This is a genomic window from Agrobacterium tumefaciens (assembly GCF_005221325.1).
GTDB lineage: Bacteria > Pseudomonadota > Alphaproteobacteria > Rhizobiales > Rhizobiaceae > Agrobacterium.
Window position 1 is genome coordinate 1,850,499 of sequence record NZ_CP039888.1, and the last position, 57,671, is coordinate 1,908,169.

The following is a 57,671-nucleotide window of genomic DNA, read 5'->3' on the forward strand; positions in this document are numbered from 1 at the left end:
AGGGCGAAACGCCAAGTACGCGGTAAGGATCGCGCCCGTCCATATGGACATGCCGCGCCATGATCGTTTCGAAGTGATCTTCAGTGATATGGAAGATTTCGGCGATACGGCCGAGGAAGGCCAGTTCCCGCTCGTGGATCAGCCCGTCGGCCTTGGCAATGTGGAACAGGCCGTCGATGACGCTTTCCAGCATCTCGCAATTGGCGTGACCGGAACCGCACAGACCCGCGAGCCGCTCCGCATAAGCCTCGTAACCGGCGACGTCCTGACGCGCAAGGTTATAAAGACGGGCAACGTTCTTGGCTTCTTCTTCCGGGAAATCGAAAATCTGCCGGAAGGCACGAACCTCGGCATCGTTGACCACGCCATCAGCCTTCGCCATCTTGGCGGAAAGTGCGATGATGGCCACGGAAAAGGAAACCTTGCGGCGGGTTTCCGGGTCGCCCTCGAAAAGCGTGCGGATCGCTTCTACAACGCGCCCGAGCGCATTCCCAGCCGCGTCGCCGATTGCGCCGAGCAGCCGTTCCCACAGGGATGAAATTTGCAGACAGGCGAAATCAAACATCATGCTGGCAAGCATGACGGGATATTGCCGCGAATGCAATATGCTCGGCGGCCCGGCGGCATTAACTTTTATTCATCTTTGCGACAGTTTTGCTTCAGGAACAAGAGCCGGGCGAAAGGCGCAGGCGCGGTTTTCCACAGGCATGGCAGGCGGAGGTATCCACGCAGTCGCGCTGATGCGGATTGAAACGATTATATTCGACTGGTTTCGTCAAGCCGCTGAAAAACCGCGAGAAATCGGCGTTTTTCTTGATAAATTCACTTTACACCTACACGCGGCTGTCGCATCCATTTGCCAGACATGTCTTTGGGTATACGTGAAAAGGAGAGCCATGATGGCCAAACAGAAAGTCGCAATGCTGACCGCGGGTGGCCTTGCGCCCTGTCTCTCTTCGGCCGTTGGCGGCCTGATCGAACGCTATAGCGACATCGCGCCTGAAATCGACATCATCGCTTACCGCTCCGGTTATCAGGGCGTGCTTCTGGGCGACCGCATCGAGATCACGAAGGATATGCGCGAAAAGGCGCATCTGCTGCATCGTTACGGCGGGTCGCCGATCGGCAACAGCCGCGTCAAGCTCACAAATGCCGCCGATTGCGCCAAGCGCGGCCTCGTCAAGGAAGGCGACAATCCGCTGCGCGTCGCCGCTGAACGGCTGGCGGCTGACGGCATCACCATTCTCCACACCATCGGTGGCGACGATACCAACACGACCGCCGCGGACCTTGCCGCTTACCTTGGCGCCAATGGTTACAACCTCACCGTCGTCGGCCTGCCGAAGACGGTGGATAATGACGTGGTGCCGATCAAGCAGTCGCTCGGCGCCTGGACGGCCGCCGAAGTCGGCGCCGCCTTCTTCGACAATGTCAGCAACGAGCAGAGCGCGGCACCGAAGACCTTCGTCATCCACGAAGTCATGGGCCGCCATTGCGGCTGGCTGACGGCAGCAACCGCCCGCGCCTATATTCAGAAGACCAGTGGCAATGAATATGTCGAAGGCCTGATGATGAACAGCCATATGAAGAGCATCGACGGCATCTACCTGCCGGAAATGGCCTTCGACATCGAGGCCGAAGCCGAGCGACTCAAGGCTGTCATGGACAAAAACGGCTATGTGACGCTGTTCGTCTCGGAAGGTGCCGGCCTTGATTCGATCGTTGCCGAGCGCGAAGCCTCCGGCGAAGCCGTCAAGCGCGATGCCTTCGGCCATGTGAAGATCGACACCATCAACGTCGGCGGCTGGTTCCAGAAACAATTTGCCGGCCTCATCGGCGCAGAGCGCTCCATGGTGCAGAAATCGGGCTATTTCGCCCGCTCCGCACCCGCCAATGGCGACGATCTTCGCCTCATTCAGGGCATGGTCGATCTGGCGGTCGAAAGCGCACTCAACAAGGTCTCCGGCGTCACCGGCCATGACGAAGACCAGAATGGCAAATTGCGGACCATCGAGTTTCCGCGTATCAAGGGCGGAAAGCATTTCGACCTCTCTGCAAAATGGTTTACCGAAGTGATGGAACACGTCGGTCAGCCGTTCACAGCGGCCTGATTTTACGATAGGCTAAAATAACGCGGTGACAGGGAGGGCAAGGAGGAAGAGAATGTCTGGACAGGCGTGGCTGATTTTCTGTGCAGCATGTGCCGTTGTGTTCGCACTCCCCTCTCCCCTTGTATTCTCTGTCGCCTCTTATGCCGCCATTCGCGGCAGGAAGACGATCTTCGCCTCCGTTGGCGGCGGCGCGCTTGGCATCGTCACGGCCATGACGATTTCCGCCATTCCGGTGGCCGGTCTCGTCTATCTGCCGCAATCCTTCGTCGAAATCGTGCAATGGGCGGGAATCGGCTGGCTGATGCTGTTCATGTTATGGACTTTCGCCACGCCTGCAGCCCAGGCGGCCAACGCCGACAATGACAATCTGCCGGGCAAATCCTGGAGCGGCATTTTCCGCGATTGTTACGCCATTGCCGCCCTGCGCCCGCGCTATTTCGCTTTCTTCCTCGCACTGTTGCCGCAATTCGTTTCCACCACGGGCAATGCCGTTGAAACGCTCGCCATGGCGCAGGCAGCGATCCTTGTTCTGACATGTGTGATTCTGGCTGCGCAGGCCATGTTCGCCGGCCAGACGCTGGCGCTGGTGCGCCGCATGTCCGGCGATAGAAAAATCCGGCCGAAATACCGCACACACTTCATTTCCGGCCGCGCCGTCAGTGCCGGATACAGGCGCATCGCGGCCTGAAAATTAACCTGAAAGTCGGGGCGACACGTCCCGGCTTGCCGCTTTCCTTACAATAGGTTAATGAAGGCGCGACGGGACACTGCCTGCTTCGCTTGACGCGGGGGTATCGAGAGACAGGCATAACGAAGGCGGCAACATGCGAAATTCGGGCAAATTCCGCGGAAGAAGTGCACTTCTTCTGTCTTCCACCGTGGGTCTGGCACTGGCATTGAGCGCATGCACCAGCGTCGAATACACCGCGAAGGAAGGGCCGAACGGCCCGAAAATTGCAACGGTCAGCCCTACTTCTCCAGCCCAGACATCGACGCAGCCGGCAACGGCTGAGGCCGCAGCCGGCGCCACCCCGGCCGCACCGGCAGTTCAGACCGCCGAAGCCTCTTCTCAAGCAGCAGCACTCCCCACTGCCGTCGCCGTGAAGGGCGGACGCGTGGCACTGCCGCCAGCCTCCGAAATTGCAGCCGCCGCAGCCATCGCGGCACAAATGCAGCCGCAGCAGACCGAAGTGGCCGGAGCCGCAGTAACGACAGCCGCATCGACCACGGCCGCGGCACTTGCGCCGACCCACGTGACGCCGGCGGCAGCGGCCATAGAAACGGCAAATGCGGCGGCAAAACCGGCCATGCATAATGCCGCCGCCGATCTGCCGCAGGTGGTTGCCGTCAAGGGCAGCTTCCCGCCCGCACCGCCACCACCCGGCTCGCCCTCCATCGGCACAGAACTGACCGCGGAACGAAAAGTCATCCCGCTGCCGAAGCCCGACAGCACGGTTCTCGCTTATGCCGCCGGCCCCACCAATGCCGCGCTTGCCGCCATCCGCCAGAACGAATCAATGACGGCACCGCTTAATACGGCACCCGCCGGGCGCGAGAAGCTGAGCGGACTGATTACCAAATACGCCACCATGTATGATGTGCCGGAAGATCTGGTTCACCGCGTCGTGCAGCGCGAGAGCCGATATAATCCCGGCGCCTATAGCAGCGGCAATTTCGGCCTGATGCAAATCCGGCACGCCACGGCCCGCTCCATGGGCTTCGATGGCCCCGCCTCCGGCCTGTTCGACGCCGAAACCAATCTCAAATACGCCGTCAAATATCTGCACGGCGCATGGGTTGTGGCGGGTAATGACCGTGACAATGCCGTCCGGCTTTATGCACGCGGTTATTATTACGACGCCAAGCGCAAGGGCATGCTGCACGTTCTGCGGAAGTAGCTCCAGGACCGCCGAGTGCTTTCAAACGGCACTCTGGCATCGCGCCAGAATTGAAAAACTCCCCTCCGTCAGGCCGGGCTTGACCCCGCATCCAACCATGGCGCGTCTCTGCGCCGTGGAGTGAGTGTGTGCAATCAAGGTTTCCATCGCGCTGGCCTCCGGACCTGATCCTGGGTGGCGGCGTTGCGCGACTTCGCCGAAACATTCAACGTCGCCAACCCCTGTCATCAAACTGTAGCGTGGCGGCTGTAGAGGCCTCTCAATCGACTGAGAGGTGAACATATGACGAGTGCGGCACCCAAGACCGGCTTCAGCAAGAACACGAAACTGAAGTCCGCATTGCTCCAGCACAAGGCACTCTCCAAAAGCGGTCTGTCCGAGCGGTTCTTCGGCGTCCTCTTTTCCGGCCTCGTCTATCCGCAGATCTGGGAAGACCCCGAGATCGACATGGAAGCGATGGAGCTTGGCGAAGGCCACCGCATCGTCACCATCGGCTCCGGCGGCTGCAACATGCTGGCCTATCTCTCCCGCAACCCTGATAGCATCGATGTGGTGGACCTCAACCCGCACCACATCGCCCTGAACAAGCTGAAGCTTGCCGCCTTCCGTCATCTGCCCGCCCATCAGGATGTGGTGCGCCATTTCGGCCGCGCCAACACCCGCAGCAACAGCGTCGGTTATGACCGTTTCATCGCCGAGCATCTCGACGCCACGACCAAGGCATACTGGTCGAAGCGCACCCTTTCGGGCCGCCGCCGCATTTCGGTGTTCGACAGGAACATCTATCGCACCGGCCTGCTCGGCCGCTTCATCGGTGCCGGCCACCTCATGGCCCGCCTGCACGGCGTGAAGCTCACCGAAATGGCCAAGACCCGGACGCTGGACGAACAGCGCCAGTTTTTTGACAGCAAGGTCGCGCCGCTGTTCGACAAGCCGGTGGTGCGCTGGCTGACGAAGCGCAAGAGCTCGCTTTTCGGCCTCGGCATTCCGCCGCGCCAATATGACGAGCTGGCAAGCCTTTCCAGCGACGGCACGGTTGCCTCCGTGCTGAGGGAACGGCTGGAAAAGCTTGCCTGCAACTTCCCGCTCAGTGACAATTACTTCGCCTGGCAGGCCTTCGCGCGCCGTTATCCCGAGCCGCATGAGGGCGCCCTGCCCGCCTATCTCAAGCCGGAATATTACGAAACGATCCGCAACAACACCGCGCGCGTCGCGGTGCATCACGCCACCTATACCGAGCTTCTTTCCCGCAAGCCCGCAAGTGGCGTAGACCGCTATATCCTGCTCGATGCCCAGGACTGGATGACGGATGTGCAGCTCAACGAGTTGTGGTCGCAGATCAGCCGCACCGCCGCGCCCGGTGCGCGCGTCATCTTCCGCACGGCGGCCGAAAAGAGCGTTATCGAAGGCCGGCTTTCGCCTGACATCCGCAACCAGTGGGTCTATCTCGAAGAGCGCTCCAACGAGCTCAACGCCATGGACCGCTCGGCCATTTATGGCGGCTTCCATATCTACCAGAGGGCTATGGCATGAAAACCATCGGCGAGAATGTAGGCCTTGCAGACAGCGCGCATGCGGGCCTGATGGACCGCATGTATCGCCACCAGCGGCATATCTACGATATCACCCGCAAATATTATCTTCTCGGCCGGGACCGGACCATTTCCGGCCTCGACGTGCCAAAGGGCGGCACGCTGCTGGAAATCGGCTGCGGCACCGGCCGCAACCTGCTGCTCGCCAGCCGCAGATTTCCCGACGCCAAGCTCTTCGGCCTCGATATATCAGCCGAAATGCTGCTGACCGCATCGGAGAATTTTGCCGGCAAGGCGGAGCGACCCATCCTGCGGGTCGCCGATGCCACCGCCTTCCGTGCTTCGGAATTCGGCCAACCCGATGGCTTCGATCGCGTCATGATCCCCTATGCCCTGTCGATGATACCGGATTGGGAAAAGGCGATAGAACAGGCACTCACGGCGCTGAAACCCGGCGGTTCGCTGCACATCGTCGATTTCGGCCAGCAGGAACAATTGCCGAAGTGGTTCCGCACCCTTCTGCAAGCCTGGCTCAACCGTTTTCACGTCACGCCTCGCGCCAATCTCCGTTACGTCCTCGCCAATATGGCCGGCCGTTTCGACGGCAATCTCGTCTTCGAGGAGATCGCCCGGGGTTATGCCTGGCGGGCCGTCATCACGCTTCCGGTTGCCGAAGCACAACAACCGAAGATCCACCTCATATTGGCCGACGCCCGATTCCCGGCGGATTGCGAAGCCTGACCGACCGCATGTGGCACCGCCTTCAAGGCTTCTGTCGGACTAAATCCCCGCACTAAACCGGCAAATCGCTTGAAATCCAGCGACTTGCGAGGTGCAAAAAAAACGCGCTGCCCCTTGCCATATCAGTTTGTTTACCATGTTATGCGTAAATCGGGAGATGCGGCGCGCTGTTTTGCGGCCGCGGGATGGGCAACAATTATCATCAGGGTTCCAATGCGGCTGCGTTTTTCGGCACTATTGTCGGCTTTGCTGTTGATCAGCGGCTGCACGTCCACGAGTTACGACCTGCTGGAAACCGCATCCGTTTCCAAGCCTAAATTTTCCGATACCGATCCGCAGGATTTCGGCCTCAACAACCCGCACCGCCATGAGATACACGGCATCGACGTGTCTAAATGGAATGGCGATGTGGACTGGCGGACCGTGCGCAAATCAGGCGTTTCCTTCGTCTTCATCAAGGCGACGGAAGGGTCGGACCGCATCGATCCAAAATTCGGCGACCATTGGCGCAGCGCGGCCTCGGCGGATATTCTGCACGCGCCTTACCACTTCTATTATTTCTGTTCGACGGCGGACGCTCAGGCCGACTGGTTCATCAGCAACGTGCCGAAGGAAGCCGTCACCCTGCCGCCGGTTCTCGACGTGGAATGGAATCCTTCTTCCCCCACCTGCAAGACCCGCCCTGCCCCCGGCGTCGTGCGCGCCGAAATGCAGCGTTTCCTCGACCGCCTCGAGGCCCATTATGGCAAACGTCCGATCATCTATACCTCGGTCGATTTCCACCGTGACAATCTCGTCGGCCAGTTCAAGGACTACCATTTCTGGGTGCGTTCCGTCGCTGCCCATCCGGCCAAGATTTACGAAGACCGGAAATGGGCATTCTGGCAATATACCGCAACCGGCGTCGTGCCCGGCGTGAACGGCCCCACCGACATCAATGTCTTTGCCGGAAGTGAGAAAAACTGGCGGAAATGGATTGCTTCGGCCAAATAAGACGGCCAAGAAGCAACACTTTCTAAAATTCGGCATTGTTCTGCACCGTCAGATCGTCCGGTCCGTTTTTTTGTCGCAAACATATGGGTAAAGCGGGTCAACAACCTATCGAGGAAATTCCCCATGCCCACGTTCCGGTCGCGCAGCATCGTTTTTGCCGCCGCTTTGTCGCTTCTTTCCACCGGCTCCGCACTCGCCACGCCGCCCGTCGCCTCGCCTGACGATCCCAAGCAGGTTGCCTGCGGCGGTGATCTCGGCGCGTTCCTCGAGGGCGTGAAAGCCGATGCGCTCGCCAAGGGCGTTCCGGCCGAGGCAATCCAGAAGGCGCTTGCCGGTGCGCAGATCGACCCGAAAGTGCTCTCGCGTGACCGCGCCCAGGGCGTCTTCCGCCAGACCTTTCTGGAATTCTCCCAGCGCACCGTCAGCCAGGCCCGTCTCGATATCGGCCGCAAAAAGCTTCAGGAGCTCTCCTCCACCTTCGCCCGCGCCGAAAGTGAATACGGCGTACCGGCCGGCGTCATCGCCGCCTTCTGGGCCATGGAAACGGATTTTGGCGCCGTTCAGGGCGATTTCAACACCCGCAACGCGCTGGTGACCCTGTCGCATGATTGCCGCCGCCCGGAACTTTTCCGCCCGCAACTGCTGGCGCTGATCGAAATGGTCCAACACGGTGATCTCGATCCCAACACCAACACAGGTGCATGGGCCGGCGAAATCGGCCAGGTCCAGATGCTGCCCAAGGACATCATCGCCTTCGGCGTCGATGGTGATGGCGACGGCCATATCAACGTCAAGAGCAGCGCGCCCGACGCCATCCTGACCGCAGCGAAATTCATCCAGCATCTCGGTTTCAAGAAGGGTGAACCCTGGATTCAGGAAGTCTCCCTGCCGGAAAACCTGCCCTGGGAAAAATCCGGCCTTGGCGGCCCGCTGACGGCCGGCGAGTGGTTCGCGCTCGGCGTCACCCCGCGCGACGGCAACAAGAACTTCGCCTCCCTGCCCGCAGCCCTCATCATGCCGCAGGGCCGCAAGGGGCCGACCTTCATCACCTATCCGAACTTCAACATCTATCTGGAATGGAACCAGTCGTTCATCTACACGACCTCGGCTGCCTATTTCGCTACCCGCCTGATGGGCGGACCCGTCTACGAGAAGGGCAACCCGGACCCCGGCTTCGATGACGCGACCATGAAGCAGCTTCAGACCAAGCTTGAATCGCGCGGACACAATGTCGGCAAGGTGGATGGCATTCTCGGTTCCGGCACCCGCGTCGCCATTCAGAAAGAGCAGCAGCGCATCGGCCTGCCCGCGGATGGCTGGCCGACGGCCACGCTTCTTCAGGCGCTTTAATAAGTCTTAACGACGCTATCAGGCCCTTAATCTCTCGGCCGGAATCAAGGCGGGAATCGTTAATCTCGACCGGATGACTGGGGATAAAACCCCGGTCATTTACTTTTTTTAAACTTATGAAGCACTGCGTGATAGAGAAATAATCTTTTACTTTCAATAAATTACAGAAAGCGCTTTTTCAAGGCGCGCCAAACCGTGTTGCACTGCATCACAAAAACCGCTTTTCAACTGCCACAAAACGGTCATATTATCGAACCTGTCAACAACAGGAGGCACCCATGGGACTTACAAAATCTCTCAATGCCTTGGCAGTCGGTTTGGCGTTTTTGTTCGTAGCGATGATGCTTTTCATCTGACGCGACGTGAAGACCAAACGCAATTAAGAACCGTAGATGACACGAATTTAAAAAGCGCAGGCTCCTGAGGGACCTGCGCTTTTTTCATGTCGGTAATCGGCTCTCCGGCGTCAGGCGGCGCTGCGGCGCAGGCGCTCCAGCCCGAGGTTTTCCAGCACCGCATCGACCAGCGGAGCGCGGTTCATGGTGTAGAGGTGGAACTCGTTGAAACCACGCCGCTGCAGATCAGCGATCTGCTCGGCCGCGACTTCGGCGGCCACGCGCGCACGCCCTTCCAGATCCTCGTCATAGCCCTCGAAACGCTCATCCAGAAATCCGGGAACGCTGGTGCCGCAGCGGCCGGCGAAACGCTTGAGCTGGGTCAGGTTCTGGATCGGCATGATGCCCGGAACCACCGGAATGGTGATGCCCGCCACGGTGACGCGCTCCATGTAACGTTCAAACACGTCATTATCGAAGAAGAACTGCGTCAACGCCCGGGTCGCACCATTATCCGCCTTGCGCTTCAGCATGTCGATATCAACAGCCTCGCTTGCGCTTTCAGGATGCTTTTCCGGATAGGCCGAAACGGAAATCTCGAAATCGCCGATCTCCCGCAGCCCCTTCACCAGTGCTGCGGCGTTCTCGTAACCTTCCGGATGCGGCTGGTAAGCCGTGCCGATGCCGGTGGAGGGATCGCCACGCAGCGCCACGAAATGGCGAACGCCGGCATTGCGAAACTCTTCGATGACCTGATGCACGTCGTCACGACTGGCATCCACGCAGGTCAGATGCGCAGCGGTCGGCAGATGGCTGTCACCGATCATGCGGCGCACCGCGTCCAGCGTCGGCGCCTTGGTGGAACCGCCCGCGCCATAGGTGACGGACACGAAATCCGGATCCCACTTCTTCAGCTCGGCAACCGTTTCCCAAAGCTGGGCTTCCATCTCGGCATTCTTGGGCGGGAAAAACTCGAAAGACAACCGGATATCGCCCCGGATATCGCCATTGTGGCGCGCGGTTTCCGATCTCAACATATCATGCCCTCCCGGCAGCAAGTAAAACGGCCTCTTGCACCACATCGTCTGCCATCAGCAGCCGCTGGTCGCGGGCAACCCAGATCGTCACGTCCAGAGCTTCATCGGACGCTTTTTCAGAATGAAGATCGACGGCGCGTTCCTGCGAAAGCCCGGCCTTCTTCAGCCACTCTTCCATCAACGGATGCGAAAATCCGAGCCGCACATGCGCGTGTTCATCGCGCAGATATTCGAAGGAATGCGGCGCAAGATCGATGACGATCAACCGCCCGCCCGGACGCAGCATGCGCGCGGCTTCGGAAAGCGCGATTTCCGGCTGGTCGAGGAAATGCAGGACCTGATGGATGACGATCAGATCGAAATCCTGTCCCTCCAGCGGCAGGTTGAGAATATCGCCATGGCGCACGGATGCATTGACCACGCCCGCCTTGTCGAGATTGGCGCGTGCTACCGAAAGCATGTCTCGGCTGGCGTCCACGCCGATCGCACGGCGATAGATACCGCTCAGAAGTTGGAGGATGCGGCCAGTGCCGGTGCCGAGATCGAGAAGCGAATCGATCGGCGTTGTGCCCACCAGCTTCAATAGCGCGCCTTCCACGGCCTCGTCGCTGACATGCAGGCGGCGCAGCTCGTCCCAAGCGGATGCATTGCGGCTGAAATAATCCTGCGCCCGTTCCGCCCGCACCCGCTTGACCGTGGCAAGCCGTTCGCTGTCGCGCTGGAGAACGGCGTCGGAGGGCGATGCGGCGCCAAGCAGCTGCCTGACGACAACGGCGGGCTCGCCATCCTGCCGCAGGCGGAAATAGGCCCATGCGCCTTCCTGATAACGTTCGATCAGCCCCTCTTCCGTCAAAAGCTTCAGGTGACGGGAGATGCGCGGCTGCGACTGGCCGAGGATTTCGGTAAGGTCAGTGACGGTCAGATCGCCGGCCGAAAGAAGCGCCAGCAAACGGAAGCGTGTCGGCTCGCCCGCCGCCTTCAAGAGATCCACCAATTTGTCCAAACCGAACGCCACTCTGCCGCGCCTCGCAAGCTAATCAAGATATAAAGATATCTTTATGTCGATGTGGTGTTCGATGCAAGCGCAAAGTGTCGCGCGAGACGATCATCGCCACTTATTACACGGAAAAAGGCCCGCTTTACGGCGGGCCTTTTTCTGAAGATATGACGAAAGGATCAGCGCGTCAGTCGCTTGTAGCTCACCCGGCCGGGCTTGATGCTTTCCGGGCCGAGGCGGCGGACCTTGTCCTTTTCGTAGTCTTCGAAGTTGCCTTCGAACCATTCCACATGGCTGTCACCCTCGAAAGCGAGGATGTGGGTGGCCAGACGGTCGAGGAACATGCGGTCGTGGCTGATGATAACGGCGCAACCGGCGAAGGCTTCGAGCGCCTCTTCGAGCGCTGCCAGCGTTTCCGTATCAAGGTCGTTGGTCGGTTCGTCAAGGAGGAGAACGTTGCCGCCGGCCTTCAGCATCTTGGCAAGGTGCACGCGGTTGCGCTGACCACCCGAGAGATTGCCGACCTTCTGCTGCTGATCGCCGCCCTTGAAGTTGAAGGCGCCGCAATAGGCGCGCGAATTCACTTCGAACTTGCCGAGCTTGATGATGTCGTTACCGCCGGAGATTTCTTCCCACACGGTCTTGTCACCCGCCAGTGTATCGCGGCTCTGGTCGACGTAACCGAGCTGAACCGTCTCACCGACAGTCACTGAACCGCTGTCCGGCTGCTCCTGACCCGTGATCATGCGGAACAGTGTCGTCTTACCGGCACCGTTCGGACCGATGACGCCGACAATGCCGCCCGGAGGCAGCTTGAAGGTGAGGTTTTCGATCAGCACCCGATCGCCATACGCCTTGGTGAGGTTTTCCGCTTCGATAACGACACGGCCCAGACGCTCAGCGACCGGGATGACGATCTGCGCGTCGCCGGGACGGCGGTTTTCAGCGGCTTCCACCAGCTCGTCATAAGCGCGGATACGCGCCTTGGACTTCGTCTGGCGAGCCTTGGGGCTGGAAGCGATCCATTCCTGTTCGCGGCTGATAGCCTTCTGACGCGAGGCGTCTTCGCGGGCTTCCTGCTGCATGCGCTTGGCTTTCGCCTGCAGATAAGCGGAGTAATTGCCTTCGTAAGGAATGCCACGGCCACGGTCGAGCTCGAGAATCCAGCCCGTCACGTTGTCGAGGAAGTAGCGGTCGTGGGTGATCATCATCACGGCGCCGGGATAGTCGCGCAGGTGCTTTTCGAGCCAGGCGATGGTTTCGGCGTCAAGATGGTTGGTCGGTTCGTCGAGCAGCAGCAGATCAGGCTGCGAAAGCAAGAGCTTGCAAAGCGCCACACGACGGCGCTCACCACCCGAAAGGCCGGTTACGGCAGAGTCGCCGGGCGGGCAACGCAGCGCATCCATGGCCATTTCGACCTGATTTTCCAGATCCCACAGGTTCTGGCTGTCGATCATGTCCTGGAGCTTTGCGCCCTCATCCGCCGTTTCGTCGGAATAGTTCATCATCAGTTCGTTGTAGCGGTCAACGATCGCCGTCTTGTGCGCCACGCCTTCCATGACGTTTTCCATCACGGTCTTGTTCTCGTCGAGCTTCGGCTCCTGCTCGAGATAACCGAGCGTCGCACCTTCGGCGAGCCAGGCTTCACCGGTATATTCCTTGTCGAGGCCGGCCATGATTTTCAGAACGGTCGACTTACCGGCGCCGTTCGGGCCGAGAATACCGATCTTGGCATCGGGGTAGAAGGAGAGATGGACGTTCTCCAGAACCTTCTTCGCGCCATAGGACTTGTTCAGCCCAGCCATGTGATAGATGAATTGACGTGCCATTGTAGCGAATGCTCCACATCGGATTTTTAAGAGTACGTATCGGGAAATTTGCCGCTATGTAGGGTAAATAGGACCTTGGGGCAACCTCTGGCACGATTATGACCCCATGATTATGACAGGCTGCGTGATGAGGCGATGGGTGCGATGATGAATGAGACGACTGATAACTTCGCCTTCAGCCAGATCCAGAGGCTGGAAGCCCCTTCCGGCGCATCCATCGCCTTCCGTCATCAGCCTTCCGCCCTTGTCTCCGCGCACGGCGTCCTCATGATCTGCCACGGCCTCGTCGAACATGCCGGCCGTTACCGGCGTTTTGCCGATGTGATGGCGAAACAGGGTTTCGAGGTCTATGCCCATGACCATCGCGGCCATGGCCGTACAAAAGCGGCGGATGCACCCCTCGGCCGCTTCGCCTGGAAGGATGGCGCAGAAAAGGTCGTTTCAGATGTCATGGCGATGCGCATGATGGTCGGCGAGAGACATCCCGGCCTGCCCGTGATCCTGTTCGGCCACTCCATGGGCGGCCTCGTCGCGCTCAACGCGGCCGTCAGCAATCCGGATGCCTTCGATGGCCTGTCGATCTGGAATTCCAATCTCAATCCCGGCCTCATGGGCCGCATCGCGCAGGTGGTGCTACGGCTTGAAAAGATGCTGAAGGGCTCGGACGTGCCGAGCGCCATCCTGCCAAAGGCGACCTTCCGCGCCTGGAACGCCAGAATGCCGGAAAAGCGCACCCATGCCGATTGGTTGAGCCATGACAAGGCGGCTGTCGATGCCTATGTGGAGGACCCGCTCTGCCAGTTCGAGGCCAGCGTCTCCCTCTGGCAGGATGTCTTCGAACTCTCCTATCGCGCGCCAAAACTCATCGAACGCCTGCCGAAGACGTTACCGCTTCTCCTCGTCAGCGGCGATCAGGATACCGCTACCAATGATGGCAGGGAGATTGTGTGGCTGGCCGAGCGTTTCCGCCAGGCGGGTTTCAGCCATGTCGAACACACAATATACAAGGGAATGCGGCACGAGACGCTGAACGAGATCGGCTGGCAGGCTGTGGCGGCAGATTTCGCCGCCTGGTGCAGCCGCGTCGTCAAAGACTGAGGGCGTCTTTGCCGAAACGGAATAAGTCCATGAGATAAAATCACATGCGGCGCGGCAAGCGGCGGTCTATAAACCGGCAAGCAGAAAATCCCGGGGGACAGATGACCGACATGCCGAACAGGAAACCGCCGCTCTCCGGCATCCGCGTCATCGAGCTTGCGCGGGTTCTGGCTGGTCCCTGGGCGGGGCAGATGCTGGCCGATATGGGCGCTGACGTCATCAAGGTGGAGAACCCTGAAGGCGGTGACGACACCCGTTCATGGGGACCGCCCTTTGTAGAAAGTGCTGATGGAGAAAACCTGTCCGCCGCCTATTACCACGCCACCAATCGCGGCAAACGCTCCATCATTGCCGATCTGAAGACGCCCGAGGGCTGCGAACTGGTGCGCCGGCTGGTCCGCACCGCCGATGTCGTCATCGAAAACTTCAAGCGCGGTGGGCTTGCCAAATATGGCCTCGATTACGAGAGCCTGCGGGTGCTCAATCCGAAGCTGATCTATTGCTCCATCACCGGCTTCGGCCAGACCGGGCCCTATGCGGATTTTGCAGGATACGACTATATCGTGCAGGGCATGTCCGGTTTCATGTCGATAACAGGCGAGCCGGATGGCCAGCCGATGAAGGCCGGCGTGGCTGTCGCCGATATCTTCACCGGCATCTATTCGGTGTCAGCCATTCAGGCCGCCCTCATTCACGCCATGCGGTCAGGCGAAGGCCAGCATATCGACATGGCGCTTCTGGATGTACAATCGGCCGTGCTGGCCAACCAGAACATGAATTATCTGATTTCCGGCAAGGCCCCCGTCAGGCTCGGCAACGCCCACCCCAATATCTCCCCCTATGAGGTGGTGCCGACGGCCGATGGGTTTCTGATCCTCGCAGTCGGCAATGACGGCCAGTTCCGCCGCCTTTGCAACATCCTCGGCATAGGCGCGATAGCCGATGACGAGCGTTACGCGACGAACAAGACCCGCGTGGCGCATAAGGCCGAAGTCCGGCAGATCATTTCCGCCGAAACGCTGAAATGGAACAAGCGCGATCTCCTGACCGCGTGCGAAACGAACGCCGTACCGGCCGGGCCGATCAACTCCATCGAGGAGATGTTCGCCGATCCGCAGGTTCAGGCACGCGGCCTGCGTGTTGATCTTGAGACTCAGGATGGCACCGTCATCCCCGGTGTGCGGACACCGATTATCATGTCACAGACGCCGCTGCGTTATGAACGCCCAAGCCCGAAGCTGGGGGAACATCAGGCGCAGGTACTGGCCGAACTGGAAACCATCGAAAGGACCACGACGCCATGAAAGCAGGAATGAAAAGAACCGGCGGAGAACTGATCGTCGAAGCGCTGAAGGCCAATGGCGTCTCCCGCGTTTCCTGCGTCCCCGGCGAAAGCTATCTGGCCGTGCTGGATGCGCTTTATGAAAGCGGCATCGAAACCGTCGTCTGCCGTCAGGAAGGCGGCGCCGCCATGATGGCCGATACATGGGGTCGGCTGACCGGCGAACCCGGCATCTGCATGGTGACCCGTGGTCCGGGCGCAACCAACGCATCGGCCGGTCTGCACATCGCAAGGCAGGATTCCATTCCGATGATCCTGTTCATCGGCCAGGTGCAGCGCGAAGCCCGCGAGCGCGAGGCCTTTCAGGAAGTGGAATATCGCCGCGCCTTCACCGAATTCGCCAAATGGGTGGGCGAGATCGACGATGCGCGCCGCATTCCCGAATTCGTCACCCGCGCCTTCACTGTTGCCACCTCCGGCCGCCCCGGCCCGGTGGTGCTGACGCTGCCCGAAGATATGCTGGTGGAAGAGGTCGAAGCGCCCGAGGCGAAGCCCTATATGCCGGTCGAAGCGCATCCCGGCCCGTCGCAGATGTCCACCTTCGCAAAAATGCTCGGTGAGGCGAAACGGCCGGTCTTCATTATCGGCGGCACGCGCTGGTCCGAAGAAAGCGTCGCGGGCTTCCAGGCCTTCGCGGAGAAAAACAAGCTGCCGGTCGGCTGTTCCTTCCGCCGCCAGATGCTGTTCGATCATCTGAGCCCCTCCTATGCCGGCGATGTCGGCATCGGCATCAACCCGGCCTTAGCGAAGGAGATCAAGGAATCCGATCTCGTGGTGCTGCTCGGCGGCCGCCTCTCCGAAATGCCGTCCTCCGGTTATACGCTCATCGACATCCCCTACCCGTCGCAGAAGCTGATCCATATTTATCCCGAAGCGGAAGAGCTCGGCCGCGTCTATCGCCCCGATCTGGCGATCTGTGCTGCGCCGGATGATTTCGTCGCCGCCCTCGCCTCGCTCACGCTTTCCGAAAACGCCGCTTGGGTCGAGCGCACTGCCGCCATGCACGCGGCTTACCTCGCCTGGTCCACACCACCGCAGACCGGCCCCGGCGCGGTGCAGATGGGCCCGATCATGGACTGGATCGAAGCCAATGTGCCTGAGGACGCCATCTTCACCAATGGCGCCGGCAATTATGCCACCTGGCTGCACCGCTTCCACCGCTTCCGCCGCTACAACACGCAATCGGCCCCGACTTCCGGTTCCATGGGTTACGGCCTGCCGGCGGCGGTTGCCGCCAAGCACCTGTTCCCGGAGCGCGAAGTGATCTGCTTTGCCGGTGACGGCTGCTTCATGATGCACGGACAGGAATTCATCACCGCCGTGCGTTATGGCCTGCCGATCATCACCGTGCTGGTCAATAATGGCACCTATGGCACGATCCGCATGCATCAGGAGCGAGAATATCCCGGCCGCGTCAGCGGCACCGATCTCGTCAACCCGGATTTCAACGCTTTTGCAAAAGCCTATGGCGGCCATGGCGAAACGGTGGAAAAGACCGAAGACTTCGCCGCCGCCTTCGAGCGGGCGCGGGCCAGCGGCAAGCCGGCCATCATCGAGGTGAAGCTGGATGCGGAAGCGATCACGCCGACGCGCACGCTAACGCAGATCAGGACAAAAAGCTGACATGACGCATAGACATGCCTCCGGCATGGTGTAAATCCTGACGCTCGCTTGACGTCATCCTCGGGCTTGTCCCGAGGATCCAACCACGTCGCGTTAAATCGATCGGTTGCAGATGCTCGGGACAGGCCCGAGCATGACGTGGAGAGGTTTTACGCTTCTCTCAGCATCCACTAACTCAGGAAACGACATGCCGGATGTTGCCCCTCCCGTCATCACCCCACGCGGTGCGAAGATCGAGCCCTCGGCCGGCGCACCTTTCGAGGCCGTGCGTGTGGCCCGCGATGTGCTGCATACATCCCGCACGGCAGCGCTTGCCACGCTCGATCCGTTGAGCGGTTATCCCTATACGACCGCCACCAATATCGGCATCGAGCCTGACGGCACGCCGTTCTTCTTTGCGGCCGGCCTGACGCTGCACGCCCGCAACATGGAGGCTGACCCGCGCATCTCGCTGACGCTCGCCCCCTTCGGCAAGGGCGACGCACTGACGCTGCCGCGGTTGACGCTGGTCGGCAAGGCTGAACTGATCAGCCCGGAAGAAGTGCTGCTTGCGAGACAGCGCTACATCGACCGCTATCCAAAGGCGAAACTTTACCTCTCGCTTCCCGATACCCGTCTTTACCGGCTGCGGACGGAAGGCGTGCAGATCAATGGCGGCCCGGCCCGCAATGCCAGCAACATCACGCCCGCCGATCTGCGCACCGAGCTTTCTGGCGCAGACGAACTGATGGTGGCGGCAGCGGATGAGGCTATCCGTCTCAACGCCATCAAGGGCGAAGCGTCGCGGCTGGCCGTTCTCGCCGGTGCAAAGACGGGCCGCTGGACGATCACCTCCATCGACCCCGATGGCATCGATCTCGCTTCGGCCAGGGATCTGGCGCGGCTGTGGTTTGCGGAGCGCGTGGAGACGTTGAAGCAGTTTGAGAAGGCGCTTGCTTAGCTTCTGAAATGAAGAGCGCAAACGATTCGCAAGCCTGGGACAAGCGTCTCGCCTCCGTCATACTCGGGCCTGTCCCGAGCATCTGCTACCTATCAATTTGCGATACGTGATTGGATACTCGGGACAAGCCCGAGCATGACGAAACGAACGTTTTGATTATCCCATCAAAAAAAGGCCGGGGCGCATTCCGTGACCCGGCCTTTCTCATAAATCAGTCGATTGCTCAGAGAGCAGCGGTGACGATGAATTCAACCTTGTAGTCCGGCGTTGCCAGTGCTGCTTCGCTGGTGGCGCGGGCCGGCGGGTTTGCCGGGTCGATCCAGCCTTCCCAGACGGCGTTCATTTCGCCGAAGGTGGACATGTCGGAGAGATAGATGATGGTCTGCAGGATCTTCGACTTGTCGGAACCGGCAGCGGCCAGCAGGCGGTCGACTTCAGCGAGAGCCGACTTGCTCTGTTCGGTCACACCAGTGCCTTCACCAACCTGGCCGGCGAGGTAAACGGTGTTGCCGTGAACGACGGCGCCGCTCATGCGCTTGCCCGGCTCGATACGCTTGATGGTCATGGAAAACTCCTGTTGATTGGCATTAAAAATCGAAGATGCGCGGAAAATCAGCCGCGCAGGTGATGGGTCTTTTCGTAGATCGCCGTGGAGCGAGCGCCGGAACGGCAATAACCGAGCATCGGGCGCTGCAACTCATCGAGTGCATCCACCATGCCGGTAACGGCATCGGCGTCGACGCCGTAGCGGCCGACCGGCACATGCATGATGGTGAGCCCGAGCTGTTCCGCACGCTCGGCGATATCGGCGAAAAGCGGCTGGCCGTCTTCTTCGCCGTCAGGGCGGTGGCAGACGATCGACTTGAAGCCGAGTGCCTTGACCTCGTCGAGATCGGCGACGCTGATCTGTCCTGTTACCGAATATTCGTCGTCTATGCGCCTGATATCCATGTCATGCCTCCGCTGGCCGTCATCTTGAAATCCGCATCCGATGTAAGCGGTGAAAACCCCTGCGTCAATGACGGGACATCTTCATTCGGTTCGGCTCAGAGGATGGAAAAGCGCAGGCCGAACGAACGGCTTTCGCCCGGCTGGAGAATATTGAACTCGCCGGCCGCCTCAAGCTCCCTGCGCCCCACCCAGCGATGCGAAACCGGCTCGATACCAAGCACATTGGCCGGGTCCTGCTGGTTCCGCCACATCTGCAGATAGGGCAAGGTCTCGGTGCGAAAGCCGACGGTCAGCGTTTTCCCGCCGATCGCCGCAATCGGGCCAAGCTTCAATTCTGCCCACTCGCTTTTGCCGGCTGAGACGCAGAAGACATTGCCCGGCTCCTCGCCAAACCGCCAGCCATGGCCGCCACCATCCAGCATCGCACCTTCCAACCGCACGGCATCGTCAAACAGGCGCGCACCGATATTCATATGATACATCAGGAACACCGGGATCGGCCGCCCCGACATATTGACGACCCTGTCATCGAGACTGACTTCGCCGCTCTCACCATCGATACGCCATGTCCGCTCCAGAAGTGCTGCACCACCTTCGGCAAGCTTCACGGGAACCTCGACGCGCGCCAGCGCATTGGTCTCATGAACGTCGAAAGCGATGATGGTCGCGGGATGCGAGGAGAAGGAGCCATGCAAGGGATATCGGCGCCCCTCGCTGTCACCGTCGATCGGCTCGGGATGGCGGATATGATCAGGGCCGCAAGTGAAGAGAAAGCCCTCCAGCGAATGATCGATACGCGCATCGCCATCATCGGGAATGGCGCGGCCGGGGGCGATATCGATGCCGTCAACGACGCAGGAACCGATATCGAAAACGGAGGTTTCGTCGAGGAAAATGCGTGGCGATCTGCCGGCCTGAAACGAACGCAAGATAACCTCCCTGTGGCAGTAAAAACGCATGGATCACGGAAACGCTACTAGTCGCGACGGAAATTAAGATTGCATTAACCGCGAATTCACCTTTTTCACAATAGGGTCAAGATTGCGGTGTGTTTATCGGTGAACAAGCAAGGGATAGCAGAATCGTGAAACATTTTCTTAACGCAGCTCTGGGTCTGACAGTCGCGCTGGCGGCGGTTTTCGCCCCGCTACAGGCGGGCGCGCAGCAGCGTTATGGCGACCAACAGCAGACCATGCTGGTCACTCCTGATGGTCGTGTTCTCGACTTCATGCCCGAGCGTGGCGATATCGTCATCAGCCGTGACACGATGGGCCGCACGGTATTTTACGACCGCTACGGCAATCTGCTGGCCACAGAAATGCCCTCCGGCTATCAGCAGCGGCAGCAGGCACGTCAGCAGCAAGACACCACCTATTATCCGCCCGCCCCCGGCGGCCAGTACCGCGAACCGCAGCGCGACTATGGCTATCAGGACAATGGCAGCGTGCGCGACTACCGCGAATATCGCGGCGATGGTTCCGACGATAATGTCTATACCGGCTCCGTTCCCGCCCCCGGCGCCGTCGAAAGCGGGCCACTTGGCCAGCCGATGCCGGGCGAAAGCACCACGGCCGCCGTTCCGCAGCCGGAGCACCTGATCGAGCGCCACACGCCGGTGACGACGCCGGTCAACCGCTCGCGCCAGGAGATCGTCGCGCTCCAGACCTTCCTCGATCGAGAAGGCATCTCGCCCGGCGTCATCGACGGCAAGATGGGCGACAATGTCAATAAGGCTATTGCCGCTTGGCAGGACATGACTGGCGAAAAGCTCGATCCGAACAATTCCGATGATATTCTGGAGCGTCTGCGCGCTTCCGGCGGCATGCCGATCGTGGAGTATACGATCACCGCCGCCGATGCTGCCGGCCCCTATGTCGCCGCCATCCCCGACGATTATGCCGCGAAATCGCAGCTGCCAGCGCTCTCCTTCACGTCCACCTCGGAAGCACTGGCGGAAAAGTTCCATATGGATGAGAACTATCTGAAGGAACTGAACCCGGGCATCGACTTTTCCGTGCCCGGCACGATCATCAAGGTCGTCAATCCCGGCGAAGCTAAAAAGGGCCAAGTCGCCCGCATCGTTGCCCATAAGGGCATCAAACAGGTCTTTGCTTATGGCCAGGACGGCAATCTGATCGCCGCTTATCCCGCCACCATCGGCTCCACGGATACGCCCTCGCCGAGCGGCACGCATACGGTGGAGCGCATCGCACTCAATCCCGGCTATACCTATAATCCGAAGATCAACTTCAAGCAGGGCCAGAACGACAAGATTCTGCAAATCCCGCCGGGTCCGAACGGCCCGGTCGGTACGGTCTGGATCGCCCTATCGAAGCCGACCTACGGCATTCACGGCACGCCGGAGCCATCCAAGATCGGCAAGACCAACAGCCACGGCTGTATCCGCCTGACCAACTGGGACGCGACGGAATTGGCAAAAATGGTCCGCCCCGGCGTCGTGGTCGAATTCGCGGAATAAATCGACCGGAAGAAAAAAAAGAAAGCCCGGCGGATGATGATCCGCCGGGCTTTTTCGTCAATGGGCCTTATCAGCGTTTTTCCGTGAAGAAATAGAGCAGCGCCGCTACCGGCAGGGCGAAACCGATCCACGAGGCGGCTTGCCATTCACCGACCGCATAGGCCCAGCCACCCACGGCGGAACCGATCGCTCCGCCCATGAAAAACGTCGCCATGTAGATTCCATTCAAGCGGCTGCGGAATTCCGCCCCGAGCGTGAAGATCGCCCTCTGGCCAAGCACCAGATTGGTGGTGACGCCGAAATCCAGAACGATTGCCGCGACCACCAGAATGGCGAGCGCCAGATGTGAGCCTTCCGGCGCAAGATGCGTGACGGCGAAAGAAAGCGCCACCGACACCAGTGCAAAGAAAGTGGCCGCACGCGTCCAGCCACGATCGGCCATCCGCCCGGCAATCGGCGCAGCCACGGTGCCGGCTGCGCCCGCCAGCGCGAAGAGCGCGATCTCACCCTGGCTGAGATTGAAATGCGGCCCGCTGAGATAAAGCGGCGTCGTCGTCCAGAACAGGCTGAAGGCGGCAAAGAGGAAAGCGTGGTAGATCGCCCGCCGCCGCAGGATCGGCGTGTGGAGGGCAAGCCTGCCCATCGAGGCCATCAACGCGCCATAGCTCAGCCGCGCCTCGGGCATACGGACGGGCAGAAGCCGGAAAAGCACCACGGCAAGAAGCGCCATGACGGCCGCCGACGTCAGAAAGACGCCGCGCCAGGAAACCACTTCCGACAGCAGGCTGGACACCGGCCGCGCCAGCATGATGCCGGCCATCAGCCCGCTCATGACGTTGCCGACCACGCGCCCGCGAATGGCGTGCGGCGCCATATGGGCGGCATAGGGAACGATGACCTGCACCGCCACGGAACTGACGCCGACCAGAAAGGCGGCAATCAGGAACGGCGCCGCATGCGGCGCAAACGCCGCGGCGGTCAGCGACAACACAGCCATCGAGACCGAAGTGACCACCAGCTTGCGGTTTTCGATGAGATCACCGAGCGGCACGACAAACAGCAGGCCGATACCATAACCGATCTGAGTCAGCGTCACGATCAGGCCGGTAGCGCCTGCGGAAAGACCAAGCTCCGCCCCGATGATGCCGGCAAGCGGCTGGCCATAATAAAGATTGGCCGCAATCAGCCCGCAGGCTGTCGCCAGCAGAAAGGTCAGAGCCGGGGAAATGGATGTCGCCTCGACATTATCCCCATCAATTACACGCGTCGTCATCATTTTCTCCAATATGGAAACGAATGTTTCCTAAATAGTCACAAAATCACGCGGCAAGCTTCATGGCGATATCCACCACGGCCACCATGTCCTTGAGGCTGCGCCCGGTTTTTCCCACTACGCGCATGCCGTACATCATGCACAGCATCGCCCGGGCGAGATCATCCGGGTCGGCCTTCGAATGCACTGAACCATCCTTCTGCCCTTGGGTGATGATATGGGCGACGATCCGTTCCCTCGCCTTCACCGCCCGCTCGACCACAACGGCAATATCGTCGTCCAAGGCAGCCAGATCGGCAACGGCACCAACCACCAGACACCCGTCCGAGCCCACACCGCCATGGGATCGTTCGGCATAAAACATGAGACCCGCTCTCAGACGCTCATAACCGGTCTCGCCACCGGCCACCGCCGCCTCGAAACGCTCGGTCTGCACGATCCTGTAGCGCTCCATCGTGGCGATAAAGATGGCTTTCTTGTCCTTGAATGCCTTGTAGAGACTGCCCTGCGCCAGCTCCATCGCATCAGTGAGATCACCGACCGAGGTGGCGTGATAACCGCGCCTGGAAAAGACACGGATCGCGCGGTCGAGCGCGCGGTCGAGATCGAACTCGCGCGGCCGGCCGCGATGGCGCTGTTCCTGGGAGCGGGTTTGGGTCGTATTGGTCATGAGCGGAATATAGGGAACGATCATTTCCAAATCAAGCAAAAAAACGCGCGCCATGAAGAGGCGATGGGAAGCGCCAACGACGCCTCTCCTCAGCAATTTGTGGGATGCCCATTTCATCCAACCGCTGCAACCAGCCGGAAATCGCAACGTGGGGTCAGGCAGCCTTGCGCGTCACGAGACGTGCTAGGTGCGCAACACGCCTCGGAAGTCTTTTCGGCAGGAGGTTGATGACTTCCTCGGCAAAGGCCGTCGCGTTTTCGACCGCCTTGTCGATATTGCTGACCTTCTTGCAGTCCAGACAGAGGAGCGTGCCGCCATAGTCGAAAATATCGCGATAGGCCGCCCGCTCGACAATCGCCGTGTTGAGCACGGAGACGTTCTTTTCCGCCAGCAGCATCTTGACGAGCAGCAGCGACCGCGTCGCCACCATGGCGTTGACCCGCGTCAGCACGATGGAATGAGCGATCGCCTTGCCCATCCTGCGGTTCAGGAACTCGATGTGATCGAGCACTTCGGCAGCGCCCCGCGCATCCATGGCTGAGCCCTGAACCGGGATCAGCACATGATCGGAGATACCGAGCGCCATGGTCAGAAGCGGGGTTTTCGCGCCCGGCAGGTCGATGATGAAACAGTCGGTATTGGTTTTATTCTCGCGAATATGGCCCTCCAGCGAGGCCATCGTCACATTCGAAATCACCGAGAGATTTTCGATCTCGCCTGATAATTCGTGCCAGCGGGAAATCCACAATTGCGGATCCGCATCCAGAACCGTCACACGGTGGCCGCTGCGGGCGAGTTCAGTTGCCAGAAGCAGCACGGCCGTGGTTTTTCCAGCGCCGCCCTTGGTATTGGCAAAAGTGATGACAGACATGATACCCCCTGTTGATCAGAGCCGTTTCATGCTCATTCACGCACCGAAGCAATTCATGGTGCTTTTCATAACCTTAACGAACATGGTTAAGAAAAGACTAAGAACGGTTATACGGCGCAACGAAAAGCCCGCGATTTGGATCGCGGGCTTCTTCCAGTTCAGTGGTTTACGCCAGCTTGCGGCAGGAACCCACATCGTCCACCCGCAGCCGGCCGGCTTTGAGATCTTCATATTTGGGCAGATTCAGCGAACCGCCCAACCTTTTCTCAACGGTATTGCGATCAAGCGAAATCATGCGCCCGGCACTGGTGAAGGACACCATGCCATTCTTTCCCGAATAGGCCATGGTCGCGCGCATCTCGCAAAAATAGCGGTCGGAACCTTTAGACAGGTTCCAGCCTCGAATTCCCGCCTTGTTGCTCGAGAGGGCTCCAACTTTGTAGCCCTGCCCTGAAAGTTCCTTAAAAGAAGAAGCCTGCGCAACGACAGGCAAAGCCAACAACGCCGCCGCAATCAGTGACGAAAAAAGTGAGAATCTCGCGGTCACGCTGTTTGCCCTTTAAAAGCAGTCTTCGAACAACTTCCTGGTATTTTCCAGCGTCATAGGCACCGGATTGCCGCCACAGCTCGGATCCTTGATCGCTTCCGCCGCCAGCTCGTCGATCCGGTCCGGCTTGATGCCCATCGCGGTTAGGTTTTCCGGCACGCCAAGCTCCTTGCGAAGCTCCAGCACATAATCATAGAAGCCGTCGAAACCGCCGGAAATACCGAGATAGGCCGCCGCGCGGGCGATCTTGTCTTCGACGGCCGGGCGATTGAAGCGTAGCACTGCCGGCATGACGACGGCATTGGTCATGCCGTGATGGGTATTGTAGACCGCGCCGATCGGATGCGAGAGCGAGTGAATGGCCCCAAGCCCCTTCTGGAAGGCAACCGCTCCCATTGCCGCCGCCGCCATCATATTGGTGCGGGCTTCGATATCCGTGCCATCCTTATAGGCGCGCGGCAGGAATTCCTTGACGAGCCGCAGCCCCTCCAGCGCCACGCCGGCGCTCATCGGATGGAAGAACGGTGACGAATAGGCTTCGAGGCAATGGGCAAAGGCATCCATGCCCGTGCCTGCCGTGATGACCTTCGGCATACCGACCGTCAGTTCCGGATCGCAGATGACGACGCCCGGCAAAAGTTTCGGATGGAAGATGATCTTCTTTACGTGCGTTTGCGAATTGGTGATGACGCTGGCGCGGCCGACTTCCGAACCGGTGCCGGCAGTCGTCGGAACGGCGACGATAGGCGCGATCTTGGAAGCGTCCGCCCGTGTCCACCAGTCGCCGATATCTTCGAAATCCCAGACCGGACGTGTCTGCCCGGCCATGAAGGCGATAGTCTTACCGAGATCGAGGCCCGAGCCGCCGCCGAAGGCGACGACGCCGTCATGGCCGCCATCGCGGTAAGCTTTTACGCCGACTTCCATGTTGATTTCGTTCGGGTTCGGATCGACCTCGGCGAAGATCGCCCGGCCGAGGGCCCCCTCTTCCAGCACGTCGAGCGCATGCGCGGTGATCGCCATATTGGCAAGGCCGCGATCCGTCACGAGCAGCGGCTTCTTGATGCCAAGCGTCTTGCAGGCTTCCGCCAGTTCCTTGATCCGGCCACGGCCAAGCTTGACGGCGGTGGGGTAGCTCCAGTTGGCGACGATATTCATTTCGTGACTTTCTTCAGATGGTAGGATTTCGGGCGGGTCAGGTTCTGGAAACCAAGGACGGAAAGTGAACCGCCACGGCCGGTTTCCTTGACGCCGGTCCAGCAAAGCGCCGGGTCGAGATAATCGGCGCGGTTCATGAACACGGTTCCGGTCTCGATTTCGCGGCCGATCCTCGCGGCTCGTGTCGCATCCTGCGTCCAGAGCGAAGCGGTGAGGCCGTATTTGCTGTCATTCATCAGCGCGATGGCTTCATCGTCGTTCTTGACCTTCATGATGCCGATGGCGGGACCGAAAGTCTCTTCGGTCATGAATTCCATGGAATGATCGACATTGACGAGGATCTGCGGTGCGACATAAGCACTCTCGCCATCATCGGCCGGGAAAAGCTTCTGATCGACCAGCGCCTTTGCGCCCTTGGCAACGGCGTCGGCAATCTGCGCCCGCACCACCTTGGCAAACCGCTTGTTGGCCATCGGTCCGAGCGTGGTTTCCTGCTCGAGCGGATTGCCGAGCTTGTAGTTCGAAACCCACGCCACGGACTTCTCGACGAATTCGTCATAGAGGTTTTCATTGACGTAGATGCGCTCGATACCACAGCAGCATTGCCCGGAATTATAGGTGCCGCCATCCATCAGCGTATCAACGGCGGCGTCGAGATCGGCGTCCTCCATCACGTAACCGGGGTCCTTGCCGCCGAGTTCAAGCCCGAGGCCGGTGAAGGTGCCGGCAGCGGCGCGTTCGATGGCACGGCCGCCTTCCACCGAACCAGTGAAATTGACGAAGTTGAACAGGCCCTCGGAAATCAGCGCAGAAGTCGTGCCATGGTCGAGGAAGACGTTGATGAAGACATCGTCAGGCACGCCAGCCTCGACAAAAGCCCGCACCATGCGCTCGCCCACCAGCAGCGTCTGCGCCGCATGTTTGATGACAACCGTATTGCCGGCCATCAGCGCCGGCGCAACGGTATTGATCGCCGTCATGTAAGGATAGTTCCAGGGCGCGATGACGAAAACCACGCCATGCGCCTCACGCTCGATGCGGCGTTCGAAATTGCCGCTTTCCTCGATGACGAGGGGTGCCAGCGCATCGGCCGCAATGGAGGCGACATAGTTGGAGCGCTCGTTGAACCCCTTGAACTCGCCGCCGTAACGCACCGGACGGCCCATCATATGGGCCAGTTCCGGCACGACTTCCGCCACCATCTCATTGAGGCGCGCGACACCCTTCAGAACCAGCTGAACGCGGTCCTCAAGCGGCCGCCGCGCCCAGTCCTTTTGCGCCTTGCGCGCTTTCGAAACGGCGGCCCGCGCCGCCTCCAGCGACATCGCCTCCCGCTCGGCATAAACCGAGCCGTCGATGGGCGAGATATTCTGGATCATGGTCATGATGTTTTCCCGTAATGATTAGGCTCGTTCGAAACCGCGCGCCACTTCCCAGTCGGTCACGCGGCGGTCGTATTCTTCCTGTTCCCACCGTCCGGCGTGGACGTAATGATCGATCACATCGTCGCCGAAAGCGTTGCGCAGCATTTTCGATCCGTCCAGAAAGGCAGTGGCGTCACGCAGGGTCTTGGGTATCTCGCGCACATCCTTGCCGCCATAGGCATCACCGACAAAAGCGGGCTCAAGTTCAAGTTTATTTTCGATGCCGTCAATGCCCGCCGCAAGAAGAGCGGCCATGGCGAGATACGGATTGAGATCGGACCCGCCGACGCGGCATTCGATGCGGATGCCCTTGGTGCCCTCGCCGCAGAGACGATATCCCGCCGTGCGATTATCGAGGCTCCAGATTGCCTTGGTGGGCGCAAACGTGCCGGCCATGAAGCGTTTGTAGGAATTGATGTAGGGCGCCAGGAAATAGGTGATCTCGCTGGCATGGGCGAGAAGCCCGGCAACATAATGCCGCATCAGCTCCGACATGCCGTGCTTGGCGTCCTTGTCGAGGAATGCCGGCGTCTTGCCGTCGAGGCTCCACAGCGACTGGTGAATATGCGAGGAACTGCCGGCGGCATTGTAGTTCCACTTGGCAAGGAAGGTCACCGCCTTGCCCTTCGACCAGGCGATTTCCTTGGTGGCATTCTTGATGATGGCGTGCCGGTCGGCCATGGTCAGCGCCTCGGCATAACGCACATTGATTTCCGCCTGGCCGGGAGACGCCTCGCCCTTGGAATTCTCGACCGGAATGCCAGCACCCTGCAGGCCCTTGCGCAGCGCCCGCATGACATCCTCTTCCTTGGTCGTCTGGAAGATATGGTAATCCTCATTATAACCGCTGGCGAGGTTCAGGTCCTTGTAACCGCCGGCGCGGGCCGCATCGAAGGTCTGGTCGAACAGGAAAAATTCCAGTTCGGTCGCCATAAAGGCTTTCAGCCCCATGGCCTCCAACCGCGCCACCTGCTTTTTCAACAGCGCGCGCGGCGAATGCGGCACTTCTTCATGGGTGTGGTGATCGAGCACGTCGCACAGCACCAGCGCCGTGCCTTCCAGCCACGGCACGCGGCGTAGCGTCGAGAGGTCGGGCTTCAGCACATAATCGCCATAGCCCTTTTCCCAACTGGAGGATTTATAGCCGGGAACGGTTTCCATCTCCATGTCGGTGGCAAGCACGTAATTGCAGCTATGGGTTTCCTCATAGGCGCTTTCGACGAAGAACTCCGCCTGGAACCGCTTGCCCATCAGACGCCCCTGCATGTCGACAAGGCAGGCCAGAACCGTGTCGATGCGCCCTTCGGCGACATCCATCTTAAGCGCGTCGAATGTGTAGCTCGTCATTTTGTCCGTTCCCTTTTAGTGTGGCGATCGGGCGGCCGGGATGCGGCCGCCCGTTTGTTTGTGCATCAGGCCTTCGCAGCCGCTGCCGCAACGGCGGCCTGCTTGTGCTCCAGCGCGAATTCCTCTTCCGGCGACAGGATGAGGCGATGGCGCCCGACGAAGGCGAAATAGGCGATCGCCACGGCGAACCAGACGGCCACCCAGAGCACACCCTTGGTGAAGTTCGGATCCTGGATCTGATAAAGCAGCGTGATGATGGCGATGATGACCGTCAGCACCGCGCCCGGAATGCCGAAGGGCGAACGGAACGGCCGCTCGATATGCGGCAGGTTCTTTCTGAGCAGGATGAAGGAAATCGCCTGCATGATGTAAGAGAACATCGCGCCGAACACGGCCATGTTCAAAAGCACGCTGCCGATGATGCTGCCGCCCTGTTCCGCACCCAGCGAGAACCAGATGACGAGCATGACCGCAAGCCCGACGATCGCGCCGGTGATGTTGGCGACGTATGGCGTGCGGTATTTCGAGTGAGTGATCGACAGCACGGTCGGGAAGTAACCCGCACGCGACAGCGAATAGATCTGCCGGCCCTGCGCATAGAGGATCGTATGGAAGCTGGCGATCAGGCCAGTCAATGCGACGAGACCAAGCAGCACGACACCGCCATCGCCATAGATCGCCTTGAAGCCATCCAGAAGCGGCTCGAGCGAGGAGCTGAGATGGAAGGCGCCGACGCCCGGCAGGGACGGGTTGAGCAGCACGATCATGAAAGCCGAGACCATCAGCGTCACCATGCCGAGAATGATGCCCTTCGGCATGTCGCGCTTTGGATCGACCGATTCTTCAGCCGCAAGCGGCAGCTGTTCAATGGCGAGGAACAGCCAAACCGCGAAAGGCAAAGTGGCAAGAACGCCTGAAAAACCGAAGGGGAAGAAGGAACCGCCACCTTCCGTAAGCTCCACCGCCTTGCCGTCAGGCCCGACACCGATGTTTAGCGCAAAACGCGAGAAATCGATGTTGGGAATGGCGCTGATCCAGAAGAATACCAGAACGGCGAGCGAAATCAGCGTGATGACCAGCGTGACCTTGAAGGAAAGCTCAAGCCCGAAGACGTTGAGCCCGAGGAAAATCGCATAAAAGACGATCCACACAAAAGGTGAATAGGCCGGATCGAGGCCGAGAATAGAGTTCACATAGGCCGTGATGAAGGTGACGACGACCGCCGGCGTCAGCACGTATTCGACATTCTCGCAAAGGCCGGTAATGAAGCCGCCCCAAGGGCCCATGGCCGTTCGGGCGAAGGAATAGGCCGCGCCCGTATGCGGCAAGGCCGGGCTCATTTCCGCGATCGAAAATGTCAGCCCGAGATACATGATCGCGATGATGATGCCCGCGACCAGCATGCCGCCCCAGCCGCCGGTGGAAAAGCCGAAATTCCATCCGGAAAAATGCCCTGAAATAACCGCGCCGACGCCAAGCGCCCAGAGCGACCACACGCCCGCATAACGGGAAAGTCCGCGTTTTTCGAAATAGGATGCATCAGCCTTCTTGTAGCTGACGCCTGATGATGAACTGTCCATGCCCTTCTCTCCTGATAAGAAAAAAACAAGCCAGTCAGCCATTATTGGCCGATTGTGCCCCAGTTTTCGGCATTACGCGGGTGCTCCCCGCGCTCTGCCGCACGCACTTTGCTGTTCCCTTGCCGCTTCGTGTCTCCGGCTTCTTTGGCCGGCTTTTATAAAATGGCGGCAGTCTTCTTTTGACGGCCGGCCCCGGTGCTTTCACCATCGGCCAGCCCTTGCTCCCTCACTCGTCAACCGATGGATGAGAGCGCCTTCCCCATAAGCTCGTGGAGAAAACCGGCAATGGCCGCCTGTTCTCCCTCATTGGCGATGAGATCGTTGCGGATCTCGATCATCACATTCAAAAGACCATCCGGCAGCGCATGCAGCCGGAGCGTATGTGTCACACCGTCTTCCGGCCCGTAGGGGTCGTTGCGCCTGACCGTCAGAGAAGCCCCTTCGGCACCCGTCAGCATCGCGTCGGCCAGCCGGCTGTCGCTATCGTGCAGGATGCCGATTTCAACCTCGCGGAACCGGCCGTGATAAACCGGCGTGAAACTGTGGATGGTCACCACTACTACATTCCGGCCGGCGGCCTGCCGTTCCGCGATGATCTCGCTCACCCGGTCATGAAATGGCACGTAAAGCGCAGACGTGCGGGCGAAACGTTCCGCTTCGTCGAGATCGAGATTGCCGGGAATATCGTAAATCTCGCTTTTGACAGGCATGGCGGAAGGCGATTCGGGCGGGCGGTTACAATCATAAACGAGACGCGAAAACCGCTGATAAACCAGTGTAGCGTCGAATTTTTCAGACAGTAATCGTGCGACGGCAAGAGCACCGGGATCCCACGCCGCATGGCTGGAAAGCACGTCAGGCGAAAGACCCAGCGTTCCGTACTTCACTGGAATGGCGGCGGAGGCGTGTTCGCAAACGAGAAGGACATCGCCCTTACCCTCAGCGTTCTCGACGCCGACGGCCTGCCCTTCCGCTTCTGTGAAAAACCGTGACCGCAGCGTCATGCACGAACCCCACCCGGAACCCCCGCGTTCCGTTAACGCCGAAAAGAATTCTTCACATTAGTGCGAGTGTCAAATGGAATTTTGAAATTTTCTCTTCATTTTCCCCATTGACTCGGCGGCGCGCACAGATGTTTATTTTAGCCATGCACCGGCAGAAAGACCGGAAGGGGAAAGATTTGCGCAGCACGACGGCCACCGTCTCGGATGTCATCCACGCCCATTACGACGCACTGACCCGTTCGGAAAAACGGCTGGCGGAAAGCCTGCTCGGAAACTACCCGGTTTCGGGTCTCGGCAGCATCACCACCATCGCCGAAAATGCCGGCGTTTCGACGCCGACGGTGGCGCGCATGGTGCAGAAGCTCGGTTATAAGGGCTACCCGGAATTCCAGTCGCATCTGCATCAGGAACTGGAGGCGACGATATCAGGCCCGGTCGCCAAGCACGACCGCTGGGCGACCAATGCGCCAGGGCTGCACATTCTCAACCGCTTCGCCGATGCCATCACCGGCAATCTGCGCGACACGCTTGGTGATCTCGACACTGCCGTCTTCGACAATGCCGCGGCGCTGCTTTCGGATCGCAAGCGCAGCATCTATTTCGTCGGCGGGCGCATCACCGGTGCGATTGCCGAATATTTCTTCACCCATATGCAGGTGATCCGGCCGAAGACGACGCTGATGTCATCCAATTCCAGCGCCTGGCCGCAATATATGCTGAATATGAGCGCCGGCGATGTGCTGGTCATTTTCGACATCCGCCGTTACGAGCACGACATGACGACGCTGGCCGAGGTGGCCAAGGCAAACGGCGTACAGATCATCCTCTTCACCGATCAATGGACATCGCCGGTGGCGCGCCATGCGCTGCACACCTTCCGTGTACGGATCGAGGCGCCTTCGGCGTGGGATTCCTCCGTGGTCACCCTGTTCGTGGTCGAAGCTCTGATCGAAGCGGTGCAGAACGGCACCTGGGACGAAACCAAGGAACGCATGAACGCACTCGAGGGCCTGTTCGAACAGACACGGCTGTTCCGCCGGCCGGCAAGGACATGAAACTATCTAGCCGGCAACTTACTTGACGAGGATGCCGCGCGCTGATTGGATACCTGTAATCGCTACCAGCACGATAAAACAGGATAATATACCAAGCTGGGGAACATATCTGGACAATCGGATGACGAGGGGAATCTCCCGCAATTGCAGGCCCAAAAACCTGATGATGGCGGAAAACGAGTGTAAAGTGGCGGAATCCGGATAAATAAATTGCAATCCAACCGTCACATTAGCTTCATCGAGACTCCGTATCAGCGTCCGCAATATGAGAACACGAAGAGGAGAAAAAAGTGATCTCTCACTGCCGCCGACTGCTTGCTACGACCACCGCACTGGTCATCGCTTCCACCGCGATTGCCGCCGCTGAGCCGAGCGCCGAACTGATCGCCGCCGCCAAGAAGGAAGGCATGCTGACCACCGTCGCGCTGCCGCACGACTGGTGTGGTTACGGCGACGTCATCGCCGCTTTCAAGGCGAAGTACCCGGAAATCACCGTCAACGAATTGAACCCCGACGCCGGCTCTGCCGATGAAGTCGAAGCGATCAAGGCCAACAAGGACAACAAGGGCCCGCAGGCTCCTGACGTCATCGACGTCGGCCTCGCCTTCGGCCCGCAGATGAAGGCCGAAGGCCTGCTGCAGCCCTACAAGGTCTCCACCTGGGACGAAATTCCTGACAACGTCAAGGATCCGGAAGGTTACTGGTACGGCGACTATTACGGCGTGATGTCCCTGTTCGTGAACAAGGACCTCGTCAAGAACGTGCCGAAGGACTGGGCCGATCTGCAGAAGCCGGAATATTCCGGTCAGGTAGCGCTCGCCGGCGATCCGCGCGCCTCCAACCAGGCAATCCTGGGCGTTCTCGCCGCCGGTCTCGCCTCCGGTGCAAAATCCGGCAAGGAAGCCGGCGAAGCAGGCCTGAAGTATTTTGCCGAACTCAACAAGGCTGGCAATTTCCTTCCGGTCATCGGCAAGGCTGGTACGCTGGCACAGGGCGCAACCCCGATCATCGTCGCCTGGGACTATAACGCCCTTTCCTGGAAGAAGACGCTGAACGACAACCCGCCGACCGAAGTCGTCGTTCCTGAAAAGGGCGTGCTCGCCGGCGTTTACGTTCAGGGCATTTCCGCCTACGCGCCGCATCCGAATGCTGCAAAGCTCTGGATGGAGCATCTCTATTCGGACGACGGTCAGCTCGGCTGGCTGAAGGGCTATTGCCACCCGATCCGCTTCAACGCCATGGTCAAGGCCGGCAAGGTTCCGCAGGCGCTGATCGACAGCCTGCCGCCGGCAGCAGCCTATGAAAAGGCAATCTTCCCGACACTCGAGGAAGTCGATGCCAACAAGGCTGCCGTTACCGGCGGCTGGGACAGCGTCGTCGGCGCAAACGTGAAGTAATTTTTGAAAACGCACCCCGGACGGTCGAAGTCCGGGGTGCTTCTTTTATGATTTAGACCTTTATAGACAGACCGTTTCAAAACGGCGTTTGGGGACAAGGATGCCATCAACCAACACCGGCGGGCCATCCGACGCGGGCAGAAAGCTGCCGCTGCACTGGATAGGCGTCGTACCTTTTGCCGTCTTTGTTATGCTGTTCCTCATCCTGCCGACGATGAAGATCGTCGTCGGCGCGTTTCAGCAAACAGATGGCAGCTTCACGCTGGACAACATTGCCGGGCTTTTCACCTCTTCGATCCTTGCTGCCTACTGGATCTCGATCAAGATCAGCCTCGCCTCCGCGGCGCTGGGCTGCCTTATCGGTTTTGCCGTGGCCGCGGCCGTCGTGCTGGGTGGCCTGCCGCAACGCATCCGCGGCCCGCTTCTCACCTTTTCCGGTGTCGCCTCGCAATTTGCCGGCGTGCCGCTCGCCTTCGCCTTCATCGCCACGCTCGGCCCGGTCGGCTTGCTCACCGTGTTTTTGAAGACGCAGATCGGCATTGATCTGAGGCTCCTCGGCTTCAACATCCTCTCCTTCTGGGGCCTGACGGTCACCTATCTGTTCTTCCAGATACCGCTGATGATCCTCATCATCACGCCGGCGCTGGACGGGCTGAAGCGCGAATGGCGCGAGGCGGCGGAAATTCTCGGCGCGACCGGGTTTCAATATTGGCGTATGGTGGCCTTTCCCATCCTGCTGCCGTCGCTGCTCGGCACCATGTCATTGCTTTTTGCCAATGCCTTCGGTGCGGTGGCTACCGCCATCGCGCTCACCGGCTCCTCGCTCAACATCGTGCCGATCCTGCTCTTCGCGCAGATCCGCGGCGACGTTCTCGGCAATCCCCATCTTGGTTACGCGCTCGCCTTCGGCATGATCGTCGTAACCGGCATCGCCAATGCACTTTATATCTGGCTGCGCGCCCGCAGCGAAAGGTGGCTGAAATGAAGCGTTTCTTCGCCTGGGGCGCGCTGATTTTCGGCCTGCTCTATTTCGCCCTGCCGCTCATCGGCATGACCAACTTCTCGCTGAAGATGCGGCGCGGTGAGTATTCCTTCGACGCCTATGGCAAGGTGCTAAGCGATCCGCGTTTTCAGGAAACCTTCAGCTATTCGGTGATGATGGCGCTTTTCACCATCGTCTTCGGCGTCCTGCTGGTGGTGCCGACAGCCTATTGGGTACGCCTGAAACTGCCGGGCCTGCGCCCCTACATCGAATTCATCACGCTTCTGCCGCTGGTCATCCCGGCCATCGTCATCGTGTTCGGTTATATCAGGCTCTACAACACCTCGAGCTGGCTACCTCTGACCGGCACGACCTTCGGCACCAACATTCTCCTGATGTTCGGTTACGCGATCCTCGCTCTGCCCTACATGTACCGTGCGGTCGATACCGGGCTTAGAACCATCGATGTCGCCACACTGACGGAAGCGGCCCAGAGCCTTGGCGCGGGATGGACGACCATCCTGTCACGCATCATCCTGCCCAATGTACTGGTCGCCGTGCTCTCGGGCGCATTTTTGACCTTCGCCATCGTCATCGGTGAATTCACCATGGCGGCACTTTTGAACCGCCCGGCCTTCGGCCCCTATATGCAGCTGCTCGGCGCCAACCGCGCCTATGAACCGGCAGCGCTTGCCGTGATTTCCTTCGGCATCACCTGGGGTTGCCTTGGTCTGATCCAACTCGTTTCCCGCTACCAGAAGGGCGCGCCTCCCAAGGCCTGAGGACAAGATTTTCATGAGCTTTTTGACACTTAGCAATATCAAGAAATCCTTCGGCTCCGTGCAGGTCGTGCATGATTTCAACATGGCCATCGAAAAGGGCGAGTTCGTCTCCTTTCTCGGTCCATCGGGCTGCGGCAAGACCACCGTGCTACGCATGATCGCCGGTTTCGAAATCCCGACAGGCGGATCGATCGTCATCAACGGCAAGGACCAGACGACGCTCAGACCGAACCAGCGCAATATCGGCATGGTGTTCCAGGCCTACGCGCTGTTCCCGAACATGAACGTCTATGAGAACGTCGCCTTCGGTCTGAAGGTCGCCGGCAAGCCAAAAGCCGAGATCGACGCCCGCGTGAAGGAAATGCTTCAGCTCATCCATCTGGAACATCTGGCGGATCGCTATCCCTATCAGATGTCCGGCGGCCAGCAGCAGCGCGTGGCGCTCGCCCGCGCATTGGCCCCAAAGCCGGAAGTGCTTCTGCTGGACGAACCGCTTTCCGCGCTCGACGCCAAGATCCGCGTCTCGCTGCGCGAGGAAATCCGCCAGATCCAGCAGAAACTCGGCATCACCACCATTTTCGTGACCCACGATCAGGAAGAGGCCCTGTCGATCTCTGACCGCATCGTCGTGATGAATGGCGGCCGTGCCGACCAGATCGGTTCGCCCTTCGAGATCTACAACAAACCCGCCACCCGCTTCGTCGCCTCCTTCGTGGGCACGCTGAACCTCATCGACGCCACCGTGGTGGATTCCTCGTCCAATACCATCCGTGTCGGAGAGCAGCAGATCACCCTGCCGAAGCCGGTCGATGCGGCGAATGGCGAAAAAATCACGCTGGCGCTTCGCCCGGAAGCAGGCTCCCTCGGCAGCGATGCGAAAGGCGATGTTGCCATTTCCGGCCTCGTCACCTCCAGCCAGTTCCTCGGCTCCGTCATCCGCACCCGTCTTGATCTCGGTGGTTCGACGCTGTCCTTCGACATGTTCAACGATCCCGGCACCGCGCCGCCCGCCGTCGGTGAGCAGGTGACACTGAAATTCGCAGCCGGCGACCTGATGCTCATCAAGGACTGAAGCGCTTCTCCAGAGGTAAAACGGTTTCGCACTTTTGCTGGAATGCTCTAGAGCGGGTTCAGATTTGAACCTGCGGACCAATGATGTGAGGCCATGATGCGCGCGCTTTATTACGAACGATTCGGCGAGACCCCCGTTGTTGCGTCCCTGCCCGATCCCGAACCGAGCGATGGCGGCGTGGTCATTGCAGTGAAAGCGACCGGCCTCTGCCGCAGCGACTGGCACGGCTGGATGGGACATGACCCGGATATTCGCCTGCCGCATGTGCCCGGCCACGAATTTGCCGGTGTCATCGCCGCAGTTGGCAAGAACGTCACCCGCTTCAAGACCGGTGATCGCGTTACCGTGCCTTTCGTCTCCGGCTGCGGCCATTGCCATGAATGCCGCTCTGGCAACCAGCAGGTCTGCGAGGCGCAGTTCCAGCCCGGCTTCACCCATTGGGGTTCCTTCGCCGAATATGTCGCCATCGATTATGCCGATCAGAACCTCGTGCACCTGCCGGAATCGATGAGTTACGCCACCGCCGCCGGTCTCGGCTGCCGTTTCGCTACCTCCTTCCGGGCAGTGACGGATCAGGGACGCCTGAAGGGCGGCGAATGGCTGGCGGTCCATGGCTGCGGCGGTGTCGGTCTCTCCGCCATCATGATCGGCGCGGGCCTCGGCGCACAGGTCGTCGCCATCGATATTGCCGAAGACAAGCTGGAACTCGCCCGGCAGCTGGGTGCAACGGCCACCATCAACAGCCGCTCGGTTGACGATGTTGCCGAAGCCGTGCGCGACATCACCGGTGGCGGCGCGCATGTTTCCGTCGACGCGCTTGGCCATCCGCAGACCTGCTGCAATTCCATCAGCAACCTGCGCCGGCGCGGACGCCATGTGCAGGTGGGGCTGATGCTGGCAGATCATGCCATGCCGGCCATTCCCATGGCCCGGGTGATCGCCCATGAGCTGGAGATTTACGGCAGCCACGGCATGCAGGCATGGCGTTACGAGGACATGCTGGCCATGATCGAAAGCGGCAGGCTCGCACCGAAAAAGCTGATCGGCCGCCATATCTCGCTGACCGAAGCCGCAGCCGCCCTGCCCGCCATGGACAGTTTCAGGGAAAGCGGCATCAGCATTATCGACCGGTTCGAATAAGCGCCGGTCGCAGCCCTTCGTCTTCGCCTCAGCCGTTCCTGCGCCCGAAAGCTCGGGCGGGGTCACCTGTGCTGAGAGAGGCCCGCACGGGCGTTGGCGTCGGGCTGGGGGCAACAGAATCTGTCCGAGGCTGGCTGTCCTGACGTCTCACCAGCCGCTTCTTACGAACTTTGAGAGGATCGGAAGGCGGCGCACGCACTCGGCCCTTGTCAGCGGCCGTGAGTATTGTCAGCAATCGCCAAAACCACCGGATGACGTCCAACCCCTTATGGACGACCAGAAAAAAGCCGACCACCAGCGCGACGAAGAGAATCGCCAGATTCCAGCGCTCTTTCTGCTTTTCGCGGGCTGTGCGTTCCAGGCGGTGCTGGATCGTCGGATCGAAACCAAGCCTCGACTTCAATCGTGCAACATCGGCATCACTGAGCCTGGTATAACGGTCGCCATAAAACAGAACATAACCGCTGCCCCTCTCGCTGTTCAGATAGCCGAGATCGAGCGCGTTTCCATCCTGCAGAAAAGCGGGAATGTTCGGCAGATCGTAAACGAGATCAATCGTCTCGCCGCCACCGGACCCGGAAATGGCAAATAAACGATCCTTCCGCGCTTCTGCCCCATTCGCGAACATCACGGAAAACAAGGCTGCGGCTGAAAATAGCACCGTGTAATTCATTCATCCCCCACAACAGAAACAAGAATGAACAACTACTGGCATAGCTCATTTAAATTGAAGTTTACACTGAAATTCTATTTTTAATAACCTAGACAATATTTAAAATATACCGAAGATGTTGAAGTATTTATTTTGAATTTCTGAATTATTATTTCATAATTCTCTAATTTATTACAAGCATTGACATTGCAAAGGTATGCCGAATGGGCCGTTGGCGCGGACCACGCGACGCGTTAAGCTCCGGGCACTCGCTCGCCCGGCCCTCGAAGAGGCATCCGGGCACGACATCTCCGAACAGGATCAATATTGGCAAGGACCGCGACATGCTGTTTCTCGACAGCGTAACCATGAAGGAAAAGCCGGGGGGAAAGGACGAGTATCCTTTTTCCGTTCCGGCCATGCGCCATCTGGAACGCCTCGAATTCAAGACACCGATCACCTTTTTTGCCGGCAATAACGGCTCGGGTAAATCGACACTGCTGGAAGGTCTGGCGGCGGGCATGACGGCCTATGCCATCGGCAATCATGCGAGGTCAAGGGTGACCTTTACCTCCAGCATGCCGAGACCGTGGCGAAGGCCTTCTATTTCGCCCGTAAAAAATATCCGAAGATTCGCATGTTTCTCCGTGCGGAAGACGTGCTTGGTTATATTCGTCGCCAGAATGAGGATGCGCTGGACGATTTTCGCTGGGAGCGGGAAAAAGCCCTGAAAAAAGGCGAGGATTTTCCGGAGGAAACGCCGGAGACGTTTCGCGGGATCGTCAGGAGCAACAGCCTCGACCGGCGGTCGCATGGCGAAGGCTTCCTCGATATCATGCACCGGCGGCTGCACGGCGCCGGCCTCTATTTTCTCGACGAACCGGAAAGTCCGCTTTCGCCGCAAAAGCAGCTGGAACTGGCGGCAATCATCCGCAACGCCGCCGATAGCGGCGGGCAATTGATCATCGCCACCCACTCGCCCGTGCTGTTGGCCATTCCAGAGGCGACGATTTATTATTTCGATGAGGATGGCATCACCGAACGCCTCTATGACGAGTTGGAAAACATCGCCTTCCTGCGCCGCTTCCTCGATCGTCCGTCGAAATACCTGAACGATTGAGGATCGATAAGGCTTGAAATCCCGTCGCGCTTGCCGCATTCCCATAAGTAATACGCAATTTAGAAAAGAAGCAGGCTTATGTCTCCCACCACCACACCGGCGGCGGCCCGTCCCCTCAACAGCCAGGATTTCAGGACTCTCGGACTTTCAGCCCTGGGCGGCGCGCTCGAATTTTACGACTTCATCATTTTCGTATTTTTCGCCACCGTCATCGGCCATCTGTTCTTTCCGCCGGAAATGCCGGACTGGTTGGTGATGATCCAGACCTTCGGCATCTTCGCCGCCGGTTATCTGGTGCGACCGCTCGGCGGCATCGTGCTGGCGCATTATGGCGACCGGTATGGCCGCAAGCGCGTCTTTGCCTTCTCCATCCTCCTGATGGCGCTCTCCACCCTCGGCATGGCGCTGATGCCGACCTATGCCACCATCGGCGTGGCGGCCCCCATTCTGCTCATCGTCCTGCGTATGCTACAGGGTGCTGCCATTGGCGGTGAAGTGCCGGGCGCATGGACCTTCGTCGCCGAACATGTACCCTTCCGCCGCGTCGGCCTCGCCTGTGGATTCCTCACCTCAGGCCTTTCTTTCGGCATCATGCTGGGCTCGCTGATTGCCTTTGCCATCAACTCACTCTTCACACCGGAAGACGTGGCGGCTTATGCCTGGCGCATCCCGTTCCTGCTCGGCGGCATTTTCGGCCTCATCGCCGTTTATCTACGCCGCTGGCTGGAAGAGACTCCGATCTTCATGGAAATGAAGAAATCGAAATCGCTGACGGACAAGCTGCCGCTTGGCCTCGTGCTGAAGCACCATATGCGCGGCGTGATCATCTCTGCCCTGCTGACCTGGGTTCTGTCGGCGGCCATCGTCGTCACCACGCTGATGACGGCCACCTTCCTGCAGAAGCTTTACGGTTATACCCCGACGCAGGCGCTGGCCGGCACCAGCTTCGGCACGCTGTTCCTGATCTTCGGCGTCATCATCGCCGGAGCGCTGATCGACCGCATCGGCTCCGGCATCTTCTTCATGGGCGCCAGCATCTTCTTCGGCATCGCCACCTTCACCTTCTACAGCTATGCCGGCGCTTCGCTTGAGACCATGTTCGTGCTTTATGGCGTGATGGGCCTTTCGGTCGGCATGGCCGGCGCTGTACCCTATGTGATGGTCCGCGCTTTCCCGGCATCGGTCCGCTTCTCCGGCCTCTCCTTCGCCTACAACGTCTCTTATGCCGTCTTCGGTGGGCTGACGCCGATCGGTGTGACGACGGCGCTTGCCATCAATCCCATGGCCCACGCCTGGTATCTGGTCTTCATCGCCGTCCTCGCCTTCGCGATCGGTCTTTACCTCTATCTGCGCGGCAGCGAGGTCGAAAGCCATGTCGGCATTGAGGAACTGGCGGCATTGCGGTCGTAAGTTTCAACAGGAAACAAAAAAAGCGTGGGCAAGACCCGCGCTTTTTATTTGTCCCGGCGATGCGTGAAACATCAGGCCGCGCTGTCGATTTTCTCCTCGCCGTTGGTCGGCACATAGTTGAGCACAGGTCCCAGCCAGCGCTCCACCTCTTCCAGCGGCATATCCTTGCGGCGCGAATAGTCGAGAACCTGATCGCGCTCCACCTTGGCCACGCCGAAATAATAACTTTCGGGGTGGCCGATATAGAGGCCGGAGACGGAGGAGCCGGGCCACATGGCATAGCTTTCCGTCAGTTCTACGCCCGCTGCATTGGTGGCGTCGAGCAGTGAGAACAGCGTTTTCTTCTCGGTGTGGTCAGGCTGGGCCGGATAACCGGGTGCCGGGCGAATACCGGCATAGGCTTCGCCAATCAGTTCATCACCGGCAAAAGCCTCGTCCGGCGCGTAGCCCCAGAACTCCTTGCGCACCCGTTCATGCATGCGCTCGGCAAAGGCTTCGGCAAAGCGGTCGGCCAGAGCCTTGACGAGGATGGACGAATAATCGTCATTGGCCCGCTCAAAACGCTCGGCAATCGCCACTTCCTCAATACCCGCCGTCACCACGAAGCCGCCAACATAATCGGCAACGCCGCTATCGACGGGCGCGACAAAGTCGGACAGCGCCACATTCGGACGGCCATCACGCTTGGAAAGCTGCTGGCGCAGCGTGAAGAAGGTCGCGAGCTCTTGCCTGCGCCCTTCATCCGTAAACAGGCGGATATCGTCCCCCACCGCATTGGCCGGCCAGAATCCGATCACGGCGCGCGGCCGGAACCAGTTTTCGTCAATGATCTTTTTCAGCATCGCCTGCGCATCGGCATAAAGCTGCCGTGCCGCTTCACCCTGCTTTTCGTCTTCGAGGATGGCCGGGAAACGGCCCTTCAATTCCCAGGTCTGAAAGAAGGGCGTCCAGTCGATGTAACGGGAAAGCTCTTCCAGATCGTAGGTCTCGAACACCTTGGTGCCGAAGAATTGCGGCTTGACGGCACTATAAGCAGTCCAGTCAATCTTGTGCGCATTCTCCCGGGCGCGGGAAAGCGGCAGGCGCTGCTTTTCGCGCTCGTTGCGGGCATGGGCCTCAGCCACCTTGGCATATTCGGCGCGGATGCCATCGATATAAGCGGGCTTCTGCTCTTTGGAGAGAAGCGCGGAAACGACGCCGACCGCGCGCGAGGCGTCGGTGACATAGATTGCCTGCCCCTGCTCGTAACGCGGATGGATTTTCACCGCCGTATGCACGCGGCTCGTCGTCGCGCCGCCGATCAGCAGCGGAATGTCGAAACCCTGCCGCTCCATTTCGGCCGCCACATGCACCATCTCATCCAGCGACGGGGTAATGAGGCCGGAAAGGCCGATCACATCGACCTTCTCCGCAATCGCCGTTTCGAGGATTTTCGTCGTCGGCACCATCACGCCAAGATCGATAATTTCGTAATTGTTGCAGGCGAGAACGACGCCGACGATGTTCTTGCCAATATCGTGCACGTCGCCCTTAACGGTCGCCATCAGCACCTTGCCTGCGGCACTGCGTTCGGACCCGCCATTCAGGCGCTTTTCTTCTTCCATGTAAGGTAACAGAACGGCAACCGCCTGCTTCATCACGCGGGCGGATTTCACCACCTGCGGCAGGAACATCTTACCCGAGCCGAACAGGTCTCCCACCACGTTCATGCCGGCCATCAGCGGCCCTTCGATAACGTGCAGTGGGCGTGCAGCCTTCTGGCGCGCCTCTTCCGTATCGGCCTCGATGAATTCGGTAATGCCGTTGACCAGCGCATGCTCCAGCCGCTTTTCGACGGGAAGCTCGCGCCAGGAAAGGTCCTGAGCCTTCGCCTGTTTTTCGCCCGTACCACGGAAACGCTCTGCCACCTCAAGCAGCCGCTCCGTCGCATCATCGCGCCGGTTCAGCACCACGTCTTCGCAGGCCTCGCGCAGTTCCGCATCGATATTGTCGTAAACGGCAAGCTGGCCGGCATTGACGATGCCCATGTCCATGCCGACATGAATGGCATGGTAGAGGAACACGGCATGCATCGCCTCACGCACCGGCTCGTTGCCGCGGAAGGAGAAGGACAGGTTGGAAACACCGCCGGAAATATGCGTCAGCGGCATGGTTTCGCGAATGGTCTTGGTGGCCTCGATGAAGTCCACGCCGTAGTTATTGTGTTCTTCGATGCCCGTGGCCACCGCAAACACATTGGGGTCGAAGATGATGTCTTCCGGTGAAAGGCCGGCCTTTTCGGTCAGAAGCTTGTAGGCGCGCGCGCAGATTTCCACCTTGCGCTGATAGGTGTCCGCCTGCCCGACCTCGTCAAAGGCCATGACCACGACCGCAGCACCGTAATTGTGGACGAGCCGCGCCTGCTGGAGAAATTTCTCCTCGCCTTCCTTCAGCGAAATCGAATTGACGATCGATTTGCCCTGAACGCATTTCAGACCGGCCTCGATGATCTCGAACTTCGACGAGTCGATCATGACAGGCACGCGGGCGATGTCAGGCTCGGCGGCGATGAGGTTCAGGAACTCGACCATCGCCTTTTCGGAATCGATCAGGCCCTCATCCATGTTGATGTCGATGATCTGCGCGCCGTTTTCCACCTGGTCACGGGCAACAGCCAGCGCCGCCGTGTAGTCGCCGGCGGTGATGAGCTTGCGGAAGCGGGCCGAGCCGGTGACGTTGGTGCGCTCGCCGACGTTGACGAAGGGAATATCCTTGGTCAGCACGAAAGGCTCGAGGCCTGCAAGCGACATGAACGGCTTGTGCTCGGGGATTTCGCGCGGCTTGTAGTCTTTGACAGCCTCGGCAATCGCCCGGATATGCTCCGGCGTCGAACCGCAGCAGCCGCCGACGATGTTGACGAGACCGTCACGCACGAAGCCCTGGACCTGACGCGCCATCATCTCAGGCGTTTCGTCATATTGACCGAATTCATTCGGCAGGCCGGCATTCGGATAGGCGCAGACGAATGTATCGGCCACGTCGGACAGTTCCTGCAGATGCGGACGCATCGCATCCGCACCCAGCGCGCAGTTGAGGCCGATGGTGAAGGGGTTGGCGTGGCGCACCGAATTCCAGAACGCCGAAGGCGTCTGGCCGGACAGCGTGCGGCCGGAAAGGTCGGTGATCGTGCCCGAGATCATGACAGGCAGGCGGATGCCCTTGGCCTCGAAACGCTCCTCGCAGGCGAAGATCGCCGCCTTGGCGTTCAGCGTATCGAAAATCGTCTCGATCAGGATGATATCGGCGCCGCCGTCGATCAGGCCATCGATCTGCTCGCCATAGGCAATGCGCAGGTCGTCGAAACTGACGGCGCGATAACCGGGATTGTTGACATCAGGCGAAATCGAGGCCGTGCGGTTGGTCGGGCCGATGGCGCCGGCCACAAAACGACGGCGGCCATCTTCCCGCTCGGCACGCTGGGCGGCACGGCGGACAATTGCCGCGCCCTCACGGTTGAGGTCGTAGACGGCATTTTCCATCTCGTAATCGGCCTGCGCGATGCGCGTCGACGAAAACGTGTTGGTTTCGAGAATATCCGCACCCGCCATGGCGTAGCGATAGTGGATTTCCTCGATAGCATCAGGCTGGGTCAGGATCAGAAGGTCGTTATTGCCCTTCTGGTGACAGGCGCAGCCGATAAAACGGTCGCCACGGAAATGATCCTCGTCAAAACCCAGACCCTGAATCTGCGTGCCCATGGCACCATCGAGAATGAGGATGCGTTCGCTGGCGGCTTCGCGCAACGCCTTGAAAATTTCCGCGCCGTCGCGCTTTGCCCCTTCGGGGCCAAACAGATCGTCAAACACGGGCACACTCCTCATTTCGATTTGCAAGATCGCAAGCAGTCAAGTCACATAAAGATATGTTTATGTCAATATATCTTCAAGGGGCAGACATGGCTTTGCGCCATTGCATGACGTTACGAAATATCGCTGACAGATGACAGGTTTATACGGCAAGGATATAAGCCGAAGCAGCAAACCGCATGGAGGACGAGATGGCCGAAGACGATCACAACAGCCGCAACTGGAACACCCTGCCCTGGCACCGCCAGTGGCTTGTGAAACAGGCCGAGGGACTTTTCGACTTCTTCCAGCACCGCGCCGTCAACCCTGCCGGCGGTTTCTTCGATCTGGACACCAAGGGCGCTCCGTTGCAGAAAAACGACCCGGTACGAGGCATCCATGCCTCCGCCCGCATGGTACATTGCTTCTCCATCGGCCATCTGCTCGGCCGGCCGGGCTGCGGCGATATCGTCGACCACGGCATGACCTATCTCTGGAACCACCATCGCGATGGCGAACATGGCGGTTACTTTTGGCAGGTAAACGATACCGGCCCGGTGGATGCCACCAAGCAGGGATACGGCCATGCCTTCGTGCTTCTGGCCGCTTCTTCCGCCAAAACCGTCGGCCACCCTCTCGCAGACAAGATGCTGGCCGACATTACCGAGGTGCTGGAAACCCGTTTCTGGGAAGAAAAACACGGCGCCATCGCCGAGGAATTCAATCGCGACTGGTCGCCGATCGATAATTACCGCGGCCAGAATTCCAATATGCACCTGACCGAAGCGCTGATGGCCGCTTATGAAGCGACGGGCGACAGCAATTACCTGACCAAAGCCGAACGCATCGCCGATCTCGTCATCCGCCGCCGCGCGGGCGAGCTGGATTTCCGCGTGCCGGAACATTTCGACGAGAACTGGACGCTCGACAAGGACTACCGCGGCAACGAAATGTTCCGCCCCTCCGGCTCCACCCCCGGCCACTGGCTGGAATGGGCGCGCCTCATCCTGCAATTATGGGTGCTGGGCGAGCGCCAGCACGACTGGATGCCGGTCGCCGCCAAATCGCTTTTCGTGCAATCCATGGCGCTCGGCTGGGACCGCGAAAAGGGCGGTTTCTTTTACACGCTCGACTGGAACGACAATCCCGACAAGCGGGCAAAGCTCTGGTGGCCCATGTCCGAGGCGGCGGGTGCGGCCCATTTCCTCAACGAGAACCTGCCGGCCGATGCCTTCTACGAGGATAGCTACCGCCGCATCTGGAGCACCATCGCCAACAACTTCATCGACCATGAGAATGGCGGCTGGCACGAGGAACTGACGGAAGATTTGGTGCCCGCGCACACGCTGTTCCCCGGCAAGGGCGATATCTACCACGCCCTTCAGGCCTGCCTCATCCCGCTTTTCCCCGCAGCGGGAAGCCTGACGAAGGTGATCAAGGAGAGCGGCGGGGATTATTGAGCAGCATGCGGGAAACGGATGCCAGCTGACGACGGCGTCGAAGACTTCTCTGCCGTCATGCTCGGGCTTGTCCCGAGCATCTGCTACCTATCTGCTGGACGCAACGTGATTGGATCCTCGGGACAAGCCCGAGGATGACGCCGCGCGGAAAAGGACACCGCCAGGATAAATCAAAAGGCGTCCCAAAACCCTCAAAACCCGATGGTTTCCTCGAAATCATCCCAGGACTGGTACATTTCATACCGCCCGATGCCGGGGATCGGCACATGCCCGTAATAGGGCGAAAGCTGAAACTCGGCAGCGGCCTCGCTCTTGCCGGCCACGGCTGCCACGTAAATAGCGGAAGCGAGCCCGGTGCGGTTTGCGCCGTGTTCGCAGTGGATGAGAACAGGCTTTTCCGCATTGCGCAGCACCGCCGCCAGCGTTTCTGAATCCTCCACCGAGACCTTTTCGCTTGAACTCAGCGGATAATCGACAAGCCGGATACCGTTGTTTTTGGCCGCAAGGCTTTCGGCATCATACCAGCCTTCGCGCTTTTCATCACGCAGGTTGATGATCGTCTTGATGCCATAAGCCTTGGCATAAGCGGCGATGTCCTTGCCGCTCGGCTGGGCCGAACGATAGAGTTCGCCGGGAATGACTTCGTGAAAATTTCCCGTAAGCTGGCCGATGCCCATATGCGCGCCGGCCAGAACCGGCAAGGCGACAAGGCCAATGGCCGTGATTTTCAGAAACTTCAGAACACTGTACAAACCGTCATCCCGCGACATCAATTGCATGAACGGGGAGATGGCATCGCAAATGGACGAAAACAAGTCAGCAGCTTTGCCAGTGCCGGGCGCGGGGTGTTCACCCGTCCGGTGAAGTCGCTGGGACACAAGGCTTTCCCGTCGCCGTCCAGCCACCTCGAAAATTTTCAAAATCTCGTGATCGCGAAATGACGTGAGAGCAGCTCAGTCGAATTCCGCGGAAATGACGGTCACGCGCCATTCCAGCCGCTGCGGCTCTACCCGTTCATTGTTGCGCAGCCGGAAAGACCGGCAGGCCGCGAAGGTCTCGCCGGCCTCGATCCGCCTTTCGCTTACCTGGTAGGGATCGAAGGCAACGGAGGCGCGGAACGCCGGCTCGAAGCCCTCGAGCGTATAGGTCAGCCGCTCTACGGCGACAGTGTTGTCATTGCGAAAGCTGACGCGAATGGGCAAGGCCGGATCCGCGCAGGAAGCATCGAAACTCGCGGTCGCAACGATATGCTCGAGCCGCTGGCTGCCGCGCCACCAATCATACATGACAAAGGCGGCAGTGGCCGTCCAGATCAGCAACAGGCAGATGACGACGGGTTTGAGATGCCGCGGAAACGCAATGAGGGTGAGAAGAAGAATGGCGCTGAGGACGGCTCCGACAATCACGTCGCTCTTCCTCCGCTAAAACAAAACCCCATGCGACCTCGTCCTCCCATGCCCTTCCTGCCGCAACGACCACCCTCGTGGCGTGGTCGCGGCGGTATCGTCTCGACGGCGATGATACTTCCCGCGATGCGGCGGCATTATCGCTGTCAGCCACAACTCTATGGTCGCCTCCCCCGCTGTCAAGACAACCAAGCGTGACACCCCGCTGATGGTCGCGCCCGAGCTTTGACGAAACACCAATGGGAACCAAACGCGGCCAGGGACGTTCGCAGCATCAGAACCGCATGGCAGGGCGACAGAACGCCACGATCCGGGGCAAGGACGGCCAAAGCGCCGAGAGGACAAAAGCGCCTCTTGGAACCGCCGAACCCCAACCCATATTAAAAGTAGCTAATCTATGCTATGGATGTCAGTCAGCTCAGGGAGAAAAACGATGAAAACGCTAATCGTAACGTCACTCCTGGCCCTTTCGGCCAGCACCGCAATGGCCGCGGATGCCGTCTACGAAACCCCGGCCCCTCCGGTCGCGCAGGAAACCCTGCCGGTCTTCACCTGGTCTGGTCCCTATCTTGGTATCCAGGGCGGCGCTGGTTGGGCAAATGGCGATTTTTCGGCTGGTGGACCCGTCGCTTCGGATAGTTTCGATGGCGGCATTCTCGGCGCCTTTGCCGGTTACAATTACCAGTTCGACAATAATTTCGTCGTCGGCATCGAGGGTGACGTCGACTATAACTGGAATGACAACGACTATGCCGGCGTGCAGATCGGCACCGACTGGCAGGGCTCCGTCCGTGGCCGCGTCGGTTATGCCTTCGACCGCGCCCTGCTCTACGGCACGGCGGGCTGGACAGCGACCCGCGGCTTCATCGAAACACCCGTTGGCAACGACAACACCACCTTCAACGGCTACACGGTGGGCGCGGGTCTGGATTACGCCTTCACCGACAATGTCTTCGGCAGGCTGGAATATCGCTATAACGATTATGGCGACAAGGACATCTTCGGCATCAACACCGATGTCGACCAGCATACCGTGAAAGTGGGTCTCGGCGTGAAGTTCTGAGCCGGGCCATTAGTTTCAGCAAAAGCCCGGCCACCCGCCGGGCTTTTTGTTGCGGAAAGCCCCCGCGGGCTGTGATCTGCCCATCTTGGAGTTCAAAAATATGAACGCCGGGGCACTGAAACATTCACAGGCCGTTCACCCGTGCCATGCCATCATCCGGGCATAATGAGCCTCTATCTCCGCAGCAGGCTTATGGAGTAGCCCCGATGAAAAAGATAATTCTTTCCACAATTGCTGCGCTGGTCGCCACCGGCAGCATCTTCGCGTCCTACGGCACCGCTGCCGCACAGGACTATCCCTATCGTCCGCGCCACGACCGTGGTTATGACCGCGGCGGCCCGCCCCCACCGCCCTATCGCGAACACCGTCGCCACAATGATGGCGCAGCCATCGCCGGCGGCCTCGCCGCAGGCGTCATCGGCGGCCTGATCGGCGGCGCCATCGCCAACGGCAACAGCGGTCCCCGCTACTACGAACCACCACCACCGCCCCCGCCACGCTGCTGGTTCGAAGACCGCCGCGTTCCCAACGCCTATGACGGCGGCTGGCACATGGAGAGCATGCGGGTCTGCAACTAATCTGAGATACCTTGCGGTCTGGCTTGTCATATACGCAAGCCAGACCGATCTCCCGATGAGATACCACGCTTCCCGACCTGCGCAGCGGCAGGAATATCATCATAAGCATCTGATTTTAAAAGAAAATGGTGGGCCCGGAGAGACTCGAACTCCCAACCAAGCGGTTATGAGCCGCCGGCTCTAACCATTGAGCTACAGGCCCTTTCGGAAAAAACGATCCGAAACACCGGTTTCGCAATGGCTCGAATCCGGCAGGTCACGCTCTAACGTAATTTTTCCAGCCCGACAAGCCAATCCTGCTTATCCAAAGCAGTGCCGCCGTATTAGCTACACAATCTAAAGCAATACCCTTCAAAGGGACTCAATCAACGAGGAAACACCATGAAGACAAAAACGGCCCGCCTTTTCGCACTCACCGCATTGACCGCGGCGGCCATGATGCCGCTTGCCGCCCAGGTATCTGCGCAGGAGGCCTCCCCGCGCGAAGCCACCATCAGTGTTTCCGGCGAAGGCCAGGCGGCCATCGCGCCCGATATGGCGATCCTTTCCTTCAGCGTCGTCAAACAGGCGGAAACCGCAGCGGCGGCGCTGACGGAAAATTCCAAGGCGCTCGCCGATGTCCTGAAGGCGCTGAAAGAGGCCGCCATCGAAGATCGCGACCTGCAGACGAGCAATTTCTCGGTACAACCGCTTTACAAGCATTATGAGCCCAAGGACGGCGTTTATGTTGCGCCTGAGATCACCGGCTATCAGGTTTCCAACGGCCTGACGGTGCGGGTGCGTGACCTGAAGAAGCTGGGCACAATCCTCGATACCTCCGTCAAGCTCGGCATCAACCAGGGCGGCGACATCACCTTCACCAACGACAAGCCCGAAGCCACGGTGACCGAAGCCCGCAAGCAGGCCGTTGCCGACGCCATCGCCAAGGCGAAGACGCTGACGGAAGCGGCGGGCGTGAAGCTCGGCCGTGTCATTCAGATCAGCGAAAACACGCAGCGCCCCATGCCGGTACCGGCGGGCATGATGCGTGCTTCGATGATGAAGGAAGCCGACAGCGTGCCGATCGCTTCGGGTGAGAACAACTACAGCGTGGTGGTCAACGTCACCTTCGCGCTCGACCAGTAATATCAAGTAAGGGGCGGCACCTCCGTGCCGCCTGCCGTATTTTTAATCGGCCATCGGCCGGTAAAAAAGAAATGCCCCTCGCCTGCCTTTCCGGACAAGCGAGGGGCATTTTTTATCCATCCGGCGGACGGGGATGTCACCGGATCGATATTGTCCGCTTTAGCGGCGGATGACCGGGCAGCCACGCTCATTGGCAAAAACGATGCGGTCACGGCCCTGACGGTCGAAGCCTGCCACCACAACGCGGCGCGGCGATACATCAACAACGCGCGCACGACGAAGACCCATGCGGCTTGCCTTTTCTTCCGCAAAACGCGGCGAGCAACCAAAACGCGGGCGATCAGGACGACCCCAGCCCGGGCCGCGGCCTCTGTCATGGCCGTATCCGTCCTGAACCTGAACTCTGAACTGAACATCCGAGCCCGCCGAAGCCGCAGGAGCGGTGGCGGAGATGCCGCCGAGGGCAATGAGAGCGGCGAGGCCGGCTTTTGCGAAGGTGTTGAACATGAAACTCACTCCGTTTGTTCTTCGCCGACAGGGGGACGTCCCTCAGCGATTGAGGAGACCCTAGCCTCACGCATCTGAATATGAACAGAACCGCATGTTCAGCAGAGGTTCATGGTTATTAACGGGAAGACACAGACACTCCAATGGAAGATCAGGCCGAAATATGCAGCACGATTTCACGACGGTGCGGCTGGTCCCGGTGCTCGAACAGATAAAGCCCCTGCCATGTGCCGAGAACGAGCCTGCCCTCTCCGATCGGCACACCGATGGAAACCGCAGTGAGAGCCGATTTGATATGGGCGGGCATGTCGTCGGGACCTTCCAGCGTATGGACAACCCAGCGCATCGAGGCATCGTCCGAAGGCGGTACGAGGCGGGAGAAAAACATTGAAAGATCGCGCCGGACATCCGGATCGGCATTTTCCTGGATAAGCAGGGAGCAGGAGGTGTGCCGGACGAAGACAGTCAGCAAGCCTTCGCTCACGCCGGCCTCTCTCACGAAACCCTTGGCCTCGGATGTGAACTCGTAAAGCCCCTGACCATGGGTGGCGACGGTTATTTTCTTCTGTGGCACAGTTTTCTTTCAAACAGGCGGGAACAAAATCGGCGAAGCGAACGTTACGCGATGTCAAATTTTATCCGATGACGGTAGAGATAAGACAATAACGCGACGACGGCCCGTAGCAACTAACGGAAAACCGGCGTCTCGGTTGCAAAAAACGGGGAAGGATTGGCAATATCAGAATGAATTATTCAGGCTTCCCCGTCCCTCGACGAACAGAATATTTTCAGCGCAAGACAAGTACCAAGATGGGCACAGGGTGCGAGAGACTGTTTCATGGCATCCACTGACTATCAAGTCGACCTGACCAATTGCGATCGCGAACCCATCCACATTCCAGGTTACATTCAACCGCATGGCTGTCTGATCGCCTGCGACAATGCCCTTCGCATGGTCCTGCGCCATTCGGAAAACTGTCGCGACATTCTGGGCATCGAAGGCGATCTGAACGGCAGGACTGCCGAAGAGGTGCTCGGCAAAGACCTCGTCCACGATCTCCGCAACGCGCTGACAGTCACCGGCAGAACCACCCGCCCGGCCATGTTACCCGCGATGGAATCAAACGACGGCCGCAGCTTCGATATTTCGCTCCACCGCTACAAATCCACCACTATCATCGAATTCGAGCCCTCGGGCAGCGAGACGCAGCCGCTCGGTACGGCGCGCAAGATGGTGGACCGCATCCGCGAGGCTGACAGCGTCGAAAGCCTGATCTCCAGAACGACGCGCCTGATAAAGGCGACGCTGGGTTACGACCGGGTGATGATCTACCGTTTCGAGGAAGACGGCGCCGGCAAGGTCGTGTCGGAGGCAAAGCAGCCGGAGCTGGAAAGCTTTCTCGGGCAATATTTCCCCGCCAGCGATATTCCGCAGCAGGCCAGAACACTCTATCTCAAGAACACGCTACGCATCATCTCTGACGCCAGCGGCATCCGGATTCCGGTCCTGCCGGCTGTCGATGCCTCCGGTGAGCCGCTCGATCTCTCTTACGCGCATCTGCGCAGCGTCTCGCCCATCCATTGCGAATATCTCCGCAATATGGGTGTCGCCGCCGCCATGTCGATTTCGGTGATTGTCGATGGGGCGCTGTGGGGCCTGATCGCCTGCCATCATTATTCCCCGCGTGTGCTGACCATGCCGGTCCGGATCGCCGCGGAAATGTTCGGGGAATTTTTCTCCATGCATCTGCAGGTTCTGAAGCAGAAGCGCCGGCTCGATACCGTCAACCACGCCCATGCGGCGCTCGACCGTTTTCTCCGGCTTGCCGCCCATCACGCCAACATTGAAGAACTGCTGGTCGACAGTTTTCAGGATTTTTCCGATCTGATGCCCTGCGACGGTGTCGGGCTATGGGTCGGGAACAACTGGCACAGCCAAGGCGCAACGCCGCCGCATGATGCCATTCCAAGGCTGGCGCGTTTCGTCGCTTCGGTTTCGGAAGGCAAGGTCTGGGCAACGCATGCCCTGTCGCAGGCCATACCGGAAGCGGAAATCTACGCCGGCACCGCAGCCGGAATGCTCGCTATCCCGCTCTCGCAGGTCAAGAACGACTACCTCCTGTTTTTCCGTAAGGAGATCGTGCAGAACCTGAACTGGGCCGGCAATCCGGAAAAGTCCTATGAGACCGGCCCGATGGGTGATCGCCTCACGCCGCGTAAAAGCTTCGCCATCTGGAAAGAGACCGTCCGCCTGCAGGCGCAGCCCTGGTCGGAAGCCGACCGGGAAATCGCCGAAGCGGCGAGAATCGCGCTTGTCGAGGTGGCATTCCATCACAGCGAGCTGATGGCCGGCGAAAGAGAGCGCGCCGAAGTGCGCCAGCGCATGCTGAACGAGGAGCTTAATCACCGCGTCAAGAATGTTCTCGCCATCATCAAATCGCTGGTCGGCAACCCCTCGCAGGAGGGCAAGACCCTGCAGGAATATGTCACCGCGCTGAAGGGCCGCATTCAGGCACTATCCTTTGCTCATGACCAGATCATTCGCGGCGAAGGCGGCGGTGCACTGCGCGATCTGGTGGAGGCCGAATTGTCGCCCCATCGTTCGCCGGAAACAACGGTGAAGCTCGAAGGCCCCCAGATCACGCTCGATTCCCGCGCTTTCTCAGTGATGGCGCTGGTTCTGCACGAACTGGCAACGAACGCCGCCAAATATGGCGCGCTTTCACAAAATGGCGGGCAGTTGCATGTGCGCTGGGATATTAACGAGAACCGCGATTGCGAAATATCGTGGCAGGAGACCTTGCTGACCACGTTGCCTGCACCATCGCGCGCCGGTTTCGGCACGGCGCTGATCAGCCGCAGCATTCCCTACGATCTCGGCGGGCGCAGCACGATACGTTATTTGCCGAATGGGCTGGAGGCAGAGATTCTCCTGCCGTTCCGCCATGTTTCATCGACCTCGACAGCGTCCGAGACAAAAACCGAGGGGGAAACCGTGCCCCAACCCAGACATTACAACCGGGAGGAGCCGTTGAAAGTATTGCTCGTCGAAGACCAGATGCTGATTGCCATGGATGTCGAAAACATGCTGGAAGATAATGGCATCAAGGCAATCGAAACCGCGACCTCGTCGGCCATGGCGCTTGAGAAGCTGAAAACCTATGTGCCTGACGTCGCCATTCTCGACATCAATCTCGGTTCCGACACCTCTATCCCCATCGCCCGCGAACTCCACCGCCGCGGCATCCCTTTCCTCTTCGCCACCGGTTATGCGGACGGCAGCATGGTGCCGGATGAATTCGGCAATGTGCCGGTTATCCGCAAGCCCTATGACGAGGATGCGCTGATGGCGGGAATTGGGGTGTTGGTGGGGGATCCGGAGCGGGTATAGTAGGCGTTATCCGTAACGGATCCTCCACATCCTCGGGCTTGTCCCGAGAATCTGCAACCCATTGGACGTGCTTGAATCCTTGGCACAAGCCGAAGGATGACGAATGGCAGGTCTCGGGACCGGCCGCCTATCCTCACTGAAATTGCGCAAAACCCCGCTTTTTTGCGTCTTCCGGGCTGACTTCATTCCCGATTTTAAAGCGGAATTCCGTCACGGTGTAATTTTCCAGATCGACTTCGCACTGGAATGAGACATCGTGCCAACCGTTACCCGTGTTGAACGCACCGCCGGAAGCGTCGATCGAATTGCCGGAAATCCTGCCTCCAGTGTCCGAATAGGGGATCATGCCTCTGGCGGCAAAACCCGCCCCCTGAATTTGAGCCAGGGCTTCGGTGCTGCAAAGCTGGACGATACGGCGACGGGGCGGCAGATCGCCGAACATCTGTCGTCTCTGGGCCGGTGAAAGCATGGAGGAAGACAGCACATGTTTGGCGGCGGGAAGCTTCGCGGGTTTCTTTTCAGCAACCTCCGCAGGCTTTTCCTCCGCCGGCTTGGCCTGTGGCACGGGCGGCTGCTCCGGCTGTGTTTCTTCCTTTACGGTTGAAACGGCAATCTCCCCCTGCTCGGCGGAAGCCTGAAGATCGCTGTTGGCGGCGGGTGGTGCGGGCTTCTCCTCAACGGCCTTTTCAGGCTGGCTTTCGGGCTCCTCGGACGTTTCGCTCTTTTCCGCTTCCTCCGTCTTTCCCGGCTTATCTGCGGGGTCCGCCTGCGTCTCCTCCGGCCGCATCGCGATAGCCGGCAGCGTCGCCTGCGGCTGTGGCGAAGGTTTCACCTCCTCCTTTGGCGGTGGTGGCGGTGGCGGAGGTTGCGGTTTTTCCTCTTTCGCCGCCGCAGCCGGCGGCGGAGGCTCTTCCGTCTTCTTCTCCTCGGGCGGCGGCACGAGTTCGACGCTGACGCTCTCCGGTTCCTGCGGCTCGGCCATGCGTTCCGGCAATTCGAAAAAGAAGAGCGCGACGATGACAAGATGCAGCAAAACGGAGACAGGCACAGCCCATCCTCCACGCCGCCATTTGCTTGCCGAAACCTGTTGCATCCTGTCGAACCAAATCGAGGCTGGCATTTCCAGTAAAGCGGAATGCCTGTTTTCACACATAGGGCTTGTCGCAGAGTTCGCCAGTGCGGGAAACAAAAAACCCGGCCAGCGCCGACTGACCGGGTTCAATTTTGAAGGAAGCGGAAGCTTAGCTGTCGAGGAAGCTGCGCAGCTTTCTCGAGCGGCTCGGATGCTTCAGCTTGCGCAACGCCTTGGCTTCGATCTGACGAATACGTTCGCGCGTAACCGAGAACTGCTGGCCGACTTCTTCCAGCGTATGGTCGGTATTCATGCCGATGCCGAAGCGCATGCGCAGAACACGTTCCTCACGCGGCGTCAGCGACGCCAGAACGCGGGTCGTGGTTTCACGCAGGTTCGCCTGGATTGCGGCGTCGATCGGCAGCAGCGCGTTCTTGTCTTCGATGAAGTCACCGAGATGCGAATCCTCTTCGTCACCCACGGGGGTCTCGAGCGAAATCGGCTCCTTGGCGATCTTCAGAACCTTGCGCACCTTTTCAAGCGGCATGGCCAGCTTTTCCGCCAGCTCTTCCGGGGTCGGCTCGCGGCCGATCTCGTGCAGCATCTGGCGCGATGTACGGACGATCTTGTTGATCGTTTCGATCATGTGAACCGGGATACGGATCGTGCGGGCCTGGTCGGCGATCGAACGGGTGATAGCCTGCCTGATCCACCAGGTCGCATAGGTCGAGAACTTGTAACCGCGGCGGTATTCGAACTTGTCGACCGCCTTCATCAGGCCGATATTGCCTTCCTGAATGAGGTCGAGGAACTGCAGACCACGGTTGGTATACTTCTTCGCAATCGAAATCACCAGACGCAGGTTGGCTTCGACCATCTCCTTCTTGGCGATACGCGCTTCGCGCTCGCCCTTCTGCACCATCGAAACGATGCGGCGGAATTCGGCAATGGAAATGCCGGTTTCCGTGGAGAGGTTCTGGATTTCCTGACGGATTTCCCGGATCGTGTTGCTTTCCTCGCGGGCGAATTCCTTCCAGCCGCGCGCGGCCAGATTGGCGATCGACTTCATCCAGTTCGGATCGAGTTCCGCACCGTGATACTGCTCAAGGAAGCTGTCGCGCTTGACGCCGTAGGATTCGGCAAGGCGCAGCAGGCGGCCTTCATTCTGCATCAGCCGCTTGGAAATGTCGTAGAGCTGCTCGACGAGGCTGTCGATACGATTCTGGTTCAGCGACAGCGACTTGACGGCCGTGATCAGCTGATCCTTCAGTTCCTTGTAACGACGCTCCTGGCCGGAAGACAGGGTGCCGGTGCAGGCCAAACGTGCCTCGACCTGCTGGTCCTGAAGCTTGCGCAGCTTCTTGTAGGTGTCGGCGATGGTGTCGAGCGTTTCCATGACCTGCGGGCGCAGTTCGGCTTCCATCGCGGCAAGCGAAAGATTGGACTCGTCGTCGTCCTCTTCTTCCTCTTCCGGCGGCAGGCCATCGCCACCCACGTCAGTCACGTCTTCGTCACCGGTCGGCGCGCGCAGCTTGCGGGTCTTTTCCTTCTCTTCGGCGGCCTTGCGGTCAGCCTCGATCTTTTCCGGGCTCTGGAACTGCGGAGCAGCCTTGGCTTCCGGACCGGAATAGGTCGTTTCGAGATCGATGATCTCGCGCAGCAGCGTCGTGCCTTCGTTGAGTTCGTCGCGCCAGATGATCAGCGCCTGGAACGTCAGCGGGCTTTCGCACAGGCCCGAAATCATCGTTTCGCGGCCGGCCTCGATGCGCTTGGCGATGGCGATTTCGCCTTCGCGCGACAGAAGCTCGACGGAACCCATTTCGCGCAGATACATGCGCACCGGGTCATCGGTACGGTCCGTCGGTTCTTTCTTCTTCGCGGTCGCAAGCGCCGTGCCGCCGGACGGTGCCAGTTCGCCGCCTTCGGACTCCTCATTGTCGGAATCGCTGTCGTCTTCGGCAGGCGCGGCTTCCTCGGCATCCTCGTCCTCGATCACGTTGATGCCCATATCGGACAGCATCGCCATCGTGTCTTCGATCTGCTCGGAGGTCACTTCTTCGGACGGCAGGACGGAATTCAGCTCGTCCATCGTCACATAGCCGCGCTTCTTGGCGGCCTTGATCATCTTCTTGACCGCGTCATCCGAAAGATCGAGAAGCGGACCGTCCGTCGCACCGTCGCGTTCGTTTTCTGCTTCTTCGTTTTCTTTGACTTTGGTTGCCATCTATCTCGTCGCTTTCCCTGACGCTAACACCTGTTCCGCCGCATCGCCGTCCGCCCCTTGAGCATCCAGCGGTTTGCCGCGAATCACTGTCAGACACCTAACGGAGTGATCTTTAATTGCCGATTAACCACGGCAGCCTCAGGCAGAATGCAAAGACAGTGCACCCGGAAATGCTTGCTCATGCAATTTCTATCCGCCAAGGCTCATTCCACCTTACTTTTCCTGAAATGGTGATTCCCGCTATTTCCCGCCCCGTCAAGCCTTTGAGGGCGAGACAGCCA

The 57,671-nt window shown here is 59.5% G+C and carries 48 protein-coding genes, 1 tRNA gene and 1 pseudogene (1 of these 50 only partly in view); 25 read left to right on the forward strand and 25 right to left on the reverse strand.

What is annotated here, in order from left to right; all coding sequences use genetic code 11:
• Positions 1 to 568, reverse strand: the 5' portion of a protein-coding gene (locus CFBP5499_RS09725; RefSeq protein WP_173987289.1) for a J domain-containing protein. It extends 173 nt beyond the left edge of the window; 568 of the gene's 741 nt are visible here — the first part of the coding sequence; the start codon lies at positions 566 to 568; the stop codon falls past the left edge of the window.
• A gap of 331 nt (positions 569 to 899) precedes the next feature.
• On the opposite strand from CFBP5499_RS09725, the gene CFBP5499_RS09730 reads away from it, so the two are divergent.
• The 7 genes from CFBP5499_RS09730 (at position 900) to CFBP5499_RS09760 (ending at position 8,625) form a co-directional block, all read left to right on the forward strand.
• Entirely contained in the window at positions 900 to 2,111 is a 1,212-nt protein-coding gene (locus CFBP5499_RS09730; RefSeq protein WP_080827264.1) for a pyrophosphate--fructose-6-phosphate 1-phosphotransferase, read from the forward strand.
• Positions 2,112 to 2,163: 52 nt separating this feature from the next.
• Positions 2,164 to 2,799 carry a LysE family translocator gene (locus CFBP5499_RS09735; protein ID WP_080824676.1) on the forward strand — a complete coding sequence of 212 codons (636 nt, stop codon included), beginning with the start codon at positions 2,164 to 2,166 and terminating at the stop codon, positions 2,797 to 2,799.
• A gap of 136 nt (positions 2,800 to 2,935) precedes the next feature.
• On the forward strand, positions 2,936 to 4,009 hold the full coding sequence (locus CFBP5499_RS09740; RefSeq protein ID WP_080824675.1) for a lytic transglycosylase domain-containing protein: 1,074 nt from the start codon (positions 2,936 to 2,938) through the stop codon (positions 4,007 to 4,009).
• A gap of 282 nt (positions 4,010 to 4,291) precedes the next feature.
• Positions 4,292 to 5,542: a DUF3419 family protein gene (locus CFBP5499_RS09745; RefSeq protein ID WP_080824674.1), complete on the forward strand. Its 1,251-nt coding sequence runs from the start codon at positions 4,292 to 4,294 to the stop codon at positions 5,540 to 5,542.
• Positions 5,539 to 6,282, forward strand: a complete 744-nt coding sequence (locus CFBP5499_RS09750) for a class I SAM-dependent methyltransferase (protein WP_175416670.1) — start codon at positions 5,539 to 5,541, stop codon at positions 6,280 to 6,282. The genes CFBP5499_RS09745 and CFBP5499_RS09750 overlap by 4 nt, the downstream gene beginning before the upstream one ends.
• Positions 6,283 to 6,495: 213 nt before the next feature.
• Entirely contained in the window at positions 6,496 to 7,275 is a 780-nt protein-coding gene (locus CFBP5499_RS09755) for a glycoside hydrolase family 25 protein (protein ID WP_175416671.1), read from the forward strand.
• A gap of 123 nt (positions 7,276 to 7,398) precedes the next feature.
• The gene (locus CFBP5499_RS09760; protein WP_080824673.1) at positions 7,399 to 8,625 is read left to right on the forward strand and encodes a lytic murein transglycosylase; all 1,227 of its coding nucleotides are present in this window, start codon (positions 7,399 to 7,401) and stop codon (positions 8,623 to 8,625) included.
• A 466-nt stretch (positions 8,626 to 9,091) separates the two neighbouring features.
• Here CFBP5499_RS09760 and metF read toward each other — a convergent pair whose 3' ends face one another.
• From metF to ettA, 3 genes are all read right to left on the reverse strand, one after another.
• Positions 9,092 to 9,997 carry a methylenetetrahydrofolate reductase [NAD(P)H] gene (gene metF / locus CFBP5499_RS09765; protein ID WP_175416672.1) on the reverse strand — a complete coding sequence of 302 codons (906 nt, stop codon included), beginning with the start codon at positions 9,995 to 9,997 and terminating at the stop codon, positions 9,092 to 9,094.
• A 1-nt stretch (position 9,998) separates the two neighbouring features.
• Positions 9,999 to 11,012 (reverse strand): ArsR/SmtB family transcription factor, encoded by a 1,014-nt coding sequence (locus tag CFBP5499_RS09770; protein WP_080824672.1) that lies wholly within the window; start codon positions 11,010 to 11,012, stop codon positions 9,999 to 10,001.
• Positions 11,013 to 11,173: 161 nt separating this feature from the next.
• A complete protein-coding gene (gene ettA / locus CFBP5499_RS09775) occupies positions 11,174 to 12,823 on the reverse strand; it encodes an energy-dependent translational throttle protein EttA (RefSeq protein ID WP_080824671.1) in 1,650 nt (549 codons plus the stop codon).
• A gap of 147 nt (positions 12,824 to 12,970) precedes the next feature.
• On the opposite strand from ettA, the gene CFBP5499_RS09780 reads away from it, so the two are divergent.
• The 4 genes from CFBP5499_RS09780 to CFBP5499_RS09795 all read left to right on the forward strand — a co-directional run bounded on the left by CFBP5499_RS09780 (position 12,971) and on the right by CFBP5499_RS09795 (position 17,826).
• Positions 12,971 to 13,921: an alpha/beta fold hydrolase gene (locus CFBP5499_RS09780; RefSeq protein ID WP_130932505.1), complete on the forward strand. Its 951-nt coding sequence runs from the start codon at positions 12,971 to 12,973 to the stop codon at positions 13,919 to 13,921.
• Positions 13,922 to 14,022: 101 nt separating this feature from the next.
• Positions 14,023 to 15,225, forward strand: coding sequence for a CaiB/BaiF CoA transferase family protein (locus CFBP5499_RS09785; RefSeq protein ID WP_080824670.1), 1,203 nt, complete (start codon positions 14,023 to 14,025; stop codon positions 15,223 to 15,225).
• Between the two features lie 8 nt (positions 15,226 to 15,233).
• Positions 15,234 to 16,886: a thiamine pyrophosphate-binding protein gene (locus CFBP5499_RS09790; protein WP_080824669.1), complete on the forward strand. Its 1,653-nt coding sequence runs from the start codon at positions 15,234 to 15,236 to the stop codon at positions 16,884 to 16,886.
• 187 nt (positions 16,887 to 17,073) lie between these two features.
• Positions 17,074 to 17,826, forward strand: coding sequence for a HugZ family protein (locus CFBP5499_RS09795; protein ID WP_080824668.1), 753 nt, complete (start codon positions 17,074 to 17,076; stop codon positions 17,824 to 17,826).
• A gap of 223 nt (positions 17,827 to 18,049) precedes the next feature.
• Here CFBP5499_RS09795 and CFBP5499_RS09800 read toward each other — a convergent pair whose 3' ends face one another.
• From CFBP5499_RS09800 to CFBP5499_RS09810, 3 genes are all read right to left on the reverse strand, one after another.
• A complete protein-coding gene (locus tag CFBP5499_RS09800) occupies positions 18,050 to 18,391 on the reverse strand; it encodes a RidA family protein (protein ID WP_006310481.1) in 342 nt (113 codons plus the stop codon).
• A 47-nt stretch (positions 18,392 to 18,438) separates the two neighbouring features.
• Positions 18,439 to 18,777, reverse strand: a complete 339-nt coding sequence (locus CFBP5499_RS09805; protein WP_080811858.1) for a TIGR01244 family sulfur transferase — start codon at positions 18,775 to 18,777, stop codon at positions 18,439 to 18,441.
• A gap of 95 nt (positions 18,778 to 18,872) precedes the next feature.
• The gene (locus CFBP5499_RS09810; protein ID WP_080824667.1) at positions 18,873 to 19,706 is read right to left on the reverse strand and encodes an aldose 1-epimerase family protein; all 834 of its coding nucleotides are present in this window, start codon (positions 19,704 to 19,706) and stop codon (positions 18,873 to 18,875) included.
• Between the two features lie 155 nt (positions 19,707 to 19,861).
• Between CFBP5499_RS09810 and CFBP5499_RS09815 the strand changes: the two genes are divergently transcribed.
• Complete coding sequence (locus CFBP5499_RS09815; RefSeq protein WP_080824666.1) at positions 19,862 to 21,256, forward strand: L,D-transpeptidase family protein; 1,395 nt, start codon at positions 19,862 to 19,864, stop codon at positions 21,254 to 21,256.
• A gap of 70 nt (positions 21,257 to 21,326) precedes the next feature.
• Here CFBP5499_RS09815 and CFBP5499_RS09820 read toward each other — a convergent pair whose 3' ends face one another.
• From CFBP5499_RS09820 to CFBP5499_RS09860, 9 genes are all read right to left on the reverse strand, one after another.
• Positions 21,327 to 22,529: an MFS transporter gene (locus tag CFBP5499_RS09820; RefSeq protein ID WP_175416674.1), complete on the reverse strand. Its 1,203-nt coding sequence runs from the start codon at positions 22,527 to 22,529 to the stop codon at positions 21,327 to 21,329.
• 46 nt (positions 22,530 to 22,575) lie between these two features.
• A complete protein-coding gene (locus CFBP5499_RS09825; RefSeq protein WP_080827260.1) occupies positions 22,576 to 23,223 on the reverse strand; it encodes a TetR/AcrR family transcriptional regulator in 648 nt (215 codons plus the stop codon).
• Positions 23,224 to 23,353: 130 nt separating this feature from the next.
• Positions 23,354 to 24,070, reverse strand: coding sequence for a ParA family protein (locus CFBP5499_RS09830; RefSeq protein ID WP_080824664.1), 717 nt, complete (start codon positions 24,068 to 24,070; stop codon positions 23,354 to 23,356).
• 166 nt (positions 24,071 to 24,236) lie between these two features.
• Positions 24,237 to 24,617 (reverse strand): hypothetical protein, encoded by a 381-nt coding sequence (locus tag CFBP5499_RS09835; protein WP_080824663.1) that lies wholly within the window; start codon positions 24,615 to 24,617, stop codon positions 24,237 to 24,239.
• A 12-nt stretch (positions 24,618 to 24,629) separates the two neighbouring features.
• The gene (locus tag CFBP5499_RS09840) at positions 24,630 to 25,775 is read right to left on the reverse strand and encodes an iron-containing alcohol dehydrogenase (RefSeq protein WP_080824662.1); all 1,146 of its coding nucleotides are present in this window, start codon (positions 25,773 to 25,775) and stop codon (positions 24,630 to 24,632) included.
• A complete protein-coding gene (locus CFBP5499_RS09845) occupies positions 25,772 to 27,160 on the reverse strand; it encodes an aldehyde dehydrogenase family protein (protein WP_080824661.1) in 1,389 nt (462 codons plus the stop codon). Before CFBP5499_RS09845 ends, CFBP5499_RS09840 begins: the two co-directional genes overlap by 4 nt.
• Before the next feature lie 18 nt (positions 27,161 to 27,178).
• Positions 27,179 to 28,546 (reverse strand): glutamine synthetase family protein, encoded by a 1,368-nt coding sequence (locus CFBP5499_RS09850; protein ID WP_080824660.1) that lies wholly within the window; start codon positions 28,544 to 28,546, stop codon positions 27,179 to 27,181.
• Positions 28,547 to 28,611: 65 nt separating this feature from the next.
• The gene (locus tag CFBP5499_RS09855) at positions 28,612 to 30,126 is read right to left on the reverse strand and encodes an amino acid permease (RefSeq protein ID WP_080824659.1); all 1,515 of its coding nucleotides are present in this window, start codon (positions 30,124 to 30,126) and stop codon (positions 28,612 to 28,614) included.
• Positions 30,127 to 30,359: 233 nt separating this feature from the next.
• On the reverse strand, positions 30,360 to 31,130 hold the full coding sequence (locus tag CFBP5499_RS09860) for an N-formylglutamate amidohydrolase (protein WP_080824658.1): 771 nt from the start codon (positions 31,128 to 31,130) through the stop codon (positions 30,360 to 30,362).
• A gap of 176 nt (positions 31,131 to 31,306) precedes the next feature.
• Here CFBP5499_RS09860 and CFBP5499_RS09865 point away from each other — a divergent pair, with 176 nt between their 5' ends.
• From CFBP5499_RS09865 to CFBP5499_RS09895, 6 genes are all read left to right on the forward strand, one after another.
• Positions 31,307 to 32,185 (forward strand): MurR/RpiR family transcriptional regulator, encoded by an 879-nt coding sequence (locus tag CFBP5499_RS09865; RefSeq protein WP_080824657.1) that lies wholly within the window; start codon positions 31,307 to 31,309, stop codon positions 32,183 to 32,185.
• A 290-nt stretch (positions 32,186 to 32,475) separates the two neighbouring features.
• Entirely contained in the window at positions 32,476 to 33,582 is a 1,107-nt protein-coding gene (locus tag CFBP5499_RS09875; protein WP_080824656.1) for an ABC transporter substrate-binding protein, read from the forward strand.
• Positions 33,583 to 33,682: 100 nt separating this feature from the next.
• Positions 33,683 to 34,567, forward strand: coding sequence for an ABC transporter permease (locus tag CFBP5499_RS09880; protein WP_080824655.1), 885 nt, complete (start codon positions 33,683 to 33,685; stop codon positions 34,565 to 34,567).
• On the forward strand, positions 34,564 to 35,346 hold the full coding sequence (locus CFBP5499_RS09885) for an ABC transporter permease (RefSeq protein WP_080824654.1): 783 nt from the start codon (positions 34,564 to 34,566) through the stop codon (positions 35,344 to 35,346). Before CFBP5499_RS09880 ends, CFBP5499_RS09885 begins: the two co-directional genes overlap by 4 nt.
• Before the next feature lie 13 nt (positions 35,347 to 35,359).
• Positions 35,360 to 36,418, forward strand: a complete 1,059-nt coding sequence (locus CFBP5499_RS09890) for an ABC transporter ATP-binding protein (protein ID WP_080824653.1) — start codon at positions 35,360 to 35,362, stop codon at positions 36,416 to 36,418.
• Between the two features lie 96 nt (positions 36,419 to 36,514).
• A complete protein-coding gene (locus CFBP5499_RS09895; RefSeq protein WP_080824652.1) occupies positions 36,515 to 37,558 on the forward strand; it encodes a zinc-dependent alcohol dehydrogenase family protein in 1,044 nt (347 codons plus the stop codon).
• A gap of 28 nt (positions 37,559 to 37,586) precedes the next feature.
• Here the strand turns inward: CFBP5499_RS09895 and CFBP5499_RS09900 are convergent, their stop codons facing one another.
• Entirely contained in the window at positions 37,587 to 38,231 is a 645-nt protein-coding gene (locus tag CFBP5499_RS09900) for a hypothetical protein (RefSeq protein ID WP_080824651.1), read from the reverse strand.
• Between the two features lie 323 nt (positions 38,232 to 38,554).
• On the opposite strand from CFBP5499_RS09900, the pseudogene CFBP5499_RS30840 reads away from it, so the two are divergent.
• Positions 38,555 to 39,330 (forward strand): annotated as a pseudogene (locus CFBP5499_RS30840) (AAA family ATPase).
• Between the two features lie 78 nt (positions 39,331 to 39,408).
• Positions 39,409 to 40,740 carry an MFS transporter gene (locus tag CFBP5499_RS09910; protein ID WP_080824650.1) on the forward strand — a complete coding sequence of 444 codons (1,332 nt, stop codon included), beginning with the start codon at positions 39,409 to 39,411 and terminating at the stop codon, positions 40,738 to 40,740.
• A gap of 71 nt (positions 40,741 to 40,811) precedes the next feature.
• On the opposite strand, the gene metH is transcribed toward CFBP5499_RS09910, so the two are convergent.
• Entirely contained in the window at positions 40,812 to 44,585 is a 3,774-nt protein-coding gene (gene metH / locus CFBP5499_RS09915; RefSeq protein WP_080824649.1) for a methionine synthase, read from the reverse strand.
• Between the two features lie 179 nt (positions 44,586 to 44,764).
• Here metH and CFBP5499_RS09920 point away from each other — a divergent pair, with 179 nt between their 5' ends.
• A complete protein-coding gene (locus CFBP5499_RS09920) occupies positions 44,765 to 46,024 on the forward strand; it encodes an AGE family epimerase/isomerase (RefSeq protein WP_175416675.1) in 1,260 nt (419 codons plus the stop codon).
• A gap of 191 nt (positions 46,025 to 46,215) precedes the next feature.
• Here CFBP5499_RS09920 and CFBP5499_RS09925 read toward each other — a convergent pair whose 3' ends face one another.
• Positions 46,216 to 46,776, reverse strand: coding sequence for a dual specificity protein phosphatase family protein (locus CFBP5499_RS09925; RefSeq protein WP_080827258.1), 561 nt, complete (start codon positions 46,774 to 46,776; stop codon positions 46,216 to 46,218).
• A gap of 201 nt (positions 46,777 to 46,977) precedes the next feature.
• A complete protein-coding gene (locus CFBP5499_RS09930; protein WP_080824647.1) occupies positions 46,978 to 47,430 on the reverse strand; it encodes a hypothetical protein in 453 nt (150 codons plus the stop codon).
• Positions 47,431 to 47,863: 433 nt separating this feature from the next.
• Here CFBP5499_RS09930 and CFBP5499_RS09935 point away from each other — a divergent pair, with 433 nt between their 5' ends.
• Positions 47,864 to 48,493, forward strand: coding sequence for an outer membrane protein (locus tag CFBP5499_RS09935; protein ID WP_080824646.1), 630 nt, complete (start codon positions 47,864 to 47,866; stop codon positions 48,491 to 48,493).
• 206 nt (positions 48,494 to 48,699) lie between these two features.
• Positions 48,700 to 49,071 carry a hypothetical protein gene (locus CFBP5499_RS09940; RefSeq protein ID WP_080824645.1) on the forward strand — a complete coding sequence of 124 codons (372 nt, stop codon included), beginning with the start codon at positions 48,700 to 48,702 and terminating at the stop codon, positions 49,069 to 49,071.
• 126 nt (positions 49,072 to 49,197) lie between these two features.
• Here the strand turns inward: CFBP5499_RS09940 and CFBP5499_RS09945 are convergent.
• Positions 49,198 to 49,273 (reverse strand) — tRNA-Ile (locus CFBP5499_RS09945).
• 179 nt (positions 49,274 to 49,452) lie between these two features.
• Between CFBP5499_RS09945 and CFBP5499_RS09950 the strand changes: the two genes are divergently transcribed.
• A complete protein-coding gene (locus tag CFBP5499_RS09950; protein WP_080824644.1) occupies positions 49,453 to 50,196 on the forward strand; it encodes an SIMPL domain-containing protein in 744 nt (247 codons plus the stop codon).
• A gap of 159 nt (positions 50,197 to 50,355) precedes the next feature.
• On the opposite strand, the gene CFBP5499_RS09955 is transcribed toward CFBP5499_RS09950, so the two are convergent.
• Positions 50,356 to 50,703, reverse strand: coding sequence for a hypothetical protein (locus CFBP5499_RS09955; protein ID WP_080824643.1), 348 nt, complete (start codon positions 50,701 to 50,703; stop codon positions 50,356 to 50,358).
• Positions 50,704 to 50,854: 151 nt separating this feature from the next.
• Positions 50,855 to 51,277, reverse strand: a complete 423-nt coding sequence (locus tag CFBP5499_RS09960; RefSeq protein WP_080824642.1) for a secondary thiamine-phosphate synthase enzyme YjbQ — start codon at positions 51,275 to 51,277, stop codon at positions 50,855 to 50,857.
• Positions 51,278 to 51,541: 264 nt separating this feature from the next.
• Here CFBP5499_RS09960 and CFBP5499_RS09965 point away from each other — a divergent pair, with 264 nt between their 5' ends.
• The gene (locus CFBP5499_RS09965; RefSeq protein ID WP_080824641.1) at positions 51,542 to 54,094 is read left to right on the forward strand and encodes an HWE histidine kinase domain-containing protein; all 2,553 of its coding nucleotides are present in this window, start codon (positions 51,542 to 51,544) and stop codon (positions 54,092 to 54,094) included.
• A 133-nt stretch (positions 54,095 to 54,227) separates the two neighbouring features.
• Here the strand turns inward: CFBP5499_RS09965 and CFBP5499_RS09970 are convergent, their stop codons facing one another.
• Positions 54,228 to 55,142, reverse strand: coding sequence for a DUF930 domain-containing protein (locus CFBP5499_RS09970; protein ID WP_175416676.1), 915 nt, complete (start codon positions 55,140 to 55,142; stop codon positions 54,228 to 54,230).
• Between the two features lie 193 nt (positions 55,143 to 55,335).
• Positions 55,336 to 57,390: an RNA polymerase sigma factor RpoD gene (gene rpoD / locus CFBP5499_RS09975; RefSeq protein ID WP_080824640.1), complete on the reverse strand. Its 2,055-nt coding sequence runs from the start codon at positions 57,388 to 57,390 to the stop codon at positions 55,336 to 55,338.
• Between the last annotated feature and the right edge of the window lie 281 nt (positions 57,391 to 57,671).

Excerpts from the sequence above, each read along its gene's own strand:
- CFBP5499_RS09730 (WP_080827264.1), top strand. The coding sequence starts at position 900 with ATGGCCAAACAGAAAGTCGCAATGCTGACCGCGGGTGGCCTTGCGCCC.
- CFBP5499_RS09735 (WP_080824676.1), top strand. The coding sequence starts at position 2,164 with ATGTCTGGACAGGCGTGGCTGATTTTCTGTGCAGCATGTGCCGTTGTG.
- CFBP5499_RS09740 (WP_080824675.1), top strand. The coding sequence starts at position 2,936 with ATGCGAAATTCGGGCAAATTCCGCGGAAGAAGTGCACTTCTTCTGTCT.
- CFBP5499_RS09745 (WP_080824674.1), top strand. The coding sequence starts at position 4,292 with ATGACGAGTGCGGCACCCAAGACCGGCTTCAGCAAGAACACGAAACTG.
- CFBP5499_RS09750 (WP_175416670.1), top strand. The coding sequence starts at position 5,539 with ATGAAAACCATCGGCGAGAATGTAGGCCTTGCAGACAGCGCGCATGCG.
- CFBP5499_RS09755 (WP_175416671.1), top strand. The coding sequence starts at position 6,496 with ATGCGGCTGCGTTTTTCGGCACTATTGTCGGCTTTGCTGTTGATCAGC.
- CFBP5499_RS09760 (WP_080824673.1), top strand. The coding sequence starts at position 7,399 with ATGCCCACGTTCCGGTCGCGCAGCATCGTTTTTGCCGCCGCTTTGTCG.
- metF (WP_175416672.1), bottom strand. The coding sequence starts at position 9,997 with ATGTTGAGATCGGAAACCGCGCGCCACAATGGCGATATCCGGGGCGAT.
- ettA (WP_080824671.1), bottom strand. The coding sequence starts at position 12,823 with ATGGCACGTCAATTCATCTATCACATGGCTGGGCTGAACAAGTCCTAT.
- CFBP5499_RS09780 (WP_130932505.1), top strand. The coding sequence starts at position 12,971 with ATGAATGAGACGACTGATAACTTCGCCTTCAGCCAGATCCAGAGGCTG.
- CFBP5499_RS09785 (WP_080824670.1), top strand. The coding sequence starts at position 14,023 with ATGACCGACATGCCGAACAGGAAACCGCCGCTCTCCGGCATCCGCGTC.
- CFBP5499_RS09790 (WP_080824669.1), top strand. The coding sequence starts at position 15,234 with ATGAAAAGAACCGGCGGAGAACTGATCGTCGAAGCGCTGAAGGCCAAT.
- CFBP5499_RS09795 (WP_080824668.1), top strand. The coding sequence starts at position 17,074 with ATGCCGGATGTTGCCCCTCCCGTCATCACCCCACGCGGTGCGAAGATC.
- CFBP5499_RS09800 (WP_006310481.1), bottom strand. The coding sequence starts at position 18,391 with ATGACCATCAAGCGTATCGAGCCGGGCAAGCGCATGAGCGGCGCCGTC.
- CFBP5499_RS09805 (WP_080811858.1), bottom strand. The coding sequence starts at position 18,777 with ATGGATATCAGGCGCATAGACGACGAATATTCGGTAACAGGACAGATC.
- CFBP5499_RS09820 (WP_175416674.1), bottom strand. The coding sequence starts at position 22,529 with ATGACGACGCGTGTAATTGATGGGGATAATGTCGAGGCGACATCCATT.
- CFBP5499_RS09825 (WP_080827260.1), bottom strand. The coding sequence starts at position 23,223 with ATGATCGTTCCCTATATTCCGCTCATGACCAATACGACCCAAACCCGC.
- CFBP5499_RS09830 (WP_080824664.1), bottom strand. The coding sequence starts at position 24,070 with ATGTCTGTCATCACTTTTGCCAATACCAAGGGCGGCGCTGGAAAAACC.
- CFBP5499_RS09840 (WP_080824662.1), bottom strand. The coding sequence starts at position 25,775 with ATGAATATCGTCGCCAACTGGAGCTACCCCACCGCCGTCAAGCTTGGC.
- CFBP5499_RS09845 (WP_080824661.1), bottom strand. The coding sequence starts at position 27,160 with ATGACCATGATCCAGAATATCTCGCCCATCGACGGCTCGGTTTATGCC.
- CFBP5499_RS09850 (WP_080824660.1), bottom strand. The coding sequence starts at position 28,546 with ATGACGAGCTACACATTCGACGCGCTTAAGATGGATGTCGCCGAAGGG.
- CFBP5499_RS09855 (WP_080824659.1), bottom strand. The coding sequence starts at position 30,126 with ATGGACAGTTCATCATCAGGCGTCAGCTACAAGAAGGCTGATGCATCC.
- CFBP5499_RS09860 (WP_080824658.1), bottom strand. The coding sequence starts at position 31,130 with ATGACGCTGCGGTCACGGTTTTTCACAGAAGCGGAAGGGCAGGCCGTC.
- CFBP5499_RS09880 (WP_080824655.1), top strand. The coding sequence starts at position 33,683 with ATGCCATCAACCAACACCGGCGGGCCATCCGACGCGGGCAGAAAGCTG.
- CFBP5499_RS09885 (WP_080824654.1), top strand. The coding sequence starts at position 34,564 with ATGAAGCGTTTCTTCGCCTGGGGCGCGCTGATTTTCGGCCTGCTCTAT.
- CFBP5499_RS09890 (WP_080824653.1), top strand. The coding sequence starts at position 35,360 with ATGAGCTTTTTGACACTTAGCAATATCAAGAAATCCTTCGGCTCCGTG.
- CFBP5499_RS09895 (WP_080824652.1), top strand. The coding sequence starts at position 36,515 with ATGCGCGCGCTTTATTACGAACGATTCGGCGAGACCCCCGTTGTTGCG.
- CFBP5499_RS09900 (WP_080824651.1), bottom strand. The coding sequence starts at position 38,231 with ATGAATTACACGGTGCTATTTTCAGCCGCAGCCTTGTTTTCCGTGATG.
- CFBP5499_RS09910 (WP_080824650.1), top strand. The coding sequence starts at position 39,409 with ATGTCTCCCACCACCACACCGGCGGCGGCCCGTCCCCTCAACAGCCAG.
- CFBP5499_RS09920 (WP_175416675.1), top strand. The coding sequence starts at position 44,765 with ATGGAGGACGAGATGGCCGAAGACGATCACAACAGCCGCAACTGGAAC.
- CFBP5499_RS09935 (WP_080824646.1), top strand. The coding sequence starts at position 47,864 with ATGAAAACGCTAATCGTAACGTCACTCCTGGCCCTTTCGGCCAGCACC.
- CFBP5499_RS09940 (WP_080824645.1), top strand. The coding sequence starts at position 48,700 with ATGAAAAAGATAATTCTTTCCACAATTGCTGCGCTGGTCGCCACCGGC.
- CFBP5499_RS09950 (WP_080824644.1), top strand. The coding sequence starts at position 49,453 with ATGAAGACAAAAACGGCCCGCCTTTTCGCACTCACCGCATTGACCGCG.
- CFBP5499_RS09955 (WP_080824643.1), bottom strand. The coding sequence starts at position 50,703 with ATGTTCAACACCTTCGCAAAAGCCGGCCTCGCCGCTCTCATTGCCCTC.
- CFBP5499_RS09965 (WP_080824641.1), top strand. The coding sequence starts at position 51,542 with ATGGCATCCACTGACTATCAAGTCGACCTGACCAATTGCGATCGCGAA.
- rpoD (WP_080824640.1), bottom strand. The coding sequence starts at position 57,390 with ATGGCAACCAAAGTCAAAGAAAACGAAGAAGCAGAAAACGAACGCGAC.